The sequence below is a fragment of the Actinomycetospora aurantiaca genome (assembly GCF_037401875.1).
Classification (GTDB): domain Bacteria; phylum Actinomycetota; class Actinomycetes; order Mycobacteriales; family Pseudonocardiaceae; genus Actinomycetospora; species Actinomycetospora aurantiaca.
The window spans coordinates 56,134-113,021 of sequence record NZ_JBBEGN010000003.1 but is presented as its reverse complement, the minus strand read 5'-3'; the positions used below and the strand labels follow the sequence as shown (position 1 = coordinate 113,021).

At 73.6% G+C, this 56,888-nt stretch carries 52 protein-coding genes (2 of these 52 only partly in view); 18 read left to right on the top strand and 34 right to left on the bottom strand.

The window, feature by feature from the left end; all coding sequences use genetic code 11:
* Positions 1–116: the beginning of a nuclear transport factor 2 family protein gene (locus tag WCD74_RS08350; RefSeq protein WP_337694380.1), read on the bottom strand. 274 nt of this gene lie to the left of the window's left edge; 116 of the gene's 390 nt are visible here — the first part of the coding sequence; it begins with the start codon at positions 114–116; its stop codon lies off the left edge, out of view.
* Positions 117–408: 292 nt separating this feature from the next.
* Between WCD74_RS08350 and WCD74_RS08345 the strand changes: the two genes are divergently transcribed.
* Both WCD74_RS08345 and WCD74_RS08340 read left to right on the top strand, forming a co-directional pair.
* Entirely contained in the window at positions 409–3,021 is a 2,613-nt protein-coding gene (locus tag WCD74_RS08345) for a LuxR C-terminal-related transcriptional regulator (protein ID WP_337694379.1), read from the top strand.
* A gap of 89 nt (positions 3,022–3,110) precedes the next feature.
* A complete protein-coding gene (locus tag WCD74_RS08340) occupies positions 3,111–4,310 on the top strand; it encodes an acyl-CoA dehydrogenase family protein (RefSeq protein ID WP_337694378.1) in 1,200 nt (399 codons plus the stop codon).
* 3 nt (positions 4,311–4,313) lie between these two features.
* On the opposite strand, the gene WCD74_RS08335 is transcribed toward WCD74_RS08340, so the two are convergent.
* A complete protein-coding gene (locus tag WCD74_RS08335) occupies positions 4,314–7,055 on the bottom strand; it encodes a helix-turn-helix transcriptional regulator (RefSeq protein ID WP_337694377.1) in 2,742 nt (913 codons plus the stop codon).
* Positions 7,056–7,274: 219 nt separating this feature from the next.
* Between WCD74_RS08335 and WCD74_RS08330 the strand changes: the two genes are divergently transcribed.
* From WCD74_RS08330 to WCD74_RS08305, 6 genes are all read left to right on the top strand, one after another.
* Positions 7,275–8,267 carry a CPBP family intramembrane glutamic endopeptidase gene (locus WCD74_RS08330; RefSeq protein WP_337694376.1) on the top strand — a complete coding sequence of 331 codons (993 nt, stop codon included), beginning with the start codon at positions 7,275–7,277 and terminating at the stop codon, positions 8,265–8,267.
* 34 nt (positions 8,268–8,301) lie between these two features.
* On the top strand, positions 8,302–9,888 hold the full coding sequence (locus WCD74_RS08325) for an alpha/beta hydrolase (RefSeq protein ID WP_337694375.1): 1,587 nt from the start codon (positions 8,302–8,304) through the stop codon (positions 9,886–9,888).
* Positions 9,889–9,908: 20 nt separating this feature from the next.
* Entirely contained in the window at positions 9,909–10,151 is a 243-nt protein-coding gene (locus WCD74_RS08320) for a hypothetical protein (RefSeq protein ID WP_337694374.1), read from the top strand.
* 447 nt (positions 10,152–10,598) lie between these two features.
* Entirely contained in the window at positions 10,599–11,249 is a 651-nt protein-coding gene (locus tag WCD74_RS08315) for a DUF3159 domain-containing protein (RefSeq protein WP_337694373.1), read from the top strand.
* Positions 11,250–11,276: 27 nt separating this feature from the next.
* Positions 11,277–12,236, top strand: a complete 960-nt coding sequence (locus tag WCD74_RS08310) for an SDR family oxidoreductase (protein ID WP_337694372.1) — start codon at positions 11,277–11,279, stop codon at positions 12,234–12,236.
* Positions 12,237–12,343: 107 nt separating this feature from the next.
* Positions 12,344–13,381 (top strand): SDR family oxidoreductase, encoded by a 1,038-nt coding sequence (locus WCD74_RS08305; RefSeq protein ID WP_337694371.1) that lies wholly within the window; start codon positions 12,344–12,346, stop codon positions 13,379–13,381.
* Positions 13,382–13,386: 5 nt separating this feature from the next.
* Here the strand turns inward: WCD74_RS08305 and WCD74_RS08300 are convergent, their stop codons facing one another.
* Entirely contained in the window at positions 13,387–13,713 is a 327-nt protein-coding gene (locus tag WCD74_RS08300; RefSeq protein ID WP_337694370.1) for a YnfA family protein, read from the bottom strand.
* Between the two features lie 78 nt (positions 13,714–13,791).
* On the opposite strand from WCD74_RS08300, the gene couO reads away from it, so the two are divergent.
* Entirely contained in the window at positions 13,792–14,667 is an 876-nt protein-coding gene (gene couO / locus WCD74_RS08295) for a 4-hydroxyphenyl-beta-ketoacyl-CoA hydrolase (protein WP_337694369.1), read from the top strand.
* 6 nt (positions 14,668–14,673) lie between these two features.
* Here the strand turns inward: couO and WCD74_RS08290 are convergent, their stop codons facing one another.
* The 7 genes from WCD74_RS08290 to WCD74_RS08260 all read right to left on the bottom strand — a co-directional run bounded on the left by WCD74_RS08290 (position 14,674) and on the right by WCD74_RS08260 (position 22,726).
* Positions 14,674–15,822, bottom strand: coding sequence for an FAD-dependent oxidoreductase (locus WCD74_RS08290; protein WP_337694368.1), 1,149 nt, complete (start codon positions 15,820–15,822; stop codon positions 14,674–14,676).
* Positions 15,823–15,979: 157 nt separating this feature from the next.
* Positions 15,980–16,759 (bottom strand): alpha/beta fold hydrolase, encoded by a 780-nt coding sequence (locus WCD74_RS08285; protein WP_337694367.1) that lies wholly within the window; start codon positions 16,757–16,759, stop codon positions 15,980–15,982.
* 4 nt (positions 16,760–16,763) lie between these two features.
* Positions 16,764–18,404, bottom strand: a complete 1,641-nt coding sequence (locus WCD74_RS08280) for a thiamine pyrophosphate-binding protein (protein WP_337694366.1) — start codon at positions 18,402–18,404, stop codon at positions 16,764–16,766.
* Entirely contained in the window at positions 18,404–19,177 is a 774-nt protein-coding gene (locus tag WCD74_RS08275) for a cyclase family protein (protein WP_337694365.1), read from the bottom strand. Before WCD74_RS08275 ends, WCD74_RS08280 begins: the two co-directional genes overlap by 1 nt.
* 173 nt (positions 19,178–19,350) lie before the next feature.
* Positions 19,351–20,028 carry a LysR substrate-binding domain-containing protein gene (locus WCD74_RS08270; RefSeq protein ID WP_337694364.1) on the bottom strand — a complete coding sequence of 226 codons (678 nt, stop codon included), beginning with the start codon at positions 20,026–20,028 and terminating at the stop codon, positions 19,351–19,353.
* Positions 20,029–20,052: 24 nt separating this feature from the next.
* Entirely contained in the window at positions 20,053–20,991 is a 939-nt protein-coding gene (locus WCD74_RS08265; protein WP_337694363.1) for an NAD(+)/NADH kinase, read from the bottom strand.
* A 31-nt stretch (positions 20,992–21,022) separates the two neighbouring features.
* Entirely contained in the window at positions 21,023–22,726 is a 1,704-nt protein-coding gene (locus WCD74_RS08260; RefSeq protein ID WP_337694362.1) for a CocE/NonD family hydrolase, read from the bottom strand.
* A gap of 99 nt (positions 22,727–22,825) precedes the next feature.
* On the opposite strand from WCD74_RS08260, the gene WCD74_RS08255 reads away from it, so the two are divergent.
* Both WCD74_RS08255 and WCD74_RS08250 read left to right on the top strand, forming a co-directional pair.
* On the top strand, positions 22,826–23,449 hold the full coding sequence (locus WCD74_RS08255) for a TetR/AcrR family transcriptional regulator (protein ID WP_337694361.1): 624 nt from the start codon (positions 22,826–22,828) through the stop codon (positions 23,447–23,449).
* Positions 23,446–23,781 carry a DUF1330 domain-containing protein gene (locus tag WCD74_RS08250; protein ID WP_337694360.1) on the top strand — a complete coding sequence of 112 codons (336 nt, stop codon included), beginning with the start codon at positions 23,446–23,448 and terminating at the stop codon, positions 23,779–23,781. Before WCD74_RS08255 ends, WCD74_RS08250 begins: the two co-directional genes overlap by 4 nt.
* A 42-nt stretch (positions 23,782–23,823) precedes the next feature.
* Here WCD74_RS08250 and WCD74_RS08245 read toward each other — a convergent pair whose 3' ends face one another.
* The 14 genes from WCD74_RS08245 to WCD74_RS08180 all read right to left on the bottom strand — a co-directional run bounded on the left by WCD74_RS08245 (position 23,824) and on the right by WCD74_RS08180 (position 38,262).
* Positions 23,824–24,894, bottom strand: a complete 1,071-nt coding sequence (locus WCD74_RS08245) for an oxidoreductase (protein ID WP_337694359.1) — start codon at positions 24,892–24,894, stop codon at positions 23,824–23,826.
* Positions 24,891–25,898: a biotin synthase BioB gene (gene bioB, locus WCD74_RS08240; protein ID WP_337694777.1), complete on the bottom strand. Its 1,008-nt coding sequence runs from the start codon at positions 25,896–25,898 to the stop codon at positions 24,891–24,893. Before bioB ends, WCD74_RS08245 begins: the two co-directional genes overlap by 4 nt.
* The gene (locus WCD74_RS08235; protein ID WP_337694358.1) at positions 25,895–26,299 is read right to left on the bottom strand and encodes an SRPBCC family protein; all 405 of its coding nucleotides are present in this window, start codon (positions 26,297–26,299) and stop codon (positions 25,895–25,897) included. Before WCD74_RS08235 ends, bioB begins: the two co-directional genes overlap by 4 nt.
* Positions 26,300–27,052, bottom strand: coding sequence for a tyrosine-protein phosphatase (locus WCD74_RS08230; RefSeq protein WP_337694357.1), 753 nt, complete (start codon positions 27,050–27,052; stop codon positions 26,300–26,302). It abuts the gene before it with no gap.
* A complete protein-coding gene (locus tag WCD74_RS08225) occupies positions 27,049–28,191 on the bottom strand; it encodes a thiolase family protein (protein ID WP_337694356.1) in 1,143 nt (380 codons plus the stop codon). Before WCD74_RS08225 ends, WCD74_RS08230 begins: the two co-directional genes overlap by 4 nt.
* Positions 28,188–28,610, bottom strand: coding sequence for a Zn-ribbon domain-containing OB-fold protein (locus tag WCD74_RS08220; protein ID WP_337694355.1), 423 nt, complete (start codon positions 28,608–28,610; stop codon positions 28,188–28,190). The genes WCD74_RS08225 and WCD74_RS08220 overlap by 4 nt, the downstream gene beginning before the upstream one ends.
* Positions 28,610–30,106 (bottom strand): hydroxymethylglutaryl-CoA lyase-like TIM-barrel protein, encoded by a 1,497-nt coding sequence (locus WCD74_RS08215; protein ID WP_337694354.1) that lies wholly within the window; start codon positions 30,104–30,106, stop codon positions 28,610–28,612. The genes WCD74_RS08220 and WCD74_RS08215 overlap by 1 nt, the downstream gene beginning before the upstream one ends.
* The gene (locus tag WCD74_RS08210; RefSeq protein WP_337694353.1) at positions 30,103–31,515 is read right to left on the bottom strand and encodes an acetyl-CoA carboxylase biotin carboxylase subunit; all 1,413 of its coding nucleotides are present in this window, start codon (positions 31,513–31,515) and stop codon (positions 30,103–30,105) included. The genes WCD74_RS08215 and WCD74_RS08210 overlap by 4 nt, the downstream gene beginning before the upstream one ends.
* Positions 31,508–32,056 carry an acetyl-CoA carboxylase biotin carboxyl carrier protein gene (gene accB, locus WCD74_RS08205; RefSeq protein WP_337694352.1) on the bottom strand — a complete coding sequence of 183 codons (549 nt, stop codon included), beginning with the start codon at positions 32,054–32,056 and terminating at the stop codon, positions 31,508–31,510. The genes WCD74_RS08210 and accB overlap by 8 nt, the downstream gene beginning before the upstream one ends.
* The gene (locus WCD74_RS08200) at positions 32,053–33,825 is read right to left on the bottom strand and encodes a pyruvate, phosphate dikinase (protein ID WP_337694351.1); all 1,773 of its coding nucleotides are present in this window, start codon (positions 33,823–33,825) and stop codon (positions 32,053–32,055) included. The genes accB and WCD74_RS08200 overlap by 4 nt, the downstream gene beginning before the upstream one ends.
* Positions 33,822–34,430 carry a hypothetical protein gene (locus WCD74_RS08195; RefSeq protein ID WP_337694350.1) on the bottom strand — a complete coding sequence of 203 codons (609 nt, stop codon included), beginning with the start codon at positions 34,428–34,430 and terminating at the stop codon, positions 33,822–33,824. Before WCD74_RS08195 ends, WCD74_RS08200 begins: the two co-directional genes overlap by 4 nt.
* Before the next feature lie 9 nt (positions 34,431–34,439).
* The gene (locus WCD74_RS08190) at positions 34,440–35,915 is read right to left on the bottom strand and encodes an AMP-binding protein (protein WP_337694349.1); all 1,476 of its coding nucleotides are present in this window, start codon (positions 35,913–35,915) and stop codon (positions 34,440–34,442) included.
* 72 nt (positions 35,916–35,987) lie between these two features.
* Entirely contained in the window at positions 35,988–37,544 is a 1,557-nt protein-coding gene (locus WCD74_RS08185) for a hypothetical protein (protein ID WP_337694348.1), read from the bottom strand.
* A 1-nt stretch (position 37,545) separates the two neighbouring features.
* Positions 37,546–38,262, bottom strand: a complete 717-nt coding sequence (locus tag WCD74_RS08180; protein ID WP_337694347.1) for a PEP-utilizing enzyme — start codon at positions 38,260–38,262, stop codon at positions 37,546–37,548.
* Between the two features lie 87 nt (positions 38,263–38,349).
* Between WCD74_RS08180 and WCD74_RS08175 the strand changes: the two genes are divergently transcribed.
* On the top strand, positions 38,350–39,171 hold the full coding sequence (locus WCD74_RS08175) for a helix-turn-helix transcriptional regulator (protein ID WP_337694346.1): 822 nt from the start codon (positions 38,350–38,352) through the stop codon (positions 39,169–39,171).
* A 68-nt stretch (positions 39,172–39,239) separates the two neighbouring features.
* Here WCD74_RS08175 and WCD74_RS08170 read toward each other — a convergent pair whose 3' ends face one another.
* The 5 genes from WCD74_RS08170 to WCD74_RS08150 all read right to left on the bottom strand — a co-directional run bounded on the left by WCD74_RS08170 (position 39,240) and on the right by WCD74_RS08150 (position 44,909).
* Positions 39,240–40,385 (bottom strand): Rv3169 family protein, encoded by a 1,146-nt coding sequence (locus WCD74_RS08170; protein WP_337694345.1) that lies wholly within the window; start codon positions 40,383–40,385, stop codon positions 39,240–39,242.
* A gap of 22 nt (positions 40,386–40,407) precedes the next feature.
* The gene (locus WCD74_RS08165; protein ID WP_337694344.1) at positions 40,408–42,036 is read right to left on the bottom strand and encodes a PEP-utilizing enzyme; all 1,629 of its coding nucleotides are present in this window, start codon (positions 42,034–42,036) and stop codon (positions 40,408–40,410) included.
* A gap of 11 nt (positions 42,037–42,047) precedes the next feature.
* Positions 42,048–43,244: a hypothetical protein gene (locus tag WCD74_RS08160; RefSeq protein WP_337694343.1), complete on the bottom strand. Its 1,197-nt coding sequence runs from the start codon at positions 43,242–43,244 to the stop codon at positions 42,048–42,050.
* Positions 43,241–43,615: a PEP-utilizing enzyme gene (locus WCD74_RS08155; protein ID WP_337694342.1), complete on the bottom strand. Its 375-nt coding sequence runs from the start codon at positions 43,613–43,615 to the stop codon at positions 43,241–43,243. Before WCD74_RS08155 ends, WCD74_RS08160 begins: the two co-directional genes overlap by 4 nt.
* 184 nt (positions 43,616–43,799) lie before the next feature.
* Positions 43,800–44,909 carry an MBL fold metallo-hydrolase gene (locus WCD74_RS08150; protein WP_337694341.1) on the bottom strand — a complete coding sequence of 370 codons (1,110 nt, stop codon included), beginning with the start codon at positions 44,907–44,909 and terminating at the stop codon, positions 43,800–43,802.
* Between the two features lie 186 nt (positions 44,910–45,095).
* Here WCD74_RS08150 and fmdA point away from each other — a divergent pair, with 186 nt between their 5' ends.
* The 3 genes from fmdA to WCD74_RS08135 all read left to right on the top strand — a co-directional run bounded on the left by fmdA (position 45,096) and on the right by WCD74_RS08135 (position 47,936).
* Positions 45,096–46,346, top strand: a complete 1,251-nt coding sequence (fmdA, locus tag WCD74_RS08145) for a formamidase (protein WP_337694340.1) — start codon at positions 45,096–45,098, stop codon at positions 46,344–46,346.
* 10 nt (positions 46,347–46,356) lie between these two features.
* Entirely contained in the window at positions 46,357–47,391 is a 1,035-nt protein-coding gene (locus WCD74_RS08140) for an alpha/beta fold hydrolase (protein ID WP_337694339.1), read from the top strand.
* Between the two features lie 155 nt (positions 47,392–47,546).
* Complete coding sequence (locus WCD74_RS08135; RefSeq protein WP_337694338.1) at positions 47,547–47,936, top strand: tautomerase family protein; 390 nt, start codon at positions 47,547–47,549, stop codon at positions 47,934–47,936.
* 46 nt (positions 47,937–47,982) lie between these two features.
* Here WCD74_RS08135 and WCD74_RS08130 read toward each other — a convergent pair whose 3' ends face one another.
* Positions 47,983–49,701 carry a sigma-54-dependent Fis family transcriptional regulator gene (locus tag WCD74_RS08130; RefSeq protein WP_337694337.1) on the bottom strand — a complete coding sequence of 573 codons (1,719 nt, stop codon included), beginning with the start codon at positions 49,699–49,701 and terminating at the stop codon, positions 47,983–47,985.
* Positions 49,702–49,823: 122 nt separating this feature from the next.
* Between WCD74_RS08130 and WCD74_RS08125 the strand changes: the two genes are divergently transcribed.
* Both WCD74_RS08125 and WCD74_RS08120 read left to right on the top strand, forming a co-directional pair.
* Complete coding sequence (locus WCD74_RS08125; protein ID WP_337694336.1) at positions 49,824–50,753, top strand: alpha/beta hydrolase; 930 nt, start codon at positions 49,824–49,826, stop codon at positions 50,751–50,753.
* A gap of 26 nt (positions 50,754–50,779) precedes the next feature.
* Positions 50,780–52,405 (top strand): flavin-containing monooxygenase, encoded by a 1,626-nt coding sequence (locus WCD74_RS08120; RefSeq protein ID WP_337694335.1) that lies wholly within the window; start codon positions 50,780–50,782, stop codon positions 52,403–52,405.
* Positions 52,406–52,411: 6 nt separating this feature from the next.
* On the opposite strand, the gene WCD74_RS08115 is transcribed toward WCD74_RS08120, so the two are convergent.
* Positions 52,412–53,617 (bottom strand): cytochrome P450, encoded by a 1,206-nt coding sequence (locus WCD74_RS08115; protein WP_337694334.1) that lies wholly within the window; start codon positions 53,615–53,617, stop codon positions 52,412–52,414.
* Positions 53,618–53,923: 306 nt separating this feature from the next.
* On the opposite strand from WCD74_RS08115, the gene WCD74_RS08110 reads away from it, so the two are divergent.
* A complete protein-coding gene (locus tag WCD74_RS08110) occupies positions 53,924–54,526 on the top strand; it encodes a hypothetical protein (protein WP_337694333.1) in 603 nt (200 codons plus the stop codon).
* Here the strand turns inward: WCD74_RS08110 and WCD74_RS08105 are convergent.
* The 3 genes from WCD74_RS08105 to WCD74_RS08095 form a co-directional block, all read right to left on the bottom strand.
* The gene (locus WCD74_RS08105; RefSeq protein WP_337694332.1) at positions 54,472–54,882 is read right to left on the bottom strand and encodes a hypothetical protein; all 411 of its coding nucleotides are present in this window, start codon (positions 54,880–54,882) and stop codon (positions 54,472–54,474) included. The two genes, WCD74_RS08110 and WCD74_RS08105, sit on opposite strands and share 55 nt — an antisense overlap.
* A complete protein-coding gene (locus tag WCD74_RS08100) occupies positions 54,875–56,317 on the bottom strand; it encodes a multicopper oxidase family protein (RefSeq protein ID WP_337694776.1) in 1,443 nt (480 codons plus the stop codon). Before WCD74_RS08100 ends, WCD74_RS08105 begins: the two co-directional genes overlap by 8 nt.
* 97 nt (positions 56,318–56,414) lie before the next feature.
* A protein-coding gene (locus tag WCD74_RS08095) for a response regulator (RefSeq protein WP_337694331.1) crosses the window boundary here: on the bottom strand, positions 56,415–56,888 show its 3' portion. Its footprint extends 189 nt past the window's final position; the window shows 474 of its 663 coding nt (coding positions 190–663); its start codon lies beyond the right edge, outside the window; its stop codon occupies positions 56,415–56,417.

Sequence of the window (56,888 nt, the reverse complement as noted above, 5' to 3'; positions counted from 1 at the left end):
CCGTCCAGGGTGAACCCGGCCCACGTCATCGAGTCGTCGAGCAGGGCGAGCAGCGGGCCGGCGTCCCCGCGGTCGGCCGCCGCGAAGGCGTCGGTCAGGGCTTGGGCGTTCGACATCCGGGGAACCTCCGCGTCGGCGCCCGGTCGGCGGGGAGCCGGCCGGTGTCGGCGGTGATCGTGGAGCGGCGCCGGGGGCCGCCGTCACCGTCGCTCCACGTGGTCCGCCCCGCGCGCACGCCCACCCAGCTCGGGAGCCGGGTCCACGGGTTCCGGGGAGCCGGCGTGGTCGATGTTGACCCCCGCACCCGGGTGGTTCCACGCGCCCGGACGTCGACCGCCTTGACCCTCGTGCTCCGCCTCTCGCATCGTGACCGTGCTCACCTCGACGACGAGGCCCCGGGGAGGGGACGTGAACGCGGACGAGTGGACGGAGATCCGCCGGTTGCACGCCGAGGGCACGCCGATCAAGCAGATCGCCGCGACGCTCACGATGTCGCGCAACACCGTGCGCCGCGCGCTCTCGTTCTCCGAGCCCCCGCCCGACCACCGTCCCCGCCGCGGTTCGACCGCCGACGCCTACGACGACGTCGTCCGCGACCTGCTCCACGAGTCCCCCGGCCTGACCGTCGAGCAGATCGCCGACCGGATCGGCTGGGACCGCTCCCGCACCACGCTCGCCCGCCGCGTCGCCGCACTCCGCCGGGACGACGCCTCCCCGGCCGGGCCGCGGACCCCTGCCCCGGGTCTCCCCTGCTTCGCCACCGACTTCATCGGGCGCCGCCCCGAGCTCGCCGCGGTCCGCGCCCGCCTGGGCCGGCACCGGCTGGTGACGATCGCGGGACCCGGCGGGGTCGGGAAGACGCGGCTCGCGGTGCAGGCCGCCCACGAGTACCGGCGCGCGTTCACCGACGGCGTGCGGCTCGTGGAGCTCTCGACGCTGCGCGACCCGGCGCTCGTCGGGCAGGCCGTGGTCGACGCCCTCGGTCTGGTCCACCACGGGGGGTCGGCGGCCACCGCCGTCGCGGCCCACGTCCGGGACGCCCAGCTGCTGCTGGTGCTCGACAACTGCGAGCACGTGCGGGACGCGGCGGCCGAGCTCGTGGAGTTCCTCCTGCGCTCGACGTCCCGCCTGCGCATCCTCGTCACCAGCCGGGAACTGCTGGACCTGCCCGGCGAGGACGTCGAGTTCCTCGAGCCGCTGCCGGTCGGCGGGGAGGACGACGACCAGGACACGGCCGTCGCCCTGTTCGTCAGCCGGGCCCGGGAGGTGCTCAGCGACTTCTCCCCCACCCCCGCCGACGCCGCCGACGTCCGCCGGATCTGCCGTCGTCTGGACGGCATCCCGCTGGCCATCGAGCTGGCCTGCATCCGGCTGCGCGTGCTGTCGCTGCGCGAGCTCGCCGACCGGCTCGACCGGGGGCTGACCCTGCTCTCCAGCCGGTCCCGCCGCGGCCAGGAGCGGCACGCGAGTCTCGAGGCCGCCATCGGATGGAGCTACGAGCTGTGCTCCGAGGAGCAGCGGCTGATGTGGGCACGCTGCTCGGTGTTCGCCGGCGGCTTCGACGCCGGCATGGCCGCCGCCGTGTGCGCCGACGAGGATCTCCCCGAGGCCGCCGTCCTGGACTGCCTCTACGACCTCGTCGGGAAGTCCGTGCTGCGCCGCGTCGAGGTGGGCGGTCGGGTCCGGTTCCGGGTGCTGGAACCGATCCGGGAGTACGGCCAGGCGGCGCTCACCGAGGCGGACCGCGCCGCGCTGGACGCGCGGCTGGTCGCCTGGTGCCGGGACCTGGTGGAGCGCTCGGTGGCGGACTGGATGACCGTCCGCCAGGCCGAGGTCGCCGCCCGGCTCCAGGCCGACCTCCCGACCGTCCGCGCCGCCCTCCAGGCCGCACTCGCCCCCGGCACCGACGACCTCGCGGCCGCGACGGACCTCCTCGCGGGCCCCTGGTTCCTGTGGGCGTGCGGGTTCTCCTCCGCCGAGCACGTCGTCTGGCTCGAGCGCCTGCTCGTCTCGCCCGGCCTGACGCCCGGTCAGCGGGTGCGAGCCCTCGCCACGCTCGGGATGGTGCAGGTGCTGATCGGCGACCGCGCCGCGGCCGCCGAGCGTCTCGCGGGCGTTCCCGAACTGGCCGACGACGTCGGCGAGCCGACCGCGGCGTCGTTCGCGCTCAACGCCCAGGGCCTCTCGGCGTTCTACGACGGCGAGCTCTCCCGGGCCCGCGAGCTGCTCCTCGACGCCGTCGCGCGGTACGAGGACGCACCGGCGACCCGCGTCGACCTGCCGTGCACCGCGCGGGTGCACCTGGGGCTCCTGGCGTGCTTCGCGGAGCGCACCGACGAGGCCGCGGAGCTGTTCGCGACGGTGCGCCACGTCGCCGAGGACGCCGGCGAGGCGTGGATGCTCTCCTACGCGGTGTACGGCGAGGGCCTGGTGGCGCTGGGGCGGGAGGACTACGACCGGGCCGCCGCCTCCGCCCGGGAGAGCCTGCGGCTCCAGTCCGGCTTCGCCGACGCCGTCGGGACCCCGCTCGCCCTGGAGCTGCTCGGGTGGGCCGAGGCCGGCGCCGGGTCCGCGGAGCGGGCGGCGGTGCTGCTGGGCGCCTCGTCGGCACGTTGGGGTGCCTTCGGGCAGCAGCTCTACGGCTCCGAGGCCTGGATCGAGCGTCGGTCCCGGTTCGTGCGCCGGGTGAGCCGCGAGCTCGGGCCCGCGCGGTTCGCCGCCTGCCAGCGACGCGGCGCGGCGATGACACTGGGCGAGCTGACCGCGTTCGCCGCCGGCACCAGCGCCCCCGAGCGGGACGACCGTCCCTCGGGACCCGGACTCACCGGCCTCTCCCGGCGCGAGCGGGAGGTCGCGGCCCACGTCGCGCACGGCCTGTCGAACAAGCAGATCGCCGCGAAGCTCGTGCTCTCCCACCGCACCGTGGAGGGCCACGTCGAGCACATCCTGCAGAAGCTCGGCATGGACAACCGCACCCAGCTCGTCGCCGCGATCGCCTCGGGGACCCGCGTGACCACGTGACGGACCACGTGGTCCCCCGGTCCCACCGGGACACCGCGGCGCGGAACGTGGTCCAGGTCACCGCAGACCAGGATCACGGAGAGCACCAGATGACGGACACCCTCGCCGCACCGGACCTCACCGGGGCGGACCTGCCCGGCGACTACCCCGCCCGGGCCCGCTCGCTCACCGCGCTCATCGACTCCGAGGCCGACGCCATCGAGTCCGGCGGCACGCTGACCCGTCCCGTCGTCGAGGCGCTGGTGGAGCGGGAGATCTTCTGGGCGCTGGTGCCGCGCGAGCTCGGCGGTGCGGGACTGGGGATCGTCGAGTCCCTGAAGATGGTCGAGGAGCTCGCCCGCGCGGACGGGTCCGTCGGCTGGGCGGTCATGTCGAACGCCTTCAGCACCGGCATCGCGGCGGGCTTCCTGTCCGACCAGGGCGCCCGGGATCTCTTCGCCGGCGCGCAGCGCGGGATCACCGCCGGGATGATCCTGCCGACGGGTTCCGGACGGCGGGTCGAGGGCGGATACCGCGTCACCGGCCGGTACGGGTTCGGCAGCGGCACCGGGCACGCGTCCTGGATCGGCGCGGGCTTCGTCGTGCAGACCGACGAGGGCACCCCGGAGCTGGACGCGAACGGCGGCCCGGTGTGCCGGGTCGCCTTCGTCCCGCGCGACGAGGTCGAGTTCCTCGCCGGCTGGGACGTCATGGGCATGGAGGGCACCGGCAGCTACGACTACGCGGTGACCGACCTCTTCGTCCCCGAGGCCCACACCATGGACACCTTCTCGACGGTGCCGACCCGACCCGAGCCGGTCTTCCGGCTGGGCCTGCTCGGCATCGGGGTCGGCGGGCACGCGCCGGTCGCCCTCGGCATCGCCCAGCGCGCGCTGGAGGAGATCGCCCGCATCGCCTCGGCGAAGTCCCGTCCCGGGTACGCGACCGTGGTCGGCGACTCCCCGATGTTCCGGCGGGAGTTCATGACCTTCGAGGCCCTGCTGCAGGCCGCGCGCCGCTACGTCTACGACGCCCATGCCGACGCCGAGGCCACCGCGGTGAGCGGGCAGGAGATCACCGCCGAGCAGCGGGCGCGGCTGCGCCAGGTCACCACATGGGTCCAGCAGGTCGCACGCGACGTGGTGACCTTCGCCTACAGCTGGGGCGGCAGCGCGTCGATCCGGAACCCCAGCGTCCTCGGGCGCTGCCTACGCGACATCTCCGTCGGCGCCCAGCACCTGCTCGTCGAGCCGATGACCCTCGTCGAGGCCGCGGACGCGATCCTGCCCACCTACGTGACGCAGGACTGAGCCCTACACCTGCCGGTCGAGGTCCGTGGGCGCGGTGATCAACCCGCGGCCCACGGCTGCCGCGACCGCCTCCCGGCGGTTCGCGGCCTCCAGCTTCCGGTAGAGGCCCTTGAGGTGGTGGCGCACGGTGTGCGCCGTCAGGTGCATCTGTCCCGCGATCTGCGGGACCGTCAGCAACGAGGGCAGGTACTGCAGGACCTCCCGTTCGCGGGTGGTCAGGTCGGAGTCGTTCCCGACGACGGGTGCGGGCGGGGCCGGGCGCGCCCGGCGCACCCGTGCCGCCAGCGCGACGGTGGCGCGGGACGCCCCCGGCGCGTGCGGCCCGCGCCGGACGTGGTCGTCGAGCAGCGAGGCGAGGGCGGGCTCGGCGAGGAGCAGCGGGCGGAGCACGGAGTGGTCCCCGGCGCGGCGCAGCGCATCGGCGAGCGTCCGGGCGGCCCCCTTCGACCCGCCGGTCGTGCCCCACAGGACGGCTCGCGCCAGGTCGGTCTCGATCCGGGTGACGGGGTCGAGGTCGCCGGCGGGGCGCACGTCGGTGAGCGCGGCGGCCGCCTCGTCGGCCTCCCCCGTCATGAGCAGGGCGCGGGCGGCGAGACCGGCGAGGCGGTCGTCGAGGGAGAGTTCCGTGGCACCGGACTCGGATCTCCGCCCGGAACGCCGCCGCGTCACGGCCGGGCGGGCGAGCACCGCGTCGGGGTGGCCGGACGCGAGCTCGACCTGGGCACCGACGTAGTCGGTCCACGTCGGCAGGATCCCGGTCGAGCGCCCTGCGGAGATCCGTCGGTCGACCCCCGCGAGCGCGTCGGCGGCCGCGGCGACGTCCCGCCCGAGCAGGTGGACGCCGACGTCGGCGAGGTCGATCGCGGTCTGCACCAGCCAGTCGACCCCGAGGTGCGAGGACAGCGTCCGCACGGCGTCGACGGACGCCCCGGCCACCACGAGGTCGCCGCGTTCCAGCGCGGCCAGCGCCGCGGCGGCCCAGGCGGCCGCGGTCGTCGGCATGTGGTCCCAGCCCAGGCCCCGCGCCCGCTCCAGCGCACGCTCGGCCAGCCGGTCGGCCTCGACCGGGTGCCCGCCGACGACGAGGCCCAGGGCACGGAGCCCGGCGGCGTGCAGGCCGAAGGTGGCGGTGCCGGCCCCCACGACCGTGCGCGTGGCGAGCCGCCGGCTGCCCGTGTCGAAGGCGCCGCTCCACATCTCGGCCAGGCCGACGTTGACCTCGGTGACGTCCTCGTAGACCGCCCACCCCGGGACCTCCCTGGCCGGGAGCGCGGCCACCTCCGCCGCCGCCGCGCGGGCCGCGGTGAGCATGCGCTCGGCGTCGCCGCTGAGTTTGGCGAGCGCCGCCTCGACCACCCGCAGGACGACGAGCGCCGAGCCCCGCCGCACCGAGCCGGGTGGGGCGCCGGCGTCGGTCGCCAGGGCCGCATCGGCGGCGGCGATCTGGCGGGCGAGGTCGTCGACGTCGAACCGGCAGTAGGCCAGCGCGGCGAGTGCCGTGGTCAGCGCGACGTCGCCCTGGGCCCGGGCCCTCGGGATGCGGGCCAGGGCGTCGAGCAGTGCCGTGCGCTCCTCCCCGACGAATCGTGCGGCAGCGCTGCGCACTGCGATGTCGGCGACCAGCGACCAGTCCTCGGCGGTGATCGCGTGCTCGAGGGCCTCGATGGGACGGTCCCGGTCCTCGGACCAGGCGGCGGCGAGGACGTGCGCCCGCCGGAACGCCGCGGGATCCTGGGCGAGCCGGGTGCGCAGCAGGTCGCGCAGCAGCGGGTGGCAGGCGTACCAGGTGGTCCCGGGCGCGGAGCCGGTCGGCGCCATCCGGGCGACCAGGGCGTGCCGGTCGGCCAGGCGCTCGAGACGGTCCCGGGCACGCTCGACGGCCGCCTGCGACGGCGTCGCCTCCCCCGAGTCGAGGACCGCGGCGAGCTCCGCGGTCAGCGCGGCGACGGGGGCGCACCGCACGAGGAGGTCCCGCTCGTCGTCGAGCCCGTCCAGCAGTTCCGCCGCGAGGAGGTCCGCCAGCGGGCCGTCGTGCCCGAGCCGGGCCAGCCCGCGTTCGCCCTCCTCGGCCCAGCGGACCGCCGCCACGCGGACCGCAGCGGCCCAGCCGTGGGTCCGCTCGGTCACCGCGTGCAGGGCGGCTCCGTCGAGCGCGACGCCGGTGCCCGCGAACAGCTCGTCGATCTCCCCCGCGGTGAACGCCAGGTCGGTGGGCCCGATCTCCGTCAGCCGACCGGCGAGCAGGAGGTGGGGCCGGGCGACGGGCAGTGCTCCCCGGCCCAGGGCGATGATCCGCAGCGCGTCCGTCGTGGCGAGGACCGCGTCCAGGCCGGTCGGCAGCGTCGTCCCGAGCCGGTGCACGTCGTCGAGGACGAGGACGACCGGCGCCGGCAGCTCCGCGAGGCCCTCCACCAGGGCGTCGACGAAGGCGTCGTCGACGACGGGTGCCGGGCGGAGGTCGGCGAGGGCGGAGCCGTCGGGCAGGGCGTCGACGGCACGCAGCGCGTCGAGGACCGCGCTCCAGAACGCGTCGGACGCCCGGTCGGCGCTCTCCAGGGTCAGCCACGCCGAGCGGGCGGGCGCCGCGGGTGACCGGTCGAGCCAGTCCGCGACGAGCATCGTCTTCCCGGCGCCGGGCGGACCGACGACCGTGGTGAGCGAGGACCGCGCCCCCTGCTCGAGGCGGGTCCACAACGAGGGACGGGACACCAGGGACAGTCCGGCCCCGGACGATGGGGCCGCCACCGACGCGCCATGTCGTTCGACGTGTCCTCTCTCCCGGGCGGATCGGACGCTACCCGGGACCGCGCGTCCGGGCACGGGCCTCGTGGTCGCGGTGCGGACACGACGTGGCACACCGCGTGAACTACTCACTTCGAGGGATCTCACCCGGCCCACACACCGGCTTCGATCAAGCGGTCCGGCGAGTGCCGGACCTCGCGCTCGCCGCTCCCGGGGGATCCGATGTCCGCTGCCTCGTCCACCCCGGAGGAGCGCCGCTCGCCGGCGCTCGAGCTCCTCCGACGACGCCCGCTCGTCTCCTTCTTCGTCCTCTCCTACGCCGTCACGTGGCTGCTGTGGAGCCCGGTGGTGATCCTCGGGCTCCCGGTGTTCGAGCCGTCCACCGCGGCTCCGAACCCCGCCGTCCTCCCCGCGATCGCCGTCGGTGTCACGGGGACCGCGGTGTTCATGATCTGGGTGACCGAGGGCCGCGACGGCCTGCGCCGCTACCGCGAACGTCTGCTGACGTGGCGGGTCGGCATCGGCTGGTGGGCGGTGGCGATCCTCGCCCTGCCGGTCGGCGGCATGATCGTCGCGACCCTGCTCGGCGCGTCCGACACGCTGCTCGCGCTGACGCCCGCGGCCCTCGTCTCGTACCCGTTGGCCTACCTCGCGCACTTCGTCTTCGGGCCGCTGTTCGAGGAGTCGGGCTGGCGCGGGTTCGCGCTGCCGCGGATGCAGTACCGGCTCGGCCCGGCCAGGGGCACGCTGGTGCTCGGGCTCCTGTGGAGCGCCTGGCACTTCTTCCTCTACGCCCCGATGTGGTTCGGGTCCGACCTGGCCGCGGGGCTCCAGTCCCTGATCATCTTCTCCGTCCTGACGACGGCGATGACGTTCCTGTTCACCTGGCTGTCGAACCACACCCGGGCGAGCCTGCTGCTGGTGATCATGCTGCACGGCTCGGTCGACGGGACCCAGACCTACATGACCCGGCTCGGCGAGCGCGGCGTGATCGACCCCGACTCCGCCCAGCTCGCGAACGGGATCGGCCTCCTGCTCGCGGCCGTCGTGATCATGATCGTCCTGCTGGTCGCGACCCGCGCCCGCCTGGGGTACGGCGCCTACCGCGACACCTGGGAGGAGGCGCGCGACCTCGACCCCGTCACGGCCGCCGCTCCCCGTGGCGGGCGTGCTCCCGCCCGACCCGAGGGCTCGACGCCCGGGCCGTCGGCCTGACCGCCCCGCGCCCCTGTTCCGGGAGAGGACCCCGATGACGCGAGCGCTGCTCGTGACCGCCGTCGCCACCCTGCTCGCCGCCGTGCTCACCGGCACCGGGTGGGCCGCACCCCCGCCGGGGCCCGCCGTCCCGCCCCTGGCGTGGGGGAAGTGCGACGACGGTTCTCCGCCCGCCCAGGCCGGCTTCCAGTGCGCGACGGCGACCGTGCCGTTGGACCACCGCGACCCGCGCGGGCGGACGATCTCGCTCGCCGTCGTCCGCAAGCCCGCGACCGGCCCGCGGATCGGCTCGCTCTTCCTCAACCCGGGCGGACCGGGCGGGACGGGCACCGGACAGATCACCTCCTGGGTGAACCTCGTGCCCGCCGGGCTGGCGGACCGGTTCGACCTCGTCTCCTGGGACCCGCGCGGCGTCGGGGAGAGCACCGCGGTGCAGTGCTTCGACAGCCAGGAGGCCGAGGGCCGCTTCCTCGGCGACTCCGCCGACTACCCGACGACGCCGGCGCAGGCCACGGCCTACGTCGACACCTGGCGCCGGTTCGGGCAGGCGTGTGCGGCGCGGGACCGCGCTCTGCTCGAGCACTCGAACACCGCGGACACCGCCCGCGACCTCGACCTGCTCCGGCAGGCCGTCGGCGACGCGAAGCTGACCTACCTCGGGCTCTCCTACGGCACCTTCCTCGGCGCCACGTACGCGAACATGTTCCCCGACAAGGTCCGCGCGATGGTGCTCGACGGGAACCTCGCCCCGTCGGCGTGGACCGACCGGAACCTCCCGGTGACCACCCGCAGCATCTCGATGCGCGTCGGGTCCGACGCCGGCGCGAGCTCGGTGTTCGGCGACCTGCTGCGGTTGTGCGGGCAGGTGGACACGTCCCGGTGCGCCTTCTCGATGGGTTCACCGCAGGCCACCGTCGAGCGGTGGAACCAGTTGCTCGCACGCCTGCAGAAGGGTCCGATCTGGTTCGCCCCGCGGAACGAGCTCATCACCGGGCCGGCGCTCGTCTCCCGGATCTCGAACGGCCTCGACATCGCCTTCCCCTTCACGAGCCCGGTGTCCGGCGGCGGGTCGGCCGGGTGGGCCGGGGTGGCCGCCGGGCTCAAGGCGATCTGGGACGCACGGGACGCACCCCTGCCGCCGGTCGGTCCCGACGGGCCGCTGCCTCCGCCGAGCTCCTACGACGGCCCCGAGCAGGGCTACGCGGTGACGTGCGGCGACGCGGCGGTCCCCCCGCCGGGTCTGTTCGGTCCGCTGGCGCGCGTGTCGCAGGCCGCGAACGGGCCCTTCGGCCTCAACGCGGTGTGGGGCGACGAGCCGTGCTCGACGTGGCCGGTGCGGGCCGCCGACCCCTACCGGGGGCCGTTCAACCGCAACCAGGCACCGATCCTCGTCCTCGGACCCACCCGCGACCCGTCGACGCCCTTCCAGAACTCCGTGCTGATGTCGACCGAGCTCCGCAACGCGCGGCTCCTCACGGTGGTCGGCTACGGCCACACGTCCCTGCTCAACCCCAGCCGGTGTGCGCCCGACGCCGAACGCGCCTACCTGGTGGACGGGACGCTGCCCCGCCCGGGCACGGTCTGCCGCCAGGACGCCACCCCGTTCGGCGCGACGCCGTGACCCCGAGGAGAGAGTCCCCCGTGCCGCACCGCACCCGCCCCGTCGTCGTCCTCGCCGCCGCCGTGTTCGTGCTGGGCGTCCTCGCCGGGTGCGACGGCGGGTCGGGCGGCTCCTCCGCCCCGGAGCCCCGGTCCTCCTCCGAGCACGCCACGGAGAGCCACCGTGTCGAGCCCACGCGCACCACCCGCCCGACCGAGCCGACGAGACCGACCACGCCACCGACCACCTACCCGACGAGCTGCGCGGCGGGCCTCGTCTGCTGAGCGAGTACCTGCGGCGGTCCGCATGGGTGAGCGGGTACCGGGAGGGCTCGTCGATCACCGCGTCGCGATCTGTGGGCTGCCGTTTCCCGTGGCGCCCTCCCTGCACTGAGCGGTCGGAGGCACGCACTCGCCCGTCGGCCGCGTCGCCGACCGTGGTCAGTGGCGCCGCGCCCTCCTGGGACTGCACGGCGCCACTGACGTCGGCCCGGCCATGGCGGCGCCGACGATCAGCGGGTACGGAGTGCTGCGGGAAGGCCGATCACGGGGTCCGCCCTCTCCTGGACTGCTGCCCGTTCCTACCGGTGATCACGGGATCCGGACCACGGATCGTCGATCCCCCTCTCAGCGCCGGGGCGGCCCGCGCAGCCACGGATCGGCAGGCCGTGGTTGTCCCTTCGATCACGGGCCACCGTCGACGGTGTCGCCATCCCGATCGAAGGAGCGCCCATGCCGGACGACACCCCACCCGCCGTCGACGAAGGCACGACGCTCGCCGGGGCGCTGCGCGGGAGCCTCGCCCGTTCGGGCGGCGTGACGGGCATCCTGATCGCGGCCACACCGGCCGTCGCGTTCGTCGTCGCCGACGCCCTCGCTGGTCTGACCTGGGCCTTCGTCGCCCTCGCCGTGGCCGCTCCGGTCGCGTTCGGCATCCGGCTCGCCCGGCGCGAGTCGCTCCGCGGCGCCGTGGTCGGCCTCGCCGTCGCGGGCGTGTGCGCCGCCGTCGCCGCCCTCTCCGGTGAGGCCCGGGCGTTCTTCCTGCTGCCCACACTGATCCCGGCCGCCCTCGGGGTGGTGTTCCTCGGCTCGGTGCTCGTGCGCCGCCCCGTCATCGGGATCGTCCTGAACCGCCTCGCCGGCGGACCCGCCGACTGGCGCGACGACCCGCGGCTGCTGCGGGTCTACACGCTGAGCACGCTGGCCGGCGTCGCGATCCACGCCGTGAACCTCGGCGCGCGGGGCGTCGCCTACGCCGCCGACCAGCCCGCCGTCCTGGCCGCGCTCGGTGTCGCCGCCGCGCCCGTGTTCGCCGTCCTGGCCGCCGTCACCCTCGTCGCGGCCCGCCGCGCGATCTCCCCCGCCTCCCCCGCCCTCGCCTGACCCTCGTTAGTCCGAAGGAGACCCACCATGTCCCGCACACCCGACATCTCCGTTCCCGACCTCACCGGCCGTCGCGCCGTCGTCACCGGCGCCAGCGACGGCGTCGGACTGGGCCTGGCCGCGCGGCTCGCCGCCGCCGGAGCCGAGCTCGTCCTGCCCGTCCGGAATCCGCGCAAGGGGCAGGCCGCCGTCGCCGCGATCCGCGAGCGCACCCCCGGCGCAGAGGTCTCGCTCCGTGAGCTCGACCTGTCCTCGCTCGCGTCCGTCGCCGCGCTCGGCGCCGCGCTGCGGGCCGAGGGCCGTCCGATCCACCTGCTGGTCAACAACGCCGGCGTCATGACCCCACCCGACCGGCAGACCACGGCGGACGGCTTCGAGCTGCAGTTCGGGACGAACCACCTGGGCCACGTCGCCCTCGTCGCCCACCTGCTGCCGCTGCTCCGCGCCGGCCGGGCACGGGTGACCTCGCAGCTCAGCATCGCCGCGCGCTCGGGGTCGATCCACTGGGACGACCTGCAGTTGGAGCGCTCCTACGACGGCGGGGCCGCCTACGCCCAGTCGAAGATCGCCTTCGGGCTCTTCGCGCTCGAGCTGGGCCGACGGAGCCGGGCCGGCGGGTGGGGCATCACCAGCACCCTCTCGCACCCCGGTGTCGTCCCGACGAACCTGCTCGCCGCGCGCCCGGAGGTCGGTCGCGACCGGGACACCCCGCAGATCGCGGTCATCCGGACCCTGTCGCGGTGGGGCCTCGCGGGCACCGTCGGGACCGCCCTGCTCCCCGCCCTGTACGCGGCGACCTCCCCCGAGGTCCACGACGGCGGGTTCTACGGGCCGAACGGGCTCGGCCAGGTGCGCGGCGCCCCCGCCGAGCAGCGCCTCTACCGCCCGCTGCGCAGCGCCGAGGAGGCGGCGCGCGTCTGGGAGGTCTCGCAGGAGCTGACCGGGGTGCCCCTCGACGCCGGCGCCCCCGGCGCCCGACAGGGCTGAGCCCGGAAGCTGGGACTGCCGGACCTACGGCTGACCCGGCCTCTGGGCCCGTCCCGGCGTCGAGCGGAGGATCGCTCCCGTCCCCGACCGTCGATCCCCGGAGCACCATGACCACCCCGCAGCAGCGCGTCCTCGTGACCGGCGGGTCCGGCTTCATCGCCGGGCACTGCATCCTGCAGCTCCTCGAGCAGGGCCACCTCGTCCGGACGACGGTGCGTTCCCTCGCCAAGCAGGACACGGTCCGAGCCGTGCTCACCGACGCGGGCCTGGTGCACGGCGAGCACCTGACCTTCGTCGCCGCCGACCTCACCGACGACGCCGGGTGGGCGGAGGCGGTCGCGGGCTGCGACGTCGTGCTGCACGTCGCCTCGCCGGTCGCGCCGGGCCATGTCGGGAACGAGGACGACGTCATCCGGCCCGCCCGCGAGGGCACGCTGCGCGTCCTGCGTGCCGCGCGCGACGGCGGGGTGCGGCGGGTGGTGCTCACGTCCGCCTTCCACGCGGTCGGCTTCGGCCATCCGCGCACCGACCACACGTTCACTGAGGACGACTGGTCCGTGCTCGACGGCCCGGGGATGGACGCCTACGGGCGGAGCAAGACCCTCGCCGAGCGCGCGGCGTGGGAGTTCGTCGAGGGCGAGGACCTCGAGCTCACGACGATGCTGCCGGTCGCCGTCATGGGCCCGGTGCTGGGTCGGGACATCTCCGGGTCCAACCAGCTCGTCCGGCGCATGCTCGCCGGGGCGTTGCCGGGCTACCCGGACATCGCCATCCCGGTGGTGGACGTCCGGGACGTGGCGAGCGCGCACGTCAGCGGCATGACCGCGCCGGACGCGGCCGGCCGGCGGTTCCTCCTCTCGACCGGGGACGCGATCCCGATGCGCCGGATCGGCGCGATCCTGCGGGAACAGCTCGGCGACGCGGCCTCCCGCGTGCCGACCCGGACCATCCCGAACCTCGTCGTCCGGGCGGGAGCGCTGTTCTCGACGGAGCTCCGCACCGCGGCGGCCGAGCTGGGCCACGTCAAGAAGGTCTCGAACGAGCGCGCCCGGCAGCGGTTGGACTGGCGGCCGCGCGACCCGCAGGAGGCGATCGTCGCTGCGGGGCGGAGCCTGGTCGAGAAGGATCTCGTGACGACGACCTGAGCCGGTCAGCGCGGCGCGTACATGATCACGGCGACGCCGACGAGGCAGACGAGGGCGCCGATGACGTCGAAGCGGTCGGGCCGGTAGCCGTCGAGGAGGACCCCCCAGAGCAGGGACCCGGCGACGAAGACGCCGCCGTAGGCGGCGAGGATGCGGCCGAACTGGGCCTCGGGCTGCAGCGCGGCGGCGAACCCGTACAGCCCGAGGGCGATGACGCCCAGGCCGGCGAGCCACCACGCCCGGCCCTCGCGGACGCTCTGCCACACCAGCCAGGCGCCCCCGATCTCGAACAGGGCGGCCACCACGAAGAGGGCCAGCGAGCGCAGGGTCATGAGCCGTCCACGCGCCCGACGCTAGACCTCCGGGTACACCTGGTCGTGACCCCGCACGACCCGACCCCGGGAGGCCCCGTGGACGTGAACGCCCTCGATGCCGTCGACGTGCACGTCCACGTCGAGCAGGACGGCCACGGCTGCACCTCGCTCGACCAGGAACTGCTCGACGCGTCGGCGAAGTACTTCCACCCCGACCAGGACCGCACGCCGACCGTGGAGACCATCGCCGAGCACTACCGGGCGCGGCGGACCGCGGCGGTCGTCTTCACCGTCGAGGCGCCCGCGGGCACCGGGCACCCGCCGCTGTCCAGCGAGGAGATCGCCGACCGCGCCGCGGAGCACCCGGACGTCCTCATCCCGTTCGGCTCGGTCGACCCGCACGGCGGGAAGGCCGCGGTGGCCCGGGCACGCCGCCTGGTCACCGAGCACGGCGTGCGCGGCTTCAAGTTCCACCCGAGCATGCAGGAGTTCGAGCCGAACGACGTCCGCTTCTACCCGCTCTACGAGGCGATCGCCGAGCTCGGCGTCCCGGCCCTGTTCCACACCGGGCAGACCGGGATCGGCGCGGGGTTGCCCGGCGGGCGGGGCATCAAGCTGCGGTACTCGAACCCGATGTACCTCGACGACGTGGCCGCGGACTTCCCGACGCTCACCGTCGTCCTCGCCCACCCCTCCGTGCCCTGGCAGGACGAGGCGATCTCGATCGCCACGCACAAGGCCAACGTCTACATCGACCTGTCCGGCTGGTCGCCGAAGTACTTCCCACCCCAGCTGGTGCGCGCCGCGAACACCATGCTCAGGCGCAAGGTCCTCTTCGGCTCCGACTTCCCGGTGATCACCCCCGACCGTTGGCGGGCGGACTTCGACACCCTCGAGATCAAGGACGAGGTGCGGCCGCTGATCCTCAAGGACAACGCCGTGCGCATGCTCGGCCTCGGGGCCTCGGCGTAGGAAGCACTAGGAGGCGCCGCCGAACAGCGCGACCACACTGTGCGGGGCTCCCGGTCCGAAGAACTGCTCCAGGTTCCGCGCCGAGCGGCCCGCGACCTCCGCGCTCCGCGGGAACAGGCGCTCCTCGTAGGCGGCGAGCGCGGTCCCGACGTCGGGTCGGGTGACCAGCTCGGTCGCCAGCTCCGCCGCGTCCAGCATCGCGACGTTCGCGCCCTCGCCCGCGAACGGGGACATCAGGTGCGCGGCGTCCCCGACGAGCGTCACGCCGGGCACCCGGTCCCACGTGAGCCCGACCGGCAGGGCGTGGATCGGGCGGAGCCACGGGACGGCGACGCTCCCGGTGACGAAGGCGGTCAGCAGCGGGGACCAGCCGTCGAACTCGGCGGCGATGCGTCGCAGGCCGGCCGGCCGGTCGTCGAGGTCGATCGCCCGCACCCACTCCTCGGGCCGGGTGAGGGCCACGTAGCCACGCACCCGCCCGTCCGCGTAGCGGTGGATCATCATGCCCCGGCCCGGCTCGACCGCCATGAGCGTGCCGCGCCCGATCGTCTCGACGCTCTCCCGGTGCTCGGCGGCACCGGCGTCGACGGCGACCTCGATGAACGACGTCCCGCTGTAGACCGGCGTCGCCGGGGTCAGCAGGGGGCGCACCCGCGACCAGGCCCCGTCCGCGCCGACGACGACGTCGGCCCGCGCGGTGGACCCGTCCGCGAACGCGAGCTCGGACCCGCCGTCGCGACCGGGGCGGACGGAGACGAGCGCGTGGCCCCACGCGATCGTGCCGGGGGCGAGCGAGGAGATCAGCAGGGACCGGAGCTCACCCCGGTCGACCTCCGGGCGCGACGGGTCGGGATCGCCGGGACGGTCGAGCAGCACCGTGCCGTGCCGGTCGACCACGCGCTTGGCGTCCTCGCCCGGGCGGACCAGGCCGAGGAACGCGTCGTGCAGACCGGCGGCGCGCAGCGCGACCTGCCCGGTCTCCTCGTGGATGTCGAGCAGGCCGCCCTGGGCGCGGGCGGCCGCCGAGGCCTCGGCCTCGTGGACCGTCACGGCGACGCCGTGGGCCTGGAGCACGCGGGCGAGCATCAGCCCGCCGAGCCCGGCCCCGACGACGGCGATGGTCGGCGGCATGGTCTGCGGCATGGTCTGCGGCACGGAGCACTCCTCGGTCGGTCAGCAGTGGGACGCTGACCGGGCAGGAGCTGCCCGATGTGTACGCGACGCCCGGGGAGGGCGCCGTTTTTCGCGACGGGCCGGACGGTAGTCCGATCCGGCGCGCCGCGGCAATCGGTCCCGGATCACAGCGCTCGGACTAGCGAAGCGGGGTCGCAGCCACCTCGCGGACGACCGCCAGGGTCTCGTCGGGATGGTCGAGGTGCAGGTCGTGGCCCGCTCCGAGCCACCTCACGACCTGCGCGCCGAGGGCTGCCGCCAGGCGCTCGTGGGCCTGACGGATCGGGTGCCCCGGCTTCCGGTCCGCGGTCACGACGACGGCGGGTGGCGACGGCAGGTCCGCCTCGCGGAAGCCGCGCGAGAGGGACGCGAGCCCCTCCACCGAGCGGGCCAGGGTCGGGAGGTCCGCGTCGCTGATCCGCTCGTGCGCCTCCGCGCAGTCCGGGCGCAGGTCGAGCCGGCGGCGTTCGCGGGCGAGCTGGGCCCGGAGCGCGCGGGCGAGGAGCCGGTGGAGCACCGGGACCCGGCACAGCACCCCGAGAGCCTGCATCGTGCGCTCGAGGCGGGTGCAGACCCGCGGGGCGTTGATCGGGGTCGGGTCGAGCAGGACCAGGGCGGCGACCAGCTCGGGATGGTCGCGCGCGAACAGGGTCGCGACCGCTCCACCCAGGCTCTGCCCGACGACGACCACCGGGCCGTGGTCCCGCGTCACCCGTGCGAGGTGCTCCGCCGCGCCGTCGAGACGACCGGTCGTCGTCGCGCGTCCGGTGCCGGGCCGGTCGTGGAGCAGCACCCGGCACCCGGGGTCGGCCACCAGCCCCTCGACCAGACCCGGGAAGAAGCCGTCGGCCGACTCCGCGCCCCCGGGCAGCAGGAGCACCGCCGGCCCGGACCGGCCCACCACCCGCACCTCGTCCATCCCGTCAGTGTCCCTTGAACGCCTCGGCCAGCCACCACGACGGCTCGTCCGCGACCACCTTGGCGTCGAGCACGAGCGGGCGGTCCCGGGGTCCGTCGAGCCAGGTTCCGAGCACCGCCAGGTCGGCCGTCGAGCGGACCACCGCCGCGTCGCACCCGTAGCCCCGGGCGATCGCGGCGAGGTCGGTGTCCGGGAAGCGGACGGTCGCGTGGTCGGCGTCGGCGAAGTGGTGGAACTCGGCGCCGTACCCGGCGTCGTCGTAGACCACGACCACCATCCCGAGCCCGAGTCGGGCCGCGGTCTCCAGCTCGCTGATGCCCATGAGGAACCCGCCGTCCCCGCACGCTGCGACGGTCAGCCGGTCGGGCCGGGCGAGGGCCGCACCGATCCCGGTCGCGAGCCCCAGGCCGATCGACTGGAAGCCCTGGGTGAAGCAGAACCCGGCCTCGTCGGGAACCTGCAGGTAGGCCGCCGGATATCCCATGAAGTTGCCGGAGTCGACGGCGACCGTGCGCTCGGCGGGCAGCAGCTCGTCGAGGGCGGCGGAGAGGACCCGCGGGTCGATGCGGTCCCCGACGACCTCGGCCGGGGCCGCGGGCCGGGCCTCGGCCCGAATCCGCTCGCCGACCTTGGCGCTGCGGTAGCCGGTGGTCTTCCCGCAGGCGTCCAGCACGTCCGCCGCCGTCGCCGCCACGTCGCCGAGCACCCCGAGCGCGAGCGGCCGGTTCGCGCCGAGCGCCTCAGGGGTGTCGTCGACCTGGACCAGCGTGGCACCGGCGGTGAGCTCGCCGTGCCGGGTCGTCCACATCGTCAGGGACGCACCCCAGGCGACGATCAGGTCCGCGTCCGCGATCAGCTCGGCGGCCGGCGAGGTGGAGAAGCCGCCGGAGATGCCCAGCGACCACGGCGACCCGGTGAACAGACCGTGCGCCACCGCGCTCGTCGCGAGCAGCGCGCCGCAGCGGTCGGCGAGCGCCTCCAGCTCGCCCCGCGCGCCGCGGGCCCCGCGCCCGGCGACGAACACCGGGCGTTCGGCGCCGTCGAGCAGTGCGGCGAGCTCCGCGACGGAGGCGACGTCCGGGCGGGGCGGGCGCCACGTCGTGAGCGGGCGGGAGGCCTCGACGGCGGGTGCGGCCTGCACGTCCAGGGGCAGGTTCACCACGACGGTGCGGCGCTGGTCGCGGGCGATGCCGTAGCCCCGGACGACGTCGGCCACGGCGGAACCCGGCGAGTGCACCCGCTCGGGCACCGCACCGACCGCGCGGACGAGGGCGTCCTGGTCGACGCGGAAGTTGTTGCGGACCTGGGCGCCCGGGGTGTCCGCGGCCAGCACCAGCAGCGGGCTCCGCGACTTGGCCGCCTCGGTGATCCCGGTGAGGGCGTTGGTCAGGCCCGGCCCCTGGTGCACGGTGAGCACCGTGACCTCGCCGGAGGTGCGGGCGTACGCGTCCGCCATCGTCGCGGCTCCGCCCTCGTGGCGGGCCGCCATGTAGGGCACCCCCGCGGCACGCAGGGCGTTGGTGACATGGAAGTTGCCGCTGCCGACGACCCCGAACGCCTGCCCGATCCCGAGCTCCGCGAACAGCGTCCCGACCTGCTCGGCGACCGTCCTCCCCGTCGCTGCGCTCGCCCCGACCGTCGTCATCAGCGCTCCACCAGCGCCAGCACCCGCGCGGGCGACCCGGAGCCGCCGACGATCGGCAGCGGGCTGACCACGAGCACCGCGCCGGTGGCGGGCAGGCGGCCGAGGTTGCGCAGGCTCGTCAGGCCCCAGCGGTGCGCGCCCATCAGGTAATGGTGGCAGGAGAACGGCGGATCGAAGCCACCGGCCGCGCCGGCGTCCGTGCCGACCGTCTCCACCCCGAACCCGGTCAGCGGCGACTCCTGGGCGATCCACCGCGCGCACTCCGCGGACACCCCCGGGGTGTGCGGGCCGGCCTCGTCGGCGTTGACGAACTCCTCCTGCGTGCCGCCCCGGGCCTCCCACCCGGTGCGGTAGAGGAGCCACCCGCCGTCGGGAAGGGGCCCGTGCTCGGCCTGCCAGGCCTCGAGGTGCGCGACCTCGAGCAGGAAGTCCGGGTCCTGCCCGACCTCGGCGCTCATGTCGATCACCGCCGCCGGCGCGACCAGCGTCGACATCGGCACCTGCGAGACGTCCGGGCCCTCGCGACCGGTCACCCAGTGGTTCGGGGCGTCGAGATGGGTGCCGGTGTGCTCGCCGGTGTGGATGTCGTTCCAGTACCAGGCCGGGCCGCGGTCGTCGTAACGCGAGAGCTCCTCGAGCCGGAACCGCGAGGTGTTCGCGAACGGCTCCGGGAGCTCCAGGATCGGCGTGGACTCCTGCAGCGGCGTGGTGAGGTCGACGACCTCGACGGCGCCGGAGCGCAGAGCCTCGGCGAACGCGGTCAGGACGGACACGGGCTCTCCTCGGGGTCGGGGCCCCCGATCATGCCTGCGAGGTGGAGATCGACGGTCGCGCCACGGCGGGGTGACCTCCCCGAGGCCCTCGTCGCAACCGGGTCCGATGGACACGGTCGCCAGACCCGCCTCGATCCTCCGGTACGGATGAGCCGGCCTGGGGGCCGACACGATCAGGTCCGCATCTGCTCCCGCGCCCACGCGACGAAGGTCGTCGCGGCCGGCCCGAGGTCGTCGTCGCGGCGGAGGACGAGGTAGAGGCAACGCTCGATCGGGCCGCCGTCGAGCCGCACCGCGCGGACGTCATCGTCACCGTGCTCCGACAGCGCCCACGCACTGATCACCCCGACGCCCTCGCGGGCGGCCACCGCCTCGAGCACGCCCGCGTTGGTGTCGCGGATCGTCCACTCCTGTTCGGAGATCAACGGGGTGCCGCGATCGACCAGGGCGTCGGCGAACGAGCGCCGCGTCCCGGACCCCTCCTCGCGCTCCACCAGCGCCGTCGCGGCCAGCTGCTCGACGGTCACCGACCCGCCGTCGAGATCGTGGCCGCGCGGTACCGCGAGCACGATCTCGTCGGCGCCCACGACCTCGGCCTCGAGGTCGTCCCCGTCGGGCTCCACACCGGCGAGACCGACCTCCGCGCGGCCGTCGCGCAGCGCCGCGAACACCCCTGCCGAGTCGGTGTCCTCGACTGCGACCCGGAACTCGGGCTGCCGGTCGCCGAACGTCGCGACGAGGTCGGGCACGAGGAACTCGCCCGGGATGCTGCTCGCCGCCACGGCCACCACCTCGGCCGAGGGGTACGGGTCCTGCGATGCGGTCACGGCGTCCTGCTCCGGGTCGCTCATGCGCCTCGGTGTACCCGGTCCACCTCAGGGACCGAACCGCTCGCGCAGCCGGAGCACCTCGTCCCGGACCTCCGTCGGGAGCAGGTCGGCGATCTGCTCCCGGCGCAGTGGGAGGTCGAGCAGGCTCAGCTTGAGGCGGCTGCGCCGGGCGTGGCGGGCGGGGTCGATCCGCACGACCAGGCCCGCGTCGGGCCGCAGGCGGGCGGAGACCGCCTCCGACGGCGACAGGTCACCCCACGCGTTGCCGTCGAGGCGGATCACCGCGTCCCGGCCCGTGGCGACGTTGCGCAGGCGCACAATGTCGGCGGCGGGCAGGACGACGGAGTGGCTGAGCCCGGTCATGGGGGCCACGGGCGTCATGGCGAGCACGTCGGCGCCCGGGGAGATCACGGGGCCGCCCGCTGCGTAGTTGTAGGCGGTCGAGCCGGTCGGGGTGCTGACGACGAGGGCGTCGCAGCGGTAGTAGCCGAACGGCGTCGCCTCGACCTCGAGCTCCAGCTCCACCGACCCGCCGGGCTCGGCGGCCCCCAGCACGACGTCGTTGAACGCGGCCGCGGTGCCACCGCCCGCTTCCAGCTCGACGCAGCTGTGCGGCTCGACGACGAACTCGCCGGACGGGAGCCGGTCGAGCACCGATCCGAGCTCGGCGGGGGTGACCTCCACCAGGAACCCGACGTTGCCGTAGTTCACCCCGAGCACCGGGACCGGGCGGTCGAGGGCCAGTCGCATCGCGCCGAGCATCGTGCCGTCGCCCCCGAGGCTGACCAGGGCGTGCACCTGCTCGAGGAACGCCTCGTCCGGCACGGCCTCGACGGTGACCGACGGCGGCAGGCGGGCCGCCTCGTCGTCGCGGACGAGGAGCCGGACACCCGTCCGTCCGGCCCACTCCTGCAGGGTCAGCAGCGAGTCCTCGACGACCTTCGTGGGGTGGACGACCACCCCGATGCACGGTGCCGGCTCCATGGTCGACATCCTGGCAGGGACCGACCTCTCCTCACCCGTTCCCGACGACGGGCAGGAGGAGCTGCGACGGCGTGCCCGGGCCGGTGTGGACGGTGGTGCGCCCGCCGAAGACCTCGGGTGGCCGGTCGGCGGGGTGGTGGTGCAGCCACGGCCCCGAGCCGCGCGACACCCACGCCTCGTTGGGGTCGTCCGGGGGTTCGCGTTCGAAGTCGTGCCCGCTGATCTGCAGGCCGATGCGGTACCCGGCCGGCAGGACGATGCAGGTCGGCCAGATCTCGACCTGGACCTCGTAGACCACGCGGGGATCGAGCGGCTGGTGCTCGTCGTGGGGGTGGAAGGGGCGCCACGGCCGGCTGCGCTCGGGGTCGAGCTTGCGGTGCGAGGCGCGCAGCCAGCCCTGGGCCAGCGGGGTGTGCGGGTCGATGGTGCCCTGGAACTCGACCTCGCGGCCGTCGGGCGCGAAGGCCTGCAGCGTCAGGAACAGGTCGGCGTCCGCGGTGGTCGAGGACACGAACAGCGTCGCCGCGAGCGGCCCGGTCAGCTCGGTCTCGGCCTCCAGCGGGGCGGACAGGAAGGTCACCGGGGCGCCGAGGGCGTCGAACCCGACCGACCCGGTCTCCGGCTCGCCCATCACGAGGGCGTGGCCCGTGGCGTCGAGGTGCATCGGTGTCCACGCGGTGCGCGCGAGCGGCCACTCGTGTTCGCGGCGCGGCTCGACGTCGTCGGTGAAGGGGCGCCGGACGTGCAGCAGGATTGGGGGCTCGTCGTCCCAGCCGTTGTCCTGGCCCTTGAGGAAGTGGTCGAGGAACCGCTTCTGCAGGGCCATGCCCTGGTCGAGGTAGAACCACTCCTCGTGCCGGCCGGGATGGGCCTCGAGGTACTTGTGGCGCGACGCGGCCTGGGTGAAGGCCTCGAAGTTGCCGCGCGGGTGGAGCCCGAAGCCGGCCCAGCTCGCCGCGCTGAGGAACGGCACGGTCACGCGCGACCAGTCCGGCGAGCGGTCCCGGTAGAAGGACCCGTCGAGCGGGCGCGCGAGAATCTCCGCGACGGGGTCGCTGCGCCGCTCGGCCAGCTCGTCGTCGGTGAGTTCCTCCGGCCCGGTCGCCCGCTCCCCGAGCCACGGATCGGTCAGCCCGGCCGGGTTGCCGTGCTGGACCGAGATCACCTGGCGCGGGTACCAGGTCTCGAGGAAGGCGTTGCTCAGGATGCCGCCGTGCCGGGCGAAGTCGCGGTAGAAGTCCGCGGCGCCCTCCCACGGGATCATCGCCGCCAGGTGCGGCGGTTGCAGGGAGGCGACCAGCCACTGGTTGATCGCGTAGTAGGAGATGCCGTTGAGCCCCACCCTGCCGGTGCTCCACGGCTGCGTCCCGGCCCATTCGACGGCGTCGTGGTAGTCCCGCACCTCCCGCGGGGACAGCATGTCCAGGTGCCCGGGTGAGCGGCCGGCGCCGCGGGAGTCGACCCGCACCACCGCGTACCCCCACGGCACCCAGATCTCGGGGTCCACGGTCTCCCAGGTCATGAACTCCCGACTCGACCCCGGCAGCGCCTCCGGATGGGTCCGGGTGAACCACGCCCACTGTGGCGCATACCCCTCGGAGTAGCGCACGCCCTTCCCGTAGGGCCCCAGGGTCATGACGACGGGTGCCGGCGACCCGTCGTCGGGTCGGAACACGTCCGCGCGCAGCACGGCGCCGTCGTCGCACGGCACCTCGACATCCCGCTCGATGATCATCCCGACGCTCCCCGGTGAGCTTCTCCAACCGACGAGTTGGACTCTCGCAGCCCGCCGTCACGAAAGCAACCACCGAGTTGGAGATGGGAGGATTACCCCATGGCCTGGGACACCGCGCGGACGAAGCAGCGCCTGCTCGACGCGGCGGTGCACGAGTTCAGCCGGCACGGGCCGGAGGGCGCCCGCGTGGACCGGGTCGCGCAGCGCGCCGGGGTGAACAAGGAGCGCATCTACCAGTACTTCGGCAGCAAGCAGAAGCTGTTCAGCGCCGTACTCGAGCAGGAGATGATCAAGCTCGCCGCGGCGGTGCCGCTGACCGTGGAGCAGGCCGCCGACCTCGGCGAGTTCGCCGGGCGGGTCTACGACTACCACCGCCACTACCCGCACTACCTCCGACTGCTCCTGTGGGAGGGCCTGGACCCCGACCCGGCCGGCTCCGAGCCGCCCGCCGTCGCCGCCGCCGTGGAACGGGCCGAGCACTACCGCGAGAACGTCCGGGCGATCGAGGTCGCCCAGGCCGGGGGCGCGCTCCGGTCCGACGTCGCCGCGGCCCACCTGCTCTACGTCGCCCGGGCGCTCGCGGCGTGGTGGCTGGCGGTCCCGTCCGCGATCACGCTGATGCTCGGCGAGCTCGCCCGGGAGTCGGCCGAGGACCGCCGGAAGGTCCTGGTCCGCCTGGTCGACGAGGCCACCCGCGCCCCCGGTGGGAGGCTGGGCCCATGAGTTCGATCTACGCGCTGAACCTCTTCGACCTCGCCCAGAACGACGACTACAAGGCCTACTCGAAGCGCTCCGTCGACGCCGTCGGCAAGCACGGCGGCCGCGTCGTCGCGCTCGGCCGGCTCAGCGCGGACTCCCCCAGCACGGGCGACTCGCCCCGCCACGTGATGGTGCTCGTCGAGTGGCCCTCCGCCGAGGCGTTCCAGGCGTTCAAGGACGACCCCGACCACGTCGACCTCCACCCGTTGCGCGAGGGCGGGACCGAGAACTACCTCTGGTGGGCCTACGACCGACTCGAGGACCTGCGGCCCGTCCTCAACGACCGGGACCTCTGATCCCTCCCGGGGACGGGGCGGGGCCGGCAGGAGCAACCCCTGTCAGCCGACGGGGCCGAGGGCCCAGGCGTACTGGCGGGGCCAGGCGACAGGGGAGCCTGCCTCGCGGAGCACGGTCCTGGCCCAGTGGGGGTCACGGAGCAACGCCCGGCCGGCGAGGACGACGTCCGCTTCGCCACTGGCCAGGATCCGCTCCACGTGTCCGGTCTCCTCGATGAGCCCGACGGTGCTCACCACGGCTCCGGTGGCGCGACGGACCGTCGCCGCGAGAGGGACCTGGTAGCCGGGGAACGCATCGACCGCCGCCGGCCGCAGACCTCCGCTGGACACGTCCACGAGGTCGACGCCCATCGGGACGACCTTCTCGGTCAGGGCGACGGCGTCCTCGACGGTCAGCCCTCCGCCGAGCCGATCGGTGCCGGATATCCGAAGCAGAACCGGCAACGCCTGCGGCCACACCTCACGGACGGCGCCGATCACGTCGGACACCAGCTTCGTGCGGTCCCGCCCGTAGGCATCACCGCGCGTGTTGCTCAGAGGAGAAAGAAACGCGTGCAGGAGATAGCCATGAGCCACGTGGACTTCGATCGCCCGGAACCCCGCTCGCCGCGCGCGTGCCGCCGCGGCGGCGAAGAGCGCCGGCACAGCGTCCACCTGCGCCTCGGAGAGCGCGCGGACCACGGGCCCGTCCGGTGCCGGTGACGGCGCCCAGGGAATCCAGCCGCCATCGGCCGGCTCGACCCGTCGGCGACGGTCGACCCACGGTTGGTAGGTCGACGCCTTGGGACCGGCATGCCCGAGCTGGAGCGCCGGCACGACCCCGTGACGCTCGACGGCCGCCACGACCCGGGCCAGGCCCGGCACCTGCGCATCGGCCCAGATGCCCAGGTCGGTCGGACTGACGCGACCCTCGGGGTGGACCGCCGTCGCCTCGGTGAGGATCAGCCCGACACCGCCGACAGCACGCGCCTCGAGGTGGGAGACATGCCAGTCGGTGACGGAGCCGGCGCCGGGACCGGTGGGTTCCGACGAGTACTGACACATCGGGGACATCCAGAGCCGATTGGGCACCCGCAACGACCGCAGGATCAGGGGATCACCGGGGCGGGTCACAGCGTGTCGTTCAGCGCCTTGATCGGCATCTTGAGGGTGTCCAGCATCTCGAGGTCCTGCTCGGCCGGCCGCCCGAGGTTCGTCAGGTAGTTCCCGACGATGATCGCGTTGATCCCGCCCAGCATCCCCTGCTCCGCGCCGAAGTCGCCCAGGGTCAGCTCCCGGCCGCCGGCGAAGCGCAGCACCGTCTTGGGCATCGCGAGCCGGAACGCCGCGATCGTCATCAGCGCGTCCGGGCCCTGCGGCACCTCGAGGTGCGCGAACGGCGTGCCCGGGTTCGGGATCAGGAAGTTCATCGGGACCTCGTCGGGCTCGAGCTCCGCGAGCTGCACGGCGAACTCCGCGCGCTGCTCGAGGGTCTCCCCCATCCCGACGATGCCGCCGCAGCAGACCTCCATGCCCGCGGCCCGCACCATCTGCAGGGTCTCCCAGCGCTCCTCCCAGGTGTGGGTCGTGACGACCTCCGGGAAGTGGCTGCGCGCGGTCTCCAGGTTGTGGTTGTAGCGGTGCACGCCCATCGCGGCCAGCCGGTCGACCTGGTCCTGGGTCAGCATCCCCAGCGAGCACGCGACGTTGATGTCGACCTCGGCGCGGATCGCGGCGACCCCGACCCGGACCTGCTCCATGAGCTTCTCGTCCGGCCCACGCACGGCCGCGACGATGCAGAACTCCGTCGCGCCGGTCTTCGCGGTCTGCTTCGCGGCCTCGACCAGGCGGTCCTTGTCCAGCCACGCCGCGCGCACCGGGGAGTCGAACAGTCCCGACTGGGAGCAGAAGTGGCAGTCCTCCGGGCACCCGCCGGTCTTCAGGCTCACGATGCCCTCGACCTCGACGTCCGGGCCGCACCAGCGCATCCGCACCTCGTGGGCCAGCGCCAACGCCTCGGTCAACCGCTCCGCCGGCAACCGCAGCACCTCGAGCACCTGCGCCTCGGAGAGCCCCTCACCCCGCTCGAGGACCTGCTCCCGGGCGACGGCGAGCACGTCGACGCCGACCGCCGTCACGCGGGCCACCGGGAGGCCAGCTCCTCGAGTCCGGAGCGGTAGATGCCGGAGATGGCCTCGGCCAGACCGGCCTCCTCGTCGGACGCGGCCCGGAACTCGGCCCCCCAGACGACCTCGCTGCCCTGCTGGTGCGGCTCCACCGAGAGCCGGGACCGGTAGAACTCCAGGGCGAGCGGGCCGGACTCGTACTCGTAGACGTAGGTGCGGGCGGAGTCGTCCCGCTCGGTGATCCGCTCGAAGGCCTCGCCGCCTCCGCCGGCGAGCACGGCGCGGCGCAGGTCGCCGTCGAGCGAGGAGCTCTCGAGGGCCGGCACCCAGTCGGCGACGTTCGCGGCGTCGCCCGCGACCTTCCACACGGCGTCGGGGTCGGCGGAGACGACGACGCGTTCGGTGACGTTCACTCAGTTCTCCTCGATGAGACGGGCCCGGAGGTGGGCGAAGGTGGCGTCGTCGACGCCGTGAGCGGTGAGCAGGGCCCGGGCGCCGCCGAACCGGGCGTCGACGCCGGCGAGGTAGCGCTCGATGACGGCGCCGTCGGCGTGGAAGGCTTCGGGCGGATAGACGTCGATCGCGTCGCCGTAGGACGCCATGGAGCGCAGGCGCTCCATGGCGGCGGTGAGGTCGGACTCGCTCGCGGCGTAGTCGGCGGCGATGTCCTCGCGACGCACCCCGACCGCGTCGAGGAGCAGCGCCACGGCGGCACCGGTGCGGTCGCGGCCCAGCGTGCAGTGCACAAGGGTCGGTGCCACGTCCTCGTCCGCCAGCGCCCGCACGACCCCGACGAGCGCGGGGACGTCGTTCTCCAGGTACGCCAGGTAGGTCGACACCAGGGGGTCCTCGTCCGGCATCGGGGCGACCGCCGAGCCGTCCGCGACGAGGTCGCGCGGGGTGAACGGAACCCGCACCACGCGCACGCCGAGCTCATCCAACGGTCCCCGCCCCTCGCGCCGGGCCTCGTCGACGAGCCGCAGGTCGATCGTGGACCGCAGCCCCGTGTCGGCGATCAGCTCCCGCGCGGCCGCCTCGGTGAGGAACTGCGGGGTGCCGCTGCGGTAGAGCACACCGGGACGGACGACGGCACCGTCCTGCGTCCGCAGTCCGGCGACCTCCCGGAAGCCGAGGAGACCGGCGTAGCGGGGCGCCACGTCGGTCACGAGGGCACCGACAGGATCGTGACGACGCAGGCGTTGCCGTCCATACCTGCCGCACCCCCGCCCATCGTCTCGACGAGCCCGACCTCGTGGTGCGGGACCTGGCGGGGCCCGGCAAGCCCGCGCAGCTGCCAGACGACCTCGGCGAGCTGCGCGGTGCCGGTGGCCCCGAGCGGGTGGCCGCGGGAGAGGAGTCCGCCGCTGGGGTTCACCGGCTGGGCGCCGTCGCGGGCGGTGTGCCCGGACGGGGCGAGCTCCGCACCCTTGCCGCGCGGAGCGAACCCGAGCGCCTCCAACGTGAGGATCTCGCCAATGGTGAAGGCGTCGTGGACCTCGAGGAGATCGATGTCGGCCGGGGTGCGGCCGGCCTGGGCGAACGCCTTCTCCGCCGCGCGGGTGACGCTGGCGAAGCCCCAGACGTCGGTGCTGCGGTGGTCCCACAGCGCGCCGGACACCATCGCGGACGCCTCCACCACCACGTCGCCCGCCCGGCCCCGCTGTCCGCCGACGATCAGCGCGCCGGCGCCGTCGCTGGTCGGGCAGCACTGCAGGAACGTCAGCGGCTCGGCGATCATCCGCGAGGACAGCACCTCCTCGACCGTCGGCGCGACGGCGCGGAGCTGCGCCCGCGGGTTGTCCAGCCCGTTGCGCTTGTTCTTGACGGCGACGGCGGCGAGCTGCTCGGGCGCGACGTCGAACTCGCCGAGGTAGCGCTGCGCCTGCAGCGCGTAGAGCCCAGGCAGGGGCAGCGACGCCGCGCCCTCCGGGTCCGTGGCCTCGGGGATGATCGCGCCGGAGAAGAGCGTCGACATCTGGTCGACGCCGAGCACGAGCACGCACCCGAAGCGGCCGAGGCGGACCGCCTCGACGGCCTCGTGGTAGGCGCTCGTGCCGCTCGCGCAGGCGTTCTCGACGGTCCACATCGGGACGCCGGGGATGCCGAGGCCCCGCTGGACCCGGGTCGCCACGCCGGGCGGTCCGAACACCGAGCCGACGATGATCGCGTCGATCTCGCCCGGGGAGATGTCCGCGTCCCGGACCGCCTCGGACACGGCGTCCCAGGCCAACGTCTCGACGCGGCGGTCGGGGAAGCTGCCGTACGCCGAGGTCCCGACGCCCCACACCATGGGCTGGACGGTCACGACTCCTCCTCCACGACGGGCTCGACGACGAGGTCGCCCTGGTCCGTCCCGGTCACCCGCACCCGCGTCCCGATCGTCAGGACGCCGGGCCGGTCGAGGTGCGCGAGCACGCGCGGGCCGTCGTCGATGTCGACGTAGGCCAGGCCGAAGGGCGGCCGGCGGTGCCCGACCGGGATCGCGACGACCGTCGAGGACCAGACCGCACCCGTCGTCGGGAAGCGGGCGGGTTCGACGTCGGCGTAGCAGACCGGGCACCACGGGATGCCGGACTGTGCGGCGGGGTAGCGGCAGGCGGTGCAGCGCACCCCGAGGACGGCGCCGTCGGCCAGCACCGGGCGGGAGTCCGCCACGGGCAGCCCGCCCCCGACGGGCCCCGGGCGCCGCTTGGTGGGTCGCCCCACCCCAAGTTCCGAGCTCATCAGTGGTCCCCGTGCAGCGTCAGTGAGAAGTCGCCGGACTCGATGTGCAGGTAGGCCCCGACCGAGGTCTCGACCAGCTCGCGCACGAAACGCATCTCCTTCGTGGTCGGCGCGAAGTCGCGGTTGCGGGTCGGGGTGGCGCGCATGGCGTCGACGTCGCTCTCGGGGACGAGCAGCCGCAGGATGAGCTCGTCGTCGGAGATGCCCGACCCGAAGCGTTCCCGGAGCTCGTCGAGCGACGGCTGGGGCGGCTCCCAGTCCGTGTAGCTCCTCGCCTTCGGCGAGGCCATGATCACGTCGAGGACCTCCTGGTCCAGCGGCGCGACCGGCTTCCCGTAGAAGCCGTGCGCGTAGATCATCACCTCGTCGGGGACCACGGAGTAGCGCTTCCCGGTGACCACGTTGAGCACCGCCTGCGTGCCCACGAGCTGCGAGAACGGCGTGGCCATGACGGGGTAGCCGAGTTCCTCGCGCACCCGCGACATCTCGTCGAGGACCTCCTCGAACCGGTCCTCCATGCCGCGGGCACGCAGTTGGTCCTTGAAGGTGCCGCTCATCCCGCCCGGGAGCTGGTGGCGGTAGAGGAACAGCGAGTACTCCGCCGGCGTCCCGACCGGGAGGTCCTCGTACTCCGCCACCCGCAGCAGGTGCTCCTCGACCGGGGCGAAGCGGGTCTCGTCGAGATCGACCTCGAAGCCCGCGTAACGCAGGTTCGCGACCGTGTTCTCCGTCGACGGCAGCGACACCCCGGCCGCGAGCGGGCGGCTCGCGGTGTGCACGCGCCGGGCGCCGGCGAGCACACCCTCCAGGTAGTTCAGCGGTGCGAGGGCGTTGTTGCTGTGGAAGTGGATCTCGACGGGGAGGTCGCCCGCCGCACCGACGATGGCCGCCACGAGGGTCCGGGTGCGCTCGGGGGTGAGCAGGCCCGCGGCGTCCTCGAGCTCGATGCCGTCGGCGCCGAGCGCGACCAGCTCGCGGGTGCGGGCCGCGTAGTACTCGTCGGTGTGGAAGGGGCTGTCCGCGTAGAGGATGCAGGGCACCGCGGCGGCGCCCTCGGCCTGCGCCGTCTTCACCAGGCGACCGATCTTGTCCGTGTTGAACAGGCCGTCGTAGATCCAGAAACTGCCGATGCCGTGGGCACACAGCCGCTGCACCCAAAGGTCCATGACGCTGTCGGCGGTCAGCCCGAAGGTGACGATGCCGTTGCTGCGGGTGCCCGCCCGCACGGTGGTGCGGGGCATCGCCCGCGACAGCGAGATCAGCTGCTCCCAGGGGTCCTCGCGGCAGTGTCGGGCGAGCACCTCGAAGATCGAGCTGCCGACCAGGTCGATCGTGTGGAAGCCGGTGCGGTCGAGTTCCGCCGCCATGGGCAGCCCCATGTCCTTGCGGAGCTTCATCCCCCACCAGCTCTGCGGGCCGTCGCGCAGGGTCTGGTCGATGATCTCGATGCGCCTCGGCCCGCCGACGGCGGTGCCCGCGCTGTCCAGGTAGCTCACGTCGTCTCCAGAAAGTCGGCGAGGCCGCGCTCGGCGATCCAGGTCGTGGTGACCGCCGCCGACCGGAAGTCGGGGTGGTCGAGGGTGCTGCGCGCGAACGCGGCCGTGGTGGGGACGCCCTCGACCCGGAGCTCGCGCAGGGCGGCGACGAGCCGGTCGGCCGCGGTGTCGCGGTCCGGGCCGTGGGCGATGATCTTGGCGAGCAGCGAGTCGTAGTACGGCGGGACGACGTAGCCGGGCTCGCAGTGCGAGTCGACCCGGATCCCTGTTCCCGACGGCGGGTCCCAGACCCCGACCGTGCCCGGGCGGGGCGCGAAGTCGCGGGCCGGGTCCTCGGTGGTGATGCGGACCTCGATCGCGTGGCCGCGCGGGACGACGTCGGCCTGCGCCAGGTCGAGCGGTTCCCCCGCCGCCGAGCGGAGCTGAGCCGCGACGAGATCCACCCCGGTGACCATCTCGGTGACCGGGTGTTCGACCTGGATGCGCGCGTTGAACTCCAGGAACGCATGGTCGCCGCGGTCGACGTCGTAGATGAACTCGACGGTGCCCGCACTGTCCAGCCCGAGCGCACGGGCGAACGCGACCCCGTCGCGGTGCAACCGGGACCGGATCTCCTCGGGCAGGCCGGACGCCGGCGACTCCTCGACGACCTTCTGGTGCCGGCGCTGCAGGGAGCAGTCCCGCTCGCCGAGGTGGATCACGGTGCCGTGCCGGTCGCCCAACACCTGGACCTCGACGTGGCGCGCGTGCCGGATGTAGCGCTCGACGAACAGCCGGCCGTCGCCGAAGGCCGCCCGGGCCTCCTCGGTCGCGGCCGGCCACCGGGCGCGCAACCCGGCCTCGTCCTCGACGACGGACATGCCCCGGCCACCCCCGCCCGCGGAGGCCTTGAGCAGGACCGGGAACCCGACGGCACGGGCCGCGGCCACGGCCGCGTCGGGGCCGTCCAGGATCGGCGAGCCCTCCAGCACCGGGATCCCGGCGGAGCGGGCGAGCTCGCGGGCCTCGGCCTTGTCGCCGGCGCCCGCCACCGCCTCGGGCCGGGGCCCGACGAACGTCAGTCCCTCGGCGACGACGGCGGCCGCGAACCCCGGGTTCTCGGACAGGAAGCCGTAGCCGGGGTGCACGGCGTCGCACCCGGTGCCGAGCGCAGCCGCGAGCAGCGACGGCCCGTGCAGGTAGCTCGACCCCGCGGCGGGCGGTCCGATGCAGATCGCGCGGTCGGCGAGGCGGGCCGCGAGGCTGTCCCGGTCCGCGGTGGACACCGCGACCACGGTCTCGATCCCCAGGTCGCGGCAGGTGCGCACGATGCGGACCGCGATCTCGCCGCGATTGGCGACGAACACCCGGCGGATCGGGCGGCGGACGACCGTCGGGTCCGGGGACACCGTGGCCGTGGCGCTACTCATCGGGGCGGAGCCAGACGAGGACCTGCTCGTACTCGACCAGGTCGGCGTTCGCGGCGCAGATCTCGACGACCTCCCCCGCGACCGGGGCGACCACGGGGTTCATCAGCTTCATGACCTCGACGATCGCCAGCTGCGCGTCCCGCTCGACGTGGTCGCCGACCGCGACGAACGGGGGCTGACCCGGCGACGGCGCGACCCAGAACGCGCCGACGGCGGGCGAGTGCACCGCGACCAGGCCGGTCCGGTCCGCGGTCGCCGCGGGGCTGACCGGGGCGGGCGCGACCGGCGTGACCGGCGCGACCGGAGCCGGGGCGGGAGCGGGTGGCGGAGGTGCGACCGGGGCGGAGGGCGCCGAGGCGGACGGCAGGACGGACGACGGGACGGGCGGCGCGTGCCGGCCGACCGAGACCCGGATGCCGCGGACCTCCAGCTCCATCCCGGTCCAGTCCGACCGGGCGAACGTCGCGAGGATCTCGCGGATCTCCCGGTGCGTGACCGCCAGGGGCACGTCGTCGGAGCCGGTGTCCGGGGACGCGGTCATGCCGTCCTCCCGTGGGCGTCGTGGTGGGCGATGGCGGCGAGCAGGACCGGGAGCCGACGGGTGGCGACGATCGTCCCGACCCCGGCATCGAGGGCGGCACGGGCGCCGTCGGCGCTCTGGAAGACGGCGCCCCGGACGGCGGTCGCGCCGGGCGGGATCGTCGGGACGCCGTCGCCCAACGCCTCCGGATCGACCGTGTCGCCGTCGAAGACCGGGCCGAGCCGGCAGGCCGCCTCGCCGTCGGCAGCCAGCACGCGGACCGGGGAGAACTCGTCGGCCCACGCGGTGAGCTCGACGAGGTCGTCGTCGGCGCACTCGTCGGCCGCGGTGACGGCGATCTCGCCGTCGTAGATGCGCCCGGACGTCGCGTCGACCGTCACCGTGCGGCCCGCCAGCGACGCCACGACACCCGCGCCGCACCCGACGACGCAGGGCACGTCGAGTGCCCGCCCGACGACCGCGGCGTGGGACGTCGTGCCGCCGACCTCGGTGATCACCGCCGAGGCCGCGATCATGCCCTGCACGTCCTCGGGGCTCGTCGTGTGCCGGGCCAGGACCGAGCCCGGGTGGCGCTGCGCCTCCTCGGCGGTCCCGACGACGACGCCGGTCGCGACGCCGGGGCTCGCGGCGGCCCCGGCGGCCAGGAGGGTCGCCGCCGCGGCCGCGTCCCCGTCGATCTCGGGGCGGAGCAGCGACACCGCCTGCTCGGCGTTCACCCGGCGGACCGCCTCGGCCGGCGTGAGGGTCCCCTCCCGCACCAGGGCGCGCGCGATGCGCACGGCCGCGCGTGCGGTGCGCTTGGCCGGCCGCGACTGCAGCAGGTACAGCGACCCGTGCTGCACCGTGAACTCGATGTCCTGGGCGTCGCGGCCCTCGTCGTCGAGCCGCCGGGCCGCCGTCAGGAGCTCGTCGTGGACGGCGGGGAGACGCTCGGCGAGGTCGGTGAGCGGCCGCGGCGTGATCCGGCCGGAGACGACGTCCTCGCCCTGGCCGCGCGGGAGGTACTCGCCGTAGGGCTCACGGGTGCCGTCGACGGGGCTGCGGGTGAACAGGACCCCGGTCCCCGAGGAGTCGTCCAGGTTGCCGAAGACCATCGCCTGGACCGTCACCGCGGTGCCGAGGTCGTCGCGGATGCCCCAGTGCTTCCGGTAGGCGACCGCGCGCCGCGACCGGCTGGAGGCGAAGACCGCACCGACGGCCGCGCGGAGCTGCTCCCACGGGTCGGCCGGGATCTCCTCGGTCACGTCGTCGGCGATCGCGCGGCGGACCGCGTCGGTGTCGGGGAGGTCCTCGAGCTCCTCGGTGCAGCCGAGGACCTGGCGGCCGTAGAACCCGCAGAATCGCCGGTGCACCTCGGCCGCGAACGTGGCATCGCCGGCCTCCGCGGCCAGCGCCGCCTCGACGTCGGGATTCATCCCGAGGTCCAGGATCGTGTCCATCATCCCGGGCATGCTCACGGCGGCGCCGGAGCGCACGGACACCAGCAGCGGACGCTCGGTGCCGCCGAAGGTGCGGTCCAGCTCCCGCTCCAGCAACCGGATGCCCGCCACGAGCTCGCCCTCGAGCCCCGCCGGCAGCCCGCCCTCGGCGAAGTACGCGCGGCACGCCTCCGTCGTCACGACGAAGGCCGGCGGAACGGGCAGGCCGAGCGAGCGCATCCGCCACAGGCTCCACGCCTTGCCGCCGACGAGCTCCTTGCTCGGCTCGACGGCGGGGTCGTCCGGGACGACGGTCCAGCGCGGCGCGACCCGGGTCGTGGTCGTGCTCATTCCGGACGCTCCCGCCCCGTCAGCCGCAGGACGTGCTCGTGCATCTGGAACCAGACCGTGTGCACGGAATCGACCCGGACCCCACTGACATGGTCGGTCTCGCCGCCCTCCGCGCGGGTCAGGGCTGCGTCGAGCCGGTCGGCGAAGCGGTCCAGGAGCGGGTCCGCCGTGGCGAGGGGAGCCAGGACCTTGCGGGTCTTCTCGAGCACCCGCCCGAGCCGGTCGAGGATCTTCGCGTCGCGGTCGGAGTCGGAGTGGTCGTTCGGGGTCGGTACCCCGTCGACGTCGACCGTCTGCCACTCGGTGGTCAGGGCGAGGACCTGCTTGTTCACGCCCTCCTCGAAGGACTCCATCGCCGCGCCGATCTCGTCGTCGGAGCGGATCGCGGCGAACGCGTCGACGTAGAGCCCGTCGAGGTGGGAGCGCCCGGCCGGCGTGATCATGTAGGAGCCGCGAGCGGTGATGGCGTGCCCGTCGGCGACCGCCCGGTCGAGCGCGGTCGCGACGTCGGCCTCGGGCAGGCCGTTGATGTGGGCGGCCTGCTCGGCGGAGGCGAGCTGGCGCAGCGTGAGGGTGTGCAGGGCGAGCTGGTGCGGCTCGAGCATGGGGTCTCCTCAGACGGCGGAGGGGGCAGCGGTCATGCGGGTGCGGACCTCGCGGCGCAGCGACTTACCGACGGGGCTGGTGGGCAGCTCCGGCCAGATCTCGACGTGGCGCGGGCGCTTGAAGCCGGCGAGCCGGCCTTCGCAGTGGGCGACGATCTCGTCGGGTTCGACGTCGCTGCGGACGACGACGGCCGCCGCGACCCGCTCGCCCCACCGCTCGTCGGGCAGCCCGACGACGGCGGCGGCCGCGACGGCGGGATGGGTGAGCAGGGCGTCCTCGACCTCGCGGGGATAGACGTTGAACCCGCCGGAGATGATCACGTCGTGCCGCCGGTCGAGCAGGTACAGGTAGCCGGCGTCGTCCCACCGACCGATGTCGCCGGTGTGCAGCCAGCCGTCCGGCTCGATGGTCTCCGCGGTGGCCTCGGGCCGTCGCCAGTAGTGGTGCATGGTGTGCGGGCCCCGGGTGAGGACCTCGCCGACCTCACCGACGCCCAGCGACCGGCCCTCCCGGTCCCGGACGTCGACCTCGACGAACGTGTAGGGCTTGCCGGCGCTGGTGAGGCGCTCCGGGGTGTGCTCCCACGGCTGGAGGCAGCTGATCGCAAGCGGTGCCTCGGCCTGCCCGTAGAGCTGGGCGAACACCGGGCCGAGCACGTCGAGCCCGCGCGCCAGCACCGTGGTCGGGATGGGGGCGCCGCCGTAGCAGAGCCGCTCGAGCGCCAGCCCCGGGTCGGTGTCCCCGATCTCCTCGAGGAGCATCGCGATCATCGTCGGGACCATGAAGGTGCTCGTCGCCCGGTGCTCCCGGGCCGCGGCGAGGAATCCGGCCGCGGTGAACTTCGGCAGGATCACGCTGGGGGCGCCCTTGATCAGGTGCGGGAGGAAGAACGCCCCGCTGCCGTGGGTGATGGGCGCGGCGTGGAGCATCACCGAGTCCGGGCCCAGGTTCGGCAGGAGGTCGACGAGGAAGTTCGAGACCTCCGCCAGCTCGCTGCGGTTGGTCAGCACGACGGCCTTCGGCTTGCCGGTGGTGCCGCCGGTGTACGCCAGGCGCAGCGGGTCGTCTGGGCCGACCTCGACCCGGCAGGGTCCGTCGTGAGCCCCGGCGATCAGCCCGTCCAGCTCCGCGACGTCGATCGCGATCTCCGTCGGAGCCGGCGGCTCGCCGGCGTGGATCAGGGCCCGGGCCTGGGAGTCCTCGATCTTGTAGGCGTGCTCGACGGGGGTCTCGCGGGCGTTGAGCGGGACCCGGACGAGGCCGGCCTTGGCGAGCGCGTAGTAGCAGACCACCCCGTCGATGCCGTTGCCCATGAGCACGGCGACGCGGTCGCCGGTCCGCAGACCGCGGGCGAGCAGGGCGTGGCCCAGACGATCGGTGAGGGTGTCGAACTCCGCGAAGCTCACGGTCCGCTCGTCCGTGACGAGGCACGGCCGGTCGCCGTACCACCGTCCGGCGCGCGTGATGAGGTCGCCGATCTGCACGTCGTTCTCCTCGAGGAGGTGGAGGGCTCCGAGGAGCCGGCGGTTCGTGACGCGCCGGCTCCCCGGAGCGGATCAGGTGCCGAGCGTCGGCAGGTCGGCCCGGCGCAGGCCGGCTCCTCGGCCCTCGAGCCGGCGTGACCCGCGCTGGGCCAGGCGGTAGAGCTCGTGGGCGCGCTCGTCGTCGTGGTGGCGCTTGACCCACTCCTCGTCGAGGTAGCGGTGGTCGCCGGTCAGCACGGCCGGGGTGAAGTCCCGGGCACGCCGGTTGTAGTCGTCGAGCTCCAGGCGGCCCGCGCTCGTCGTCCAGAGCCCGGTCTTGGCCTCGAGGGTGCTGGTGCCGGTCAGCGACGAGCCGGCCGTGGGCGCGAAGTCGTCGTCCACGAGCACCGAGTACGGGACCCCGGTGAGCATGTTCTGGTTGAGCTTCGAGTGCCGCGCCATCGTGTACTCGTTGGCCTTCTGGTGCGGGAAGCCCAGCAGGCCGACCATCTCGGCGAGGTCGTCGCGGCCGTACTCGTCGTTCATCAGCGGCTTGAAGCGCTGGACGCGGTCGTCGAGGGCGATCCAGTCCTCCTGCCGGTACACCCCGGCGAGGTGTGCGAAGTCCTTGGCCACCGAGGAGTAGACGATCGCGCCGGCGTCGATCATCTGCTCGCGCGACCACGAGGCGATGCGCTTCCAGAGGTCAGCGGTCGCCTGGTTCAGCACCTCGCGGTAGTGCTCCATCGTCTCCGCGAGCGTCTCGGCGTTCTCCATCCCGACCGGGAGGTAGCCGTCGGAGAGGGCGTCCGAGGTGTACATCCCGACGGCGACGATGTTGGCCGCGTCGTAGGCCGGGCTCGCCTCGAACGACGCCCAGTCGTCCATGAGGTGGAAGTCGGTGTCCGCGAAGACGATCGGGATCGTCAGGTTGGTGAAGGGCAGCGACGTGGCGATGCCGTCGAGCCACGGGTAGTCGCCCTCGGTGAGCTCGAAGAAGTCGCGGACGATCATCTGGCGGTTGTCGCCCATGGCGTAGGGCCCGCTGTTGTGCAGCCCGATCCGGCACTCGCAGTGCGCGAGGAAGGCGTACTGGGAGAGCTGGGCGACGAGCTTCGTGGCGGCGGTGTGCAGCCGGTCGCCGGCGCGCACGCCGTGCAGGTCGGACTCGAAGACCTGCAGCGTGCGCTCCGGGAGGAACTGGCTGCGGTCGCCGAACTCCTTGTTGGTCAGGTGCCCGTCGGTGCGGTGGTACGCGAGGTTGAACCGGCGGGAGAAGTCCAGGACGTCCACGACGTCGTCGACCGCGTCGGACGGGGAGAGCAGGCCCCAGTTCATCAGCATCTCGCGGCCGATGAGGTAGAAGGCGGGCATGCCCCAGGCGGCGTTGACGGTGTCGACCTTGAGGCTGACCTCGCGGGCCCGGTCGCCCAGCTCCTCGGCCGGCGTCACGGCCTCGATCGCCCGCAGCTGCGTGGGCAGCCGGTAGAACGTGTTGAGGTAGCTCAACAGCATGTACGGGTTCATCGGGAAGAGCTTCGATTCCTGGACGGTGCGGGTGATGCACAGCCAGTAGGTCGTGTCGCTCAGCTGGCGCAGGTAGTTGTTGGCCTGCAGGAGGCCGGCGTAGGTGCGCTTCTCGCCGCTCATCTCAGCGGTCCCCCTCGATCTTCCAGATGCGGGCGTGGCCGGTGTCGCCGGTCTCGTAGGCGTCGGCGGCGGGCGGGTCGGCGGTGACCTCCAGCTCGACCACGTCGCCGTCGACGAGGGTGTCGATCGTGGCGTTCATCAGGGTCGGGACGCCGTACTCGCGGGCGAGGATCCCGAGGTGGGAGCGGACCGAGCCGCCGAGGCAGATGACGCCGGCGAAGCCCTCGATGATCGGGGCGGTCAGGGTGCCGCCGGAGTCGTCGATCACCGCGATCGTGCCCTCGGGGACGCCCTCGACGAGGAACGTCATGACCTGGTCGGTGGTGGAGATCAGCGCGACCGGCCCGGTCACCGTCTGCGGGCGCCGGATGACGTTGTCGCCGGCGCCGACCTGGCGGCGGCCGTCGGACACGGCGCCGTCACCGAAGGCGCCCGTCGAGCGCTCCGGACGCTTGTACTTCTCCGGCTCGGTCTCCAGCGACACGGTCGCGGAGTAGTCGAACCGGATCCCCGCGTCGAGCGCGTCCTGCTCGATCCGCTCGGCGTCGGAGCGGGTGAACAGCTCGGTCTCCCGGGCGAACACCACGTCCTTCCACGCCGCGCCGGTGGCGGCGAAGCGTTCGGCGGCGAGGGCGCGGACGGCGGAGTTGAACCGGCCCGGCAGGGGCAGCATCTCCTGAGAACCCCACTTCGGGGGTGTGACGGCGGCGTCGGACATGCGGCCTCTCCCAGACTCGTCCGGTGGGTGCGCCACCCCGCAGAGGGGCGCTGTTCACGAGGACGAAAGCTAGGTAGCGTCGTCGGTGTGACCCAGTCCACGTTGGTGGACAGTCCGGGATCGGCGCCGATCTCCAGCCCTCGGCGACGTCCGCGGCGTCCGCAACTGCCCCATGCCGACTACCAGCGCGCCTTCGACGTCCTCGGGGCGTGCGCCGACGCGCGCTCGCTGCCCGACTTCAAGGAGCAGCTGCTCGAGGCGCTCCAGACCACGCTGGACGTCAAGCACGTGTCGTTCTTCGTGGGCGCCACGTTCCACAACGTGTTCGGCGACGCCCGCCCCGTCACCGAGGGCCACACGACGAAGATGCTCCCGGAGTACCAGGAGCGGTGGAGCCGGTACGACCTGTTCGGGACACCGGCCGCGACCCGTCAGCTGGTGACGAGCGGGGTGTCCTCGCTGTCCGAGCTCGCCTCGATGTCGACCCTGCCGGCCTCGGCCACGGCCTACGTGCGGCACTTCCTGGTCTCGACGTGGGGGATGCACTCGGCGACCGCGCTCCGCGTGGAGCTGCCCGGCGGGCACAGCGCGCTCGTCGGACTGTTCGACACCGCGGCCGACCGGATCGGCCCGCGCGAGCTCGCGACGCTGCGGGTGCTCAACCCGCAGCTCTCGGCGATCTCGCGGCACCTGCCGCTGAGCCGCCGGCCGGGCTCGGCGCTCGCCCGGCTCTCGGACCGGCAGCGGGAGGTCGCGACCCTGGTCGCCGAAGGGATGTCCAACGCCGAGATCGGCGAGACGCTCTCGCTCGCCGAGGACAGCGTGAAGAAGTACGTCAGCCGCGTCCTGGGCGTCACGGGCTGCCAGTCCCGGATGGAGCTCGCGCTGCTCGTGCGCGCGGGCGGCTGAGTGGGGAGACCGGCGGGCACGACGACGAGGGCCCGGACGTCGCGCCCGGGCCCTCGCGTGGTCGTGCTTCAGAGCAGGGACGACTCCCTCGTCAGCCCGTAGCGCGGGTGCGCGCCGATGACCATGGACTCCACCGTCGCGAACCCGACGGCGTCGCCCTCGCGGACCCGCGTGACGCAGTCCCGCAGCTGGTGCAGCTCCTCCACGGTCTCCCGGGTCGAGGTGTCCGCGTAGCGCTCGCCGTCGAGGTGGTCGTCACCGTGCCACTGGCCGTGCCGGTGGCCCTTGAGCCCGAAGTACAGCGCGCCACCGAGGTGGAACCCGGTGTCGGACTTGGGTTCGACCTCGACCGTGCGGGTCTCTCCCCACCCGGCGTCGAACGTGATGCTGCCGCCGAGCAGACGACGGTTCTCGGTGTCGAACTTGAGGTCGTCCCGCACGCCGTGCAGCGGGGTCTGCGTACCGTCCGGGTGGTTGATGTTCCCGGAGAAGTACGTCGTCTCCCCGTCGACCTCCTGGCGGTAGTGCTGGATCTCGTAGCACGACCCGTCCGGCCGGCGCAGGAACATCGGCGTCCAGATCAGCAGGAAGTCCTGGTCGAGCCGGTTGGGCTTGAAGACGTCCGGCGCCGGATCCCCGACGTCCATCCGCACGCCCCACGAGTGGTCGCGGAAGCCCTCGGTCGTCTCGTCGGTGTACTCGTAGCGCTGCCCGTCGACGATCACGTGGCCGCGGATCGTCACAGGCTGGTGGTAGCGCAGGAGGTCGGACTGCACCCGGAAGCCGTGCGGTTCCCGCTGGGCGTCCTTGGCCTCGAGGAAGTTCGGCATGAGACCGGTGGCGACGAGGTCGAAGGTCACCGGGATGACGTCGTTCTCCCGCAGGGTGAAGCGCACGGCCTTCAACGGCTCGAGCACCTCGTAGTCGAACGGCCCGGCGCCGGTCCGGTCCGGGTCGAGGTCGAGGCGGCGGCTCGCCCGCACCGTCATCTGCTCGGTGCCGCGGGAGATACCCGCGAACATGTCGAGGACGTTGCGGTTGTGGTACTTGCCCAGGCCGCAGTTGACCTGCAGCGAGCCGTCCGCGAGCCACATCGTCCCCCAGATCTTCTCGGTCCAGGAGATGTCGGCGTGGGCGATCGTCGCGAAGGTCTCGGGCGTCTGGTGACAGAGCAGTTCGTCGTGGGGCGTGATGATCTGTTGGGACATGCGCATGTCGGTGGCTCCTCGGTCGTGCTCAGCGGATCGGGGAGAAGGCGCTCGGTCGGTCGTGGGCGAGCAGGGCCCCGCCGAAGACGGCTGCGGCCCGGTCGTCGTCGTCCAGGGGGTCCGGGAAGAGCTCGGCCGTCTGCGGGGACAGGGCCCAGCGGGGCTCGTCGTGCAGGCCGGCCACCGCGGCGAACGGGCGCAGCACGCTGGAGTACATCCGCGTGGCCGCGAGGATGCGCTCCTGGCGGTCCATGGCCGCGAACTGCTGGTACAGGGTCATGTGCTCGCGGCTGAGGTCGGTGGTCAGCCCCGGCCAGGCGCTGCTCGGCAGCACCTCGCGGGACCCGTCGGCGCGCACGCCGATCACGGCCGCGGCACTCACCGCACCGAGCAGCTGACCGGGCCCGGTGAACGTGGTGCCCCAGTCGTTGATCTCGAACTCGGTGAAGGCGGAGGGGTCGTAGACCAGGACCATCGTGAGACCGGCGAAGGGCGGATCCACCGCCTCGGCCCACGGGTAGTTCCAGGCGCTGCGCCCCAGCGAGAGGTAGTCCCGCACGATGACCCGGCGGCCGTCGGGGTGCGGGTACGGGCCCGAGTCGCAGATCCCCACGCGGGAGTCGCAGAAGTAGAGGAACGAGTAGCCCGAGACCGTCGCGTTCAGGCGCTTGAGCGCCTTCGTCGCGTCCGCGTCCAGCGGCTGGGCCTGCTCGACGAGATCCGTGACGACGGGCTCCGGCAGGTACCGGTTGGAGAAGCCGGCGTCCTTGTAGTCCATCGTCCCGTCCCCGCGGTGCGCGAGGGTCAGGCGTCGCCAGAAGTCGACGACGGTGCGGACGTCCTCGACGCCGTCGTCCGGCCGCAACCGCCCGAGCTGGATCAGGCACTCCCGCCCGCACAGGTAGTGGTAGGCGATCATCCAGATCCACAGCGGGCTGACCTGGTTCGGCGCCTCCCGCAGCCGCCGGCCGATCTCCTGCGCAGGCATGGCCGCGTCGATCTCGCGGAGCCGCTGCGGCAGCCGCGAGACGTCCTCGATCACCGACAACGACATGTAGGGCAGCATCGGGAACAGCTCCGAGGAGAACCCGGACCGTCGGGTGAGCTCGGGTTTGAGCGTGCGACCCATGTGCCCGACGAGGTCGTCGAGCCGGGCGTCGTCGAGGCGCTCGGCGATCAGCGCGTCGAGGTCGGCCGGTGACACGGTGACGTCGAAGTCCTTGACTGCGATCTCGTCGCCGACCCGGCGGACGTAGTCCCACCAGGCGGTGGAGACGTCCCGGTCGTCGACGGTGCCCGCCGCTCCCGTCGCAGCCGTCGTGATCATCGCGACGCCGGGTTCGGTCACCTCGAGCGTGACCGTCGCCCCGTCGCCGAGGTCCTCGACGAGCTCGGTGCCCACGAGGCACGGCAGCTCGAACTCGCGAGACACGATCGCGAGGTGCGACCGTAGCGTCCCGTCGAGGGCGACCACGCCCCCGAGCCGGCCCAGGATGGGCGAGAGGAAGGTCGTGCCGCCCGAGCGCACCACCGCCACCGTCGACTCCAGGTCGGAGTCGAGGGAGCCGATCACGTCCTCGGGCGACCGGAAGTGCCGCACCGTCCCCGTCGCGGCGCCGAAGTCGAAGGACGGGATCCCCTTGCCGTAGGTCGTCACGGTCGTCCTCCTCACGCGCCGAGCGGGCGGAAGCACCCGTCGCGGTCCTGCGGGACGAACACGCCGCCAATCAGCGACAGGGCGAGGTCACTGTCGGCGAAGCGCGCGTACGAGGACGCGATGCGCTCCGTGACCTCCCAGTCGATGGCGTCGTAACACCCGGCCAGTCGGGCCCAGGGCTTGAGCTTCCACGCGTACATCGAGGTCGCGTGCAGGTTGCGGACCTCGGCGTCGGTCTGCGCGAGCCGCTCGTAGAGCGCGCGGTGGGCGGTGCGGATGGCCTTGGTGAGCTCGACCAGGTCGGCGTCGTCGAGCGGCCGCAGCGACCCGCCGTCGTTCACGAACACGCGCGAGGCCAGCAGCTGGTTCTGGTAGTCCGACGGCGTGAACCAGGCGGTGCCCCAGACGTTGTTGTCCATGACGACGGAGCCGGGCAGCTGCTGGGCGATCACGAAGTGGTGGTGCGGCAGGAGCTCGCGGATGCCGTCGACCCACGGGAAGTCGCCGTCGCCGTCGGCGCACGTCTCGCGCAGGGCGAGGATCGTGCCGTCCTCGAGGACGTAGGGACCGGTGTCGCAGACCGCCGTCCGCGCGTCGCAGTTCTCCAGGAACGCGTAGGACGTGAGCCGGGCGACGAACTTGCGCATCGTCGCCGTCGAGCTCCCGCTCGCCGGCTGGAGGTGCGAGCGGATCTCGGCGAGCCGCTGGTCGCCGATCACGTGGGAGCTGTTCGGCGGGTCCGCGTGCATGTTGAACAGGACGCCGTCGGTGCGCATCGCGATCGTCGCGGCGCGCCAGAACCGCAGGACCTCCAGCTGGTCGTCGAGACCGTCCGCGAGGCCCTGCTCCCCCAGGTCGACGAACAGCTCGCGTCCGGTGAGGTAGTGAAGCGGCATCGCGGCGAGGTTGATGAAGCTGCGCTTGTTCCCGATCGGGAGGTCCCGTGCGACGAGTTCGCCGGGCGAGGCGTGGCGGCGGATCTCGCGGATGCGCTCGGGGACACGGAGGTAGTCCTCCATCATCGACATGATGATGTAGGTGTTCATGCCGAACAGTTCCGACTCGAACACCGTCCGCGCGGCCAGTTCGCGCTTGTAGGCGGCGCCGGCCTCCTGGACGACCCAGTTCCATTCCTCGAGAGTGGGCTCGTAGTCGGGGTCACGGTTGATCGCGTCGATGTTGGCCGGGGTCGTGAGCTGCGCGGTCATGCGGCGGCCGTCCCGGTCACCGCGACCCGGCCGGTCTCGGCGTCGGTGAGGTCCAGCAGGACCTGGTCCCCGTCGGACACCTCGCCGGTCAGCTCGACCGCGAGGACGCACGGGACGTCGGACTCGCGGCAGAGGATCGCCAGGTGCGACTCCCGGCTGCCGGCCGTGCAGACGATGCCCGCGAGGTCGGGCAGGATCGGCGACAGGAACGTCATGCCGCCCTTGTGCACGAACGCGATCGTGTCCTCCAGCTCGTCGTCCTCGATCGCGAGGACGTCCGCGGTGTCGAGGAACCACCGGGCCCGCCCGCTCACCTCCCCCGCGGTGAAGAGGTTCGTCCCCGTGCCGACGTCCGTGGCGGTCGTGTCCATCGCGCGCTCCTCTCGTGAGCTGGCTCACTCAAGGAGGGACGCTAGGAGCGGGGCGGGGTGTGACCCAGTCCACGTAGGGGGACATCGCTCTGATGTCAGCCCGTGAGGCCCGCCGAGGTACGGCTTCCAACGTCGCTCCACCTCTGGTGGGCCGACGACCGGCTCGAGGACCTGCGGCCCGTCCTCACCGACCGGGACCGCTGAGCTCTCGCCACCACGGTCCGCCGCGCTCGTCGCCGGCGAGGGCCAGCCGTTCCCCCGGCCGAGGCAGGGCGAGCCTGACGTCGTGGTCCTCGGCGGCGGCGACCGCCCGCTCCGCCGGCTCGGCCCACGGGTGGAAGCCCAGGGCGAACGTCGCCCAGTGGATCGGCAGCATCACCGCGCCCCGCAGGCCGACATGGGCCGACACCGCCTGCTCCGGGGTGGTGTGGATGTCCGGCCAGAGGTCGGCGTAGGCGCCCACGGGCACCAGCGTCAGGTCGAACGGGCCGTGCTCGGCCCCCGTGCGGGCGTGCACCGCGCTCGCGCCCGTGTCCCCCGCCGCGTACACGGCGTGCTCCGGGCCGGCGATCGACCACGCCGCCCACTGCGTGGTGTTCCGCGTGAAGCCGCGCCCGGAGAAGTGCCGGCACTCCAGGCAGGTGAAGGTCAGTCCGGCGACCCGGACGACGTCGTCCCAGTCCGCCTCGACGACGCGGTGCGGGCGCACACCCCACGTCCGGAGGTGGGCGCCGACCCCGAGCGGCACGACGAACACGGCGCCGGTCCGGGCGGCGAGCGCGGTGATCGTCGGGCGGTCGAGGTGGTCGTAGTGGTCGTGGCTGACCAGGACGACGTCGACCTCGCCCAACGCCGCGACCGGCACCGGGGGCTCGTGCAGGCGACTCGGGCCGAACCCCGGCACCGGCGACGCGTGGCGGGACCACATGGGATCGGTGAGCACCCGCACGCCGTCGATCTCGAGCAGGACGCTCGCGTGCCCGAACCACGTGGCGGCGAGCGGGCCGCGTTGGTGCCGGGGAGCGTCGCGCACGAGCGGGACCTCGCCGGGCGGAGAGCCCAGCTCGCGGCGCCGGAGCAGCATCGTCGCGATCTGCCGCACCGTCAGGTCCGGGCGGGGCAGCCCCGGTTCCCGGTTCGCGAAGGTCCCGTCCGGCGCGTGCGGTGAGCGGGCGGCGATGCGCCGCAGCTCCGAGGGCCACGCCCCCATGTTCCGGCGCACGTGCCACCCGAACGCGGCCACCGCGAGGAGGACCGGGGACGCACCGAGGAGGGCCTTCCGTGAACCACGCACCTGCCGATCATCGCGGGTCGGCGGGCGGGGCCCCCACCCGGTGGAACCAACGACTCGTTCGTGCGGATAGAGGCCACGAACGACGCGTTCGTTCCGGTCGGGCGCTCGGAGGGCGGACCGGTTCCCTTGACGCACCACCCGTGGACGACTTCCCCTGGGGAGACCGTCGTCGAAGGGGAGGCCACCGTGCCCGAGACCGTGTTCCGCGTGGACCAGACGAAGTCGATGCGCGAGCAGGAGGTCCCCGGCCACAACCGGTGGCACCCCGACATCCCCGCGGCCGCCTCGGTGCGCCCGGGCGACGTGTTCCGGATCGACTGCAAGGACTGGACCGACGGCCAGGTCCGCAACGACGACTCCGCGAACGACGTCCGCGACATGGTCCTCGACCACAACCACATGCTCTCCGGGCCGATCGAGGTCGAGGGCGCGGAGCCGGGCGACCTGCTCGTCGTGGACTACCTGGACCTCGGGCCGGCGCACGGCGGCGCACCCGCCGTCGGGCCGGAGGCGGGCCAGGGCTGGGGGTACACCGGCATCTTCGCGAAGAGCAACGGCGGCGGGTTCCTCACCGACCACTTCCCCGACCCCGGCAAGGCCATCTGGGACTTCCAGGGCAAGTACGCCACCTCGCGGCACCTGCCGGGTGTGCGGATCGCCTCGAACGTGCACGCCGGTCTCGCGGGGTGCGCGCCGTCCGCCGAACTGCTGGCGGAGTGGAACCGCCGCGAGCAGGCCCTGATCGACACCGACCCGCAGCGCGTGCCGCCGCTGGCCCTTCCGCCCCTGCCGGACAACGCCCTGCTGGGCACCCTCGGTGGGTCCGACGTCGAGCGCGTCGCGCGGGAGGCCGCGCGGACCGTGCCCCCGCGCGAGCACGGCGGCAACGTCGACATCAAGAACCTCTCGATCGGGTCCCGCGTGCTCTACCCGGTGTACGTGCCCGGCGCGAAGTTCTCGATCGGCGACCTGCACTTCGCGCAGGGCGACGGCGAGATCAGCTTCTGCGGCGCGGTGGAGATGGGCGGCTACGTCGACGTCCACGTGGATCTGATCAAGGACGGCGTCCGGAAGTACAAGGCGACGATGCCGATCTTCCAGCCTGGCCGCCACGAGCCGCGCTACGACGACTTCGTCTCGTTCATCGGCATCTCGGTCGACGAGGCCGGCGCGCAGCACTACATGAACGCGACGATCGCCTACAAGCGCGCGTGCCTGCAGGCCATCGACTACTTGACGCAGTTCGGCTGGACTGGCGAGCAGGCCTACCTGATCCTCTGCGCCGCGCCGATCGAGGGCCGCGTCAGCGGCATCGTCGACATCCCGAACGCCTGCTGCTCGCTCTACCTGCCCACGGGCATCTTCGACGTCGACATCCGACCCGGCCACGACGGGCCCGCCCGGGTCGACCGCGGCCAGTGCGCGACGGCGAGCTGAGGACGACGGCGTGCCCGCTCCCACCGACTCCGAGATCTTCGAGCTCGGCGACGTCGTCCTGCAGCACGGCGCGACGCTGCGGGACGCCCGGCTCGCCTATCGCACCTACGGGACGCTGAACGCCGACCGCAGCAACGCGATCGTCTACCCGACCTGGTTCTCCGGTCGCCACACCGACAACGAGTGGCTCATCGGTCCGGGCATGGCGCTCGACCCGGAGCACTGGTTCGTCATCGTGCCGAACATGCTCGGCAACGGGCTCTCGTCGTCGCCGAGCAACACGCCGCCGCCCTACGACCGCGCCCGGTTCCCGCACGTGACCTTCTTCGACCAGGTCGAGTGCCAGTACCGGCTCGTGACGGAGCACTTCGGCATCGAGACGCTGCCGCTGGTGACGGGCTGGTCGATGGGTGCCGGCCAGACCTACCAGTGGGCGGTCAGCCACCCGGAGATGGTGCAGCGGGCGGTGCCGTTCTGCGGGTCGAGCGTCACCGCCCCGCACAACCGCGTCTTCCTCGAGTCGATCTCCGCGGCCCTGCGGGCCGACGCGGCGTTCGCGGGCGGCTGGTACCGCGACGACGCCTGGCCGACGACGGGTCTGCGGGCCTTCGCCCGGGTCTACGCCGGTTGGGGCTTCTCCCAGGCCTTCTACTGGCAGGAGGAGTGGCGCCGGCTCGGGCACTCCTCGCTCGAGGACTTCCTCATCGGGTTCTGGGAGGACTTCTTCCTCGACGAGCGGGACCCGAACAACCTGCTGGCGATGATCTGGACGTGGTTCCACGGCGACGTCGGGCAGACCCCCGGCTTCGACGGCGACACGGTCGCCGCGCTGAACTCGATCCGCTGCCCGGTCCTCGCGATGCCCGCGGAGAAGGACCTCTACTTCCCGCCCGAGGACGAACAGTGGGCCTCGCAGCACATCCCGCACGGCGAGGTCCGGGTCATCCCCGGCGTCTGGGGCCACTTCGCCGGCGGCGGCCAGAACCCCGAGGACACGGCTTTCATCGACCGGGGCCTGCGCGAGATGCTCGCCCGGGAGGTCTGACGCCGCGGCGGTCTCGGTGGCTGCCACCGGACCTCGTCCTTCGTCGCGACCGCGTCCGGGACCGCCGCGGTTGCGGGTGGTTTTGTTGTCGCCACGTGCGAGCCCTGCCTACGGTCGCCTGCACAGCACTGCTCATCCGTGGAGGTCGTTGCGGCATGCCCTACTACCAGTTCACCGCCCCGGCGGGCAGTGCCACGCTCGCACGCAAGGCGGAGATCGCAGCGGCGTTCACCAAGGTTCACTGCGAGGTGACGGGGGCCCCGAGCGCGTACGTGCAGTGCTCGTTCACCGAGGTGGCTCCCGACAGCATCTTCGTCGCGGGTGAGCCGGTCAGCGGACCGCGCATGGTGGGGCTGATCCGGCAGGGACGGTCCAAGGACCTGCGCGCGAAGCTGCTGCACGGACTCGCGGACGCATGGTGCGAGATCACCGGGGACTCGAAGGACGACGTCGCGTTGTTCCTGCTCGAACAGCCCGGCGCCAACATCATGGAGGGCGGGGTCATCCTGCCCGAGGCGAGCGAGGATCCCGGCGCCATCGCATGATTCCTTCCTGCTCTCCGACGAGGCGTCCTGGATCGTCGGCCGGTCGTCAGTGCAGGTCGAACTCGCGCATCTTGCGGTAGAGGGTGTTGCGCCCGATCCCCAACGACCGCGCGGCCACGGTCCGGTTGCCGCCCGAGGTCCGCAGGGCCTCGGCGACCGCGTCCCGCTCGGCCGACTCCATCAGGCCCATCGGACGACGCGGTCCGCGCAGGTCCTCGGGGAGGTCGTCGGACTCGACGAGCCCGCCCGACGCCCGGCGCGCTGCGGCGACGACCGTCGTGTGCAGCTCACCGAGGTTGCCGGGCCAGTGCCAGGCGAGCAGTCGCTCCCACGCGTCCGGCGAGAAGCGGCTGGCCGGGGCGATCTCGCGGACCAGGGCAGGCAGGTGCTCCCGGCTCTGCGCGAGCGTCGGGAGGCGGACGGTCGTGGTCAGCCGACGCACCGTCCCGGCGAGCGCGTCGTCCGCAGCATCCAGGTCGACGGTGAGCGCGACGGCACCGGAGGCGCTGAGGAGCGCCTGCAGCTGCCCGATCGTGGGCTGCGGGTGCTCGTGCACCCGCCGAACCAGGACCCCGCGCCCGGCCTCGGCCGCGGCCCGCGCCGTCGGGAACCACTCCGGATCCAGCGCCGGGTCGACCACCAGCGGGTCGGCGCCCCGCCGCCGCAGCAGCGCCGAGGCGGTGCGGGCCTTCCCGGTCCCGCCGGGGCCGGCGACCGCCACCGGCTCCCCGTACGCCAGCGCCTCCTCGAGCTGCTCCGCCACGCGGGGGTCGTGGTGCAGGGCCTTCTCGACGACGGGTGCCGGCCGCGGCAACGCCCGCGGCTCGTCGTCGTGGCGAGGGAGCACCCGCAGCCGGAAGGCCGGGCGACCGCCGTCGGGGACCGGCTCCACGAGGGCGTCGTGCACGCCGTCGGACAGCGGTACCGGCATCCGGCCCGACCGGCCGTGCTCCCGGAGGTGCGCCCACAGCACGGCGTGCAGGTCCGGGCCGACGTGCACGAGCCCGGAACGGTTGGCCAGCACGGTCTCCTCGTCGACGACGAGCGACGGGCCGTCGGCGCGGTCGACCGCCAGGTACGCGTCGACGAGGCGTCGGCGCCGGTCACCGGCCTGGTCCAGCAGGCCCGCCTCGATCTGGCGGCCGATGTCGTCGGCCAGCGCCGTCATGATCGGGTGCACGTCGCGGGTGGCGCACGCGAGCGAGAAGCACCCGAGCAGACGGCCGGTGTACGGCTCGACGACGGGCGTGCCGGCGCACGTCAGGCTCTCCAGCTCGGCGTTGTAGTGCTCCGGGCCGCGCACGAGCACCGGGCGCCGCTCGACGAGGACCGTGCCGAGGCCGTTGGTGCCGATGGACGCCTCGGAGTAGTCGAAGCCCTCGGCGGCCGACGCCCGGTCCATCAACCGCCGCTGGCGCCGGACGTCGGCGTACCGCGCGACGATCCGCCCGCTCGCGTCCGACAGGACCATCGCGACGGCGACGTCGGACAGGCTCCGGCGGAGCCGGTCGAGCACCGGCTCGGCGGCCCGGCGCAGGGGTGACGGCTCGGGCTCCCGGAAGTCGATGCGCGCCGGAGCCACGGGCACCTGCTCGCCGACGCAGCGTCGCCAGCTCTGCTCGATGACCGACGGGACCCCGGCCGAACCGGGCGGGACGTCGAGCAGCCCGCCGCCCACGAGCGCCTCGCGGGTCCGGCGGACCTGCCGGTGCTGCCGGGAGGACAGGACGGGCACGCGGCTCGGGTCGTGCGCCACGGTGCTCACCTGCTCATCGTCGCGTCGGGTGCCACACGCGAGACGTTCCGAAATGGAACGCCCGTCGATGGTGCCTCGCGCGCATCGTGAGGTCCAGGTCACATCAGCACCGACCTCAACGGAGGACCTCGATGACGACGACGCCGTCGACCCGCGCGCCGGAGACCTCGGCCGGAGCCGAGGCGCTGCGCGCCCTCTACGCGGACTGGTCCGGGATCATCGCCGGCACGCCCGACCTCACGACCCGGCTCTTCCGCGCGATCTTCGACGAGTGGCACCAGCCCACCCGCGAGCCCGAGGACGTGAGCTACCGCCAGGACACCGTCGGCGGCGTCCCCGGTATCTGGACGCTGCCCGCGGGCGCCGACGCGTCCCGGGTGCTGCTCTACACCCACGGCGGCGGGTTCGCGGTCGGCTCCGCCGCCAGCCACCGCAAGCTCGCCGGCCACGTCGCGAAGGCCCTGGGCGTGACGGCGTTCGTGCTCGACTACCGCCGCGCTCCCGAGCACCCGCACCCCGCGCAGGTCGAGGACGGGGTCGCGGCGTTCCGCGGGCTGCTCGACCGCGGCATCGCGGCGGCCGACGTCACGACGATCGGCGACTCGGCCGGCGGCAACCTCGCCGTCGCGATCGCGCTGGCGCTCCGCGAGCAGGGCGGGCCGCTGCCCGGCCACATCATCGCGTTCTCCCCGTGGCTGGACATGGAGAACCGCGGCGAGACGCTGGTGACGAACGCCGCGACCGACGCGCTCGTCACCGTCCCGCTGCTCGAGGGCATGATCGCCGGCGTCCTCGCCGACGGCGCGATCGATCCCCGCACGCCCCTGGCGAACCCGCTGTACGCCGACCTCACCGGCCTCCCGCGGCTGTACGTCAACGCCGGCGGCGCCGAGTCGCTGGCCGCCGACGCGACCCGGCTCGCCGCGAACGCCGAGGCCGCCGGCGTCGACGTGACCCTCTCCGTCGTCGACGGGATGCAGCACGTCTTCCCGTTCTGCGCGGGCCACGCGCCCGAGGCCGACGACGAGATCGCCGCGATCGCCGCCTGGTACCGGCGCTGACCTCCCAGACCTCCGAGGAGACGACCATGAGCACCACCACGACCCCGGACGTCGACGCCGTCGTCATCGGCGCCGGCTTCGGCGGCATCTACATGCTGCACACCCTGCGCGACCGCCTCGGCCTGTCGGTGCGGGCCTTCGAGAAGGGCGGCGGCGTCGGCGGGACCTGGTACTTCAACCGCTATCCCGGCGCGAAGTCCGACACCGAGGGCTTCGTCTACCGCTACTCCTTCGACGAGGACCTGCTGCAGGAGTGGGACTGGAGCACCCGCTACCTCGACCAGCCCGACGTCCTCGCCTACCTCGAGCACGTCGTCGACCGCTTCGACCTGCGCCGCGACATCACGCTGGACACCGAGGTCACCGCCGCCCACTTCGACGAGGACACCGCCCTCTGGCGCGTGAGCACCGCCGACGGCGGGACGACCACGTGCCGCTACCTCGTCAACGCGCTCGGCCTGCTGGCCCGCAGCAACATGCCCGACATCCCCGGCCGCGACCGCTTCGCCGGCCGCCTGGTGCACACGAACGCCTGGCCGGACGACCTCGACATCACCGGGCAGCGGGTCGGGGTGATCGGCACCGGGTCCACCGGGACCCAGTTCATCGTCGCGGCCGGCCGCACCGCGGGGCACCTGACCGTCTTCCAGCGCTCCCCGCAGTACTGCGTGCCGTCGGGCAACGGTCCGGTCGACCAGGCGGAGGTCGACCGGACCAAGGAGGACTTCGGGTCCATCTGGGAGCAGGTCCGGAGCTCGAAGGTCGCGTTCGGGTTCGAGGAGAGCGACGTCGAGGCCATGAGCGTCTCGGAGGAGGAGCGGCAGCGCGTGTTCCAGGAGAACTGGGACAAGGGCAACGGCTTCCGGTTCATGTTCGGGACGTTCTCCGACATCGCGACCGACCCCGACGCCAACGCGGCCGCGGCGGCGTTCATCCGCTCGAAGATCGCCGAGATCGTCGACGACCCGGAGACCGCCCGGAAGCTCACGCCGACCGACCTCTACGCGAAGCGCCCGCTGTGCAACGAGGGCTACTACGAGACCTACAACCGGGAGAACGTCGAGCTGGTCGACATCGTCGAGAACCCCATCGAGGAGATCACCGAGCGCGGCGTGCGCACGGCCGGCGGCGTCGAGCACGAGCTGGACGTGCTGGTGTTCGCCACCGGGTTCGACGCCGTCGACGGCAACTACCGCGCGATGGACCTGCGCGGGCGCGGCGGCCGGCACATCGACGAGCACTGGACCGAGGGCCCGACCAGCTACCTGGGCGTGTCGAAGGCCGGCTTCCCGAACATGTTCATGATCCTCGGACCGAACGGTCCCTTCACCAACCTGCCGCCGAGCATCGAGTCGCAGGTCGAGTGGATCGGCGAGCTCGTCCGCACGGCCGAGGAGTCCGGCGCCCGCACCGTCGAGCCCACGCAGTCCGCCGAGGAGAGCTGGACCGCGACGTGCCGGGAGATCGCGGACATGACGCTCTTCCCGCAGGCCGACTCCTGGATCTTCGGCGCGAACATCCCGGGCAAGAAGAACGCGGTGATGTTCTACATGGCCGGCATCGGGGCCTACCGCCAGCAGCTCGCGGTCGTCGCCGAGCGGGGCTACGAGGGCTTCACCCTGGCCCGGTCCGGCGAGCCGATGTCCGCCTAGGGAAGGTCATCCTGCGGCGCGCACCCGCACGGGAAGGGCAGCGAGCGAGGGGAAGATCAACGACGCGTGCCGGTCCGACGGGCCGGCGAGGTCGATCCGCCCGAACCGGCGGACGAGGGCCGTCGCGGTCTCCTGGAGCTGGACGCGCGCGAGCGGGGCGCCGAGGCAGTGGTGCAGGCCGCCGCCGAAGGAGAGGTGCCGTGCCGCGTTGGCGCGGGCGGGGTCGGCCACGGCGGGGTCGGGGAACACCCGCTCGTCGAGGTTGGCCGCCCCGATCACGGCCAGGACCCGCGCGCCGGCCGGGACCACGGTGCCGTCGGTGGTCGGCAGCTCCTCGGTGAGGATGCGGGTGTTCATCTGCACCGGGGCGCGTAGTCGCAGGGCCTCCTCGACCACCCCGGGCACGCGGCTCTCGTCGGCACGGACCGCGTCCATCAGCCCCGGGACGGTGGCGAAGAGCTCGACGAGGTTGGAGATCGACGTGCGGGTCGTCTCGAACCCGGCGTCCAGGACGGTGTGCATGAGCGAGAGCACCTCGTCGCGGGAGAGTTCCCCGCTCTCCTCCGCGGCCAGCAGACGCCGGACGAGCTCGGGCGGGTCGGACAGGCGGCCGAGCAGGCCGTCGAAGTAGTCGAGATAGAACTGCGACACCTCGTCGAGGCGCGCCTGGTGCTCCGGCGGCAGCGGGAACGGCGAGAAGATCATCAGGAAGTCGAGCTGGGTGCGGAGCATCGGGGCCCAGTCCTCGTCCGGCATCCCGATGAGCAGGCGCAGCACCCCGCGCGGCACCCGGGCGGCCATCGCCACGGCGTCGACCTCGCCGCCGTCCCCGAGGCCGTCGAGCTCGGCGGCGACCTCGCGGGCCGCCGCCGCCCGCAGCCGGTCGGACTGTCGGGCGGTGAACAGCGGCCCGACGACGCCGCGTAGCCGGGCATGGACCGGGCGATCGGTCTGGACCATGTTCGCGCGCAGTCGCCGGCGCGCCGGACCCTCCGGCATCCACGCCGGGGCGTCCTGGCCGTCCGGCTGCACCCGCGCCGTCGTGGTCCGCAGCGCGGCCTGCACGTCCTCGTGGCGGGAGAGGATCCAGGTCTCGTAGCCGGGCTCTCCCGTCCGCAGCACGGGCGCCTCGTCGCGCAGCATCCGGTAGGCCGCCGACCGGTCGCCGGTGAGGAACGCTGGATCGTCGAGGTCGGGAAGCGTCGTCGTCATCTCGTGTCCTCATGAGCGGTGCGGTCGTGGTGGTGAGGGCGACGGTAGAGACGCAGAACACATAGGACCAAGACGAGTAACAACCGCTGCGTATACGTCTTCTCGTATGGCTCGGAGCGGTGGCGCCCGCCCCCCACCCGACCACGACGATGCGGACCGCACTCCCGAGCGGATGTCCCGACCGCCGGGACATCCGCCCGGGACACCGTCGGGGCTCCGGCACCTGGGGCGACGGGACGACGTGGGCGGAAGGTCTGATGACCGGCCCGGACGGGCCGGCATCGATCGGAGACCCGGGAGTCCGCCATGACCAGCACCTCGCTCCACCCCGCCACCGCCACCCCCGCCGCCGGCCGCGACCGGGAGCTGCACCGAGCTCGCACGGCGGGAGGCGTCCTGACCGTCGGCGCGCTCGCTTTCGCCGCCACCCCACTGCTCGGCGACCGCGGCGGCCAGGCCGTCGACGTCGTCGCCACCATGTTCCAGGTCGGGATCTGGTTCCTGGTCGCCACGATGTGGCGCACCCACGCGACCGGGCGGTCGCGCCTGGCCCGCAGCATGCTCGTCGTCGAGATGGGGCTGTTGTCCCTGGCCTCGCTCGCGTCGGTCCTGATGCTGCTGCCCGACGCGATCGGGAAGAGCGACCCGGTGATGGTCCTCGACGTGTTCTGGCCGCTGTCGATGCTGGGGATGGCGGTGGTCGGGGTGAAGGTCGCCGTCGCAGGCGTGTGGCGGGGCGCGCTGCGGTGCTGGCCGGCGGTCGCCGAGACCTGGGTGCTGTTCGTGATCCCGTCGATCGTCGTGTTCGGGGAGGTCGTCGGCGGCGTCGTCGCCGCGGCGCACCTGATGGTCGGCTACGCCGTCCTCGGCCTGCTCCTGGTGCTCCGACCGGACCTGACGCGCGGGTGAGCGGCGGCCCACGCCAGCGCGAGCTGCGCCCCGAGGATCGCGATGCCCAGGGGGACGTGGACCGCCAGGTGGCCGAAGTAGCCCACGGACACCTGGGCGGTCTCGGCGACCGGCAGCAGCAGCGCGACGACCAGGACCCAGGCGGGCATCCCGCCCGGCCGCACCGCGGGCACGGCCGCGACCGCCTGCACCATCCCGACCAGGATGAGCACGCCCCCGACCCCGCCGTGCCAGGCGGTCGCACCGTCGACGGCGTCCAGCAGGGCACCCGCGAGCAGGGCCTGCCCGACGACGAGCAGGGCGTGGACCGGCGCGATCACCCGGAACGGGACGCTCCAGCCGGTGCGCTCAGCCATGGTGGTGCGCCCCGGTGACGGGTCCGGCCGACATCCCCGGGTCGACCACCACGAACTGCCCCATCATCCCCTGGTCCTCGTGGGCGAGCAGGTGGCAGTGGTACATGAACGGCGTCACCGGGTCGGCGTGGCGGCCGAAGCGGAACACCACCCGCACCGTGCTCCGCGGCGGCACGTAGACCGTGTCCTTCCACGCGTGGGTGCCGAGCACCTGCCCCCGCGCGTCGTGGACGTGCAGGTTGTGCGGCCGGGTGTGGGTGTTGCGCAGCTCCCACAGCTCGACCGCGCCGGCCGGGACGACCTCGTCGACGCGGCGCATGTCCATCTCCCGTCCGTTGATCCGGTCGTCGCCCAGCTCGAGGACGCGGGTCGTGGCGCCGGCGGGCAGCACGAGCGCGGGGTCGTGCGGCAGCGTCGTCGGGAGCGGGGGTGGCGGCGCCGCGTCCGCCGGCGCCCGCAGCTCCAGGAGGTCGAGGGTGTCGCGCGCCCCGAGGGAGCGCTCCGTCCCGCTCACGGCGCCCAGGTCCTGCGGCAACGAGCGCAGCCACACCCGTGCTCCCGGCACGAGGTCGACGACGACCTCCGCGCGCTCCCCCGGCGTGAGCAGCACGTCCGCCGCGTCACGCGGCGCCGGGAGCAGGCCCTGGTCGGTCCCGACGAGCACCAGCGGCGCCCCGTCGGAGCGCGCGACGCGGTAGCAGCGGGCGGGCGAGGCGTTGAGCAGCCGCAGCCGGAGTCGGGTGCTGCTCGCCGCGAGGTAGGGCCGGACGGCCCCGTTGACCAGCACCGTGGAGCCGACCAGGCCGTGCGCGGTGCGGCCGGCCTCGTCGAAGGAGCCGTCGGGGGCGAAGGTCCGGTCGGTGACGACGACGGGGACGTCGTCGACGCCGTAGCGGTCCGGCAGGCCGGTGGGCTCCGGGTCGTCGACGAGGAACAGGCCGGCGAGGCCGCGGTGGACGTGCCGCTCGGTGCTCCCGTGCGGGTGCGGGTGGTACCAGAGGGTCGCGGCGGGCTGCTCGACCGTCCACTCCGGCGTCCAGGTCTCCCCCGGCGCGATCGGCTGGTGCGGGCCGCCGTCGGCGGTCGCGGGCAGCGTCATGCCGTGCCAGTGGGTGGTGGTGGTCTCTGGGAGGTCGTTGCGCACCCGGACGACGACCCGGTCGCCCCGCGTGGCCCGCAGCGTCGGGCCGCCGAAGGGCAGCCCGCCGTACCCCCACGTCGGGGTCGCCCGGCCGGCGAGGAACGACGACGTCCCCGCGCCCGCGACGAGGTCGAGGACCCGCCGTCCGGAACGGTCGGTGGCCGCCCGCGCGAGCGGCGGGACGACGAGCGGCCGTGGGGCGATCGGCGGCGGAGCGGGTGTGCGCGTGCTGCACCCGACGACGGCCGCGGCGCCCACCGCCGCCGTCAGGCCCAGGAAGCTGCGACGGTCCATCACGACGACGAGGCTGCCGCGCCGGACGGGTCGGCCACGTCGTCGCAGCGACGTGACCTGCGGCTACGCGCCCCGACGTAGGCACCCCGGGGTCATCTCAGGGTCCGACGAGGCCTGCCTCGTGGGCGATGACCACCAGCTGCACGCGGTCACGGGCGTCCAGCTTGACCAGCAGGCGCCCGACGTGGGTGCGCGCGGTGGCAGGACTGATGACGAGCTCGGCGGCGATCTCGCCGTTGGTCGCACCCCGCCCGACGAGACCCAGCACCTCGCGCTCCCGGGCGGTGAGCACGGTCAGCGCCCGGGCCGGCCGCCGCAGCGCCCCGCGGCGGACGACGTCCGCGATCAGCCGCCGGGTGACGCTCGGCGCGAGCAGGGCCTCGCCCGCGTGCACGACCTCGAGGGCGCGCAGCAGGGTGGCCGGGTCGCTGTCCTTGAGCAGGAATCCCGCGGCGCCGGCGACGAGGGCGCGGTGCACGTACTCGTCGAGGTCGAAAGTGGTCAGGACGAGCACCCGGGTCGCGGCCAGGTCGGGGTCGGCGGTCAGGGTCTCCAGGGCGGTGAGCCCGTC

Excerpts from the sequence above, each read along its gene's own strand:
- WCD74_RS08340 (WP_337694378.1), top strand. The coding sequence starts at position 3,111 with ATGACGGACACCCTCGCCGCACCGGACCTCACCGGGGCGGACCTGCCC.
- WCD74_RS08330 (WP_337694376.1), top strand. The coding sequence starts at position 7,275 with ATGTCCGCTGCCTCGTCCACCCCGGAGGAGCGCCGCTCGCCGGCGCTC.
- WCD74_RS08325 (WP_337694375.1), top strand. The coding sequence starts at position 8,302 with ATGACGCGAGCGCTGCTCGTGACCGCCGTCGCCACCCTGCTCGCCGCC.
- WCD74_RS08315 (WP_337694373.1), top strand. The coding sequence starts at position 10,599 with ATGCCGGACGACACCCCACCCGCCGTCGACGAAGGCACGACGCTCGCC.
- WCD74_RS08310 (WP_337694372.1), top strand. The coding sequence starts at position 11,277 with ATGTCCCGCACACCCGACATCTCCGTTCCCGACCTCACCGGCCGTCGC.
- WCD74_RS08305 (WP_337694371.1), top strand. The coding sequence starts at position 12,344 with ATGACCACCCCGCAGCAGCGCGTCCTCGTGACCGGCGGGTCCGGCTTC.
- WCD74_RS08300 (WP_337694370.1), bottom strand. The coding sequence starts at position 13,713 with ATGACCCTGCGCTCGCTGGCCCTCTTCGTGGTGGCCGCCCTGTTCGAG.
- WCD74_RS08285 (WP_337694367.1), bottom strand. The coding sequence starts at position 16,759 with ATGGACGAGGTGCGGGTGGTGGGCCGGTCCGGGCCGGCGGTGCTCCTG.
- WCD74_RS08280 (WP_337694366.1), bottom strand. The coding sequence starts at position 18,404 with ATGACGACGGTCGGGGCGAGCGCAGCGACGGGGAGGACGGTCGCCGAG.
- WCD74_RS08270 (WP_337694364.1), bottom strand. The coding sequence starts at position 20,028 with ATGAGCGACCCGGAGCAGGACGCCGTGACCGCATCGCAGGACCCGTAC.
- WCD74_RS08265 (WP_337694363.1), bottom strand. The coding sequence starts at position 20,991 with ATGGAGCCGGCACCGTGCATCGGGGTGGTCGTCCACCCCACGAAGGTC.
- WCD74_RS08260 (WP_337694362.1), bottom strand. The coding sequence starts at position 22,726 with ATGATCATCGAGCGGGATGTCGAGGTGCCGTGCGACGACGGCGCCGTG.
- WCD74_RS08255 (WP_337694361.1), top strand. The coding sequence starts at position 22,826 with ATGGCCTGGGACACCGCGCGGACGAAGCAGCGCCTGCTCGACGCGGCG.
- WCD74_RS08250 (WP_337694360.1), top strand. The coding sequence starts at position 23,446 with ATGAGTTCGATCTACGCGCTGAACCTCTTCGACCTCGCCCAGAACGAC.
- WCD74_RS08220 (WP_337694355.1), bottom strand. The coding sequence starts at position 28,610 with ATGAGCTCGGAACTTGGGGTGGGGCGACCCACCAAGCGGCGCCCGGGG.
- WCD74_RS08210 (WP_337694353.1), bottom strand. The coding sequence starts at position 31,515 with ATGAGTAGCGCCACGGCCACGGTGTCCCCGGACCCGACGGTCGTCCGC.
- accB (WP_337694352.1), bottom strand. The coding sequence starts at position 32,056 with ATGACCGCGTCCCCGGACACCGGCTCCGACGACGTGCCCCTGGCGGTC.
- WCD74_RS08200 (WP_337694351.1), bottom strand. The coding sequence starts at position 33,825 with ATGAGCACGACCACGACCCGGGTCGCGCCGCGCTGGACCGTCGTCCCG.
- WCD74_RS08195 (WP_337694350.1), bottom strand. The coding sequence starts at position 34,430 with ATGCTCGAGCCGCACCAGCTCGCCCTGCACACCCTCACGCTGCGCCAG.
- WCD74_RS08185 (WP_337694348.1), bottom strand. The coding sequence starts at position 37,544 with ATGAGCGGCGAGAAGCGCACCTACGCCGGCCTCCTGCAGGCCAACAAC.
- WCD74_RS08180 (WP_337694347.1), bottom strand. The coding sequence starts at position 38,262 with ATGTCCGACGCCGCCGTCACACCCCCGAAGTGGGGTTCTCAGGAGATG.
- WCD74_RS08170 (WP_337694345.1), bottom strand. The coding sequence starts at position 40,385 with ATGCGCATGTCCCAACAGATCATCACGCCCCACGACGAACTGCTCTGT.
- WCD74_RS08160 (WP_337694343.1), bottom strand. The coding sequence starts at position 43,244 with ATGACCGCGCAGCTCACGACCCCGGCCAACATCGACGCGATCAACCGT.
- WCD74_RS08155 (WP_337694342.1), bottom strand. The coding sequence starts at position 43,615 with ATGGACACGACCGCCACGGACGTCGGCACGGGGACGAACCTCTTCACC.
- WCD74_RS08135 (WP_337694338.1), top strand. The coding sequence starts at position 47,547 with ATGCCCTACTACCAGTTCACCGCCCCGGCGGGCAGTGCCACGCTCGCA.
- WCD74_RS08125 (WP_337694336.1), top strand. The coding sequence starts at position 49,824 with ATGACGACGACGCCGTCGACCCGCGCGCCGGAGACCTCGGCCGGAGCC.
- WCD74_RS08120 (WP_337694335.1), top strand. The coding sequence starts at position 50,780 with ATGAGCACCACCACGACCCCGGACGTCGACGCCGTCGTCATCGGCGCC.
- WCD74_RS08115 (WP_337694334.1), bottom strand. The coding sequence starts at position 53,617 with ATGACGACGACGCTTCCCGACCTCGACGATCCAGCGTTCCTCACCGGC.
- WCD74_RS08110 (WP_337694333.1), top strand. The coding sequence starts at position 53,924 with ATGACCAGCACCTCGCTCCACCCCGCCACCGCCACCCCCGCCGCCGGC.
- WCD74_RS08105 (WP_337694332.1), bottom strand. The coding sequence starts at position 54,882 with ATGGCTGAGCGCACCGGCTGGAGCGTCCCGTTCCGGGTGATCGCGCCG.
- WCD74_RS08100 (WP_337694776.1), bottom strand. The coding sequence starts at position 56,317 with ATGGACCGTCGCAGCTTCCTGGGCCTGACGGCGGCGGTGGGCGCCGCG.